This is a genomic window from Limosilactobacillus portuensis (assembly GCF_014838735.1).
GTDB lineage: Bacteria > Bacillota > Bacilli > Lactobacillales > Lactobacillaceae > Limosilactobacillus > Limosilactobacillus portuensis.
Genome location: NZ_JABUXQ010000019.1, coordinates 1 through 47,329 on the forward strand (window position 1 = coordinate 1; position 47,329 = coordinate 47,329).

Annotated in this window: 36 protein-coding genes and 5 pseudogenes; 28 read left to right on the top strand and 13 right to left on the bottom strand. The window is 40.2% G+C overall.

The annotated features are described in order from the left end of the window. Positions 1–318: 318 nt before the first annotated feature. Positions 319–2,145 (bottom strand): LPXTG cell wall anchor domain-containing protein, encoded by a 1,827-nt coding sequence (locus HUK49_RS07195; protein WP_191913210.1) that lies wholly within the window; start codon positions 2,143–2,145, stop codon positions 319–321. A 265-nt stretch (positions 2,146–2,410) separates the two neighbouring features. Here HUK49_RS07195 and HUK49_RS07200 point away from each other — a divergent pair, with 265 nt between their 5' ends. Next, positions 2,411–4,126 (top strand): mucin-binding protein, encoded by a 1,716-nt coding sequence (locus HUK49_RS07200; RefSeq protein ID WP_328797263.1) that lies wholly within the window; start codon positions 2,411–2,413, stop codon positions 4,124–4,126. A gap of 235 nt (positions 4,127–4,361) precedes the next feature. Here the strand turns inward: HUK49_RS07200 and HUK49_RS07205 are convergent. Then, positions 4,362–5,588, bottom strand: a pseudogene (locus HUK49_RS07205) (ISL3 family transposase). 90 nt (positions 5,589–5,678) lie between these two features. Beyond that, positions 5,679–6,652 (bottom strand): annotated as a pseudogene (locus HUK49_RS07210) (IS30 family transposase); the annotation flags it as partial. Between the two features lie 274 nt (positions 6,653–6,926). Here HUK49_RS07210 and HUK49_RS11285 point away from each other — a divergent pair. The 3 genes from HUK49_RS11285 (at position 6,927) to HUK49_RS11295 (ending at position 8,237) form a co-directional block, all read left to right on the top strand. Next, on the top strand, positions 6,927–7,226 hold the full coding sequence (locus HUK49_RS11285; protein WP_235981045.1) for a helix-turn-helix domain-containing protein: 300 nt from the start codon (positions 6,927–6,929) through the stop codon (positions 7,224–7,226). Between the two features lie 276 nt (positions 7,227–7,502). Further along, positions 7,503–8,018: a DDE-type integrase/transposase/recombinase gene (locus tag HUK49_RS11290; RefSeq protein ID WP_328797264.1), complete on the top strand. Its 516-nt coding sequence runs from the start codon at positions 7,503–7,505 to the stop codon at positions 8,016–8,018. A 6-nt stretch (positions 8,019–8,024) separates the two neighbouring features. Further along, positions 8,025–8,237 carry an IS3 family transposase gene (locus HUK49_RS11295; RefSeq protein WP_235981047.1) on the top strand — a complete coding sequence of 71 codons (213 nt, stop codon included), beginning with the start codon at positions 8,025–8,027 and terminating at the stop codon, positions 8,235–8,237. Between the two features lie 213 nt (positions 8,238–8,450). Here HUK49_RS11295 and HUK49_RS07220 read toward each other — a convergent pair whose 3' ends face one another. Then, on the bottom strand, positions 8,451–10,985 hold the full coding sequence (locus tag HUK49_RS07220; protein ID WP_191913212.1) for a M1 family metallopeptidase: 2,535 nt from the start codon (positions 10,983–10,985) through the stop codon (positions 8,451–8,453). Positions 10,986–11,105: 120 nt separating this feature from the next. Further along, positions 11,106–11,495, bottom strand: a complete 390-nt coding sequence (locus HUK49_RS07225; RefSeq protein WP_191913213.1) for a ribonuclease HI family protein — start codon at positions 11,493–11,495, stop codon at positions 11,106–11,108. 39 nt (positions 11,496–11,534) lie between these two features. Between HUK49_RS07225 and HUK49_RS07230 the strand changes: the two genes are divergently transcribed. From HUK49_RS07230 to HUK49_RS07250, 5 genes are all read left to right on the top strand, one after another. Continuing rightward, the gene (locus HUK49_RS07230; protein WP_191913214.1) at positions 11,535–11,930 is read left to right on the top strand and encodes an EbsA family protein; all 396 of its coding nucleotides are present in this window, start codon (positions 11,535–11,537) and stop codon (positions 11,928–11,930) included. Between the two features lie 2 nt (positions 11,931–11,932). Next, positions 11,933–12,385, top strand: coding sequence for a signal peptidase II (gene lspA, locus HUK49_RS07235; protein ID WP_102169339.1), 453 nt, complete (start codon positions 11,933–11,935; stop codon positions 12,383–12,385). After that, positions 12,382–13,299, top strand: a complete 918-nt coding sequence (locus HUK49_RS07240) for an RluA family pseudouridine synthase (protein WP_191913215.1) — start codon at positions 12,382–12,384, stop codon at positions 13,297–13,299. The genes lspA and HUK49_RS07240 overlap by 4 nt, the downstream gene beginning before the upstream one ends. A 131-nt stretch (positions 13,300–13,430) precedes the next feature. Next, the gene (locus tag HUK49_RS07245; RefSeq protein ID WP_102169341.1) at positions 13,431–14,513 is read left to right on the top strand and encodes a carbamoyl phosphate synthase small subunit; all 1,083 of its coding nucleotides are present in this window, start codon (positions 13,431–13,433) and stop codon (positions 14,511–14,513) included. Continuing rightward, positions 14,513–17,002 carry an ATP-binding protein gene (locus HUK49_RS07250; protein ID WP_191913216.1) on the top strand — a complete coding sequence of 830 codons (2,490 nt, stop codon included), beginning with the start codon at positions 14,513–14,515 and terminating at the stop codon, positions 17,000–17,002. Before HUK49_RS07245 ends, HUK49_RS07250 begins: the two co-directional genes overlap by 1 nt. Positions 17,003–17,084: 82 nt before the next feature. On the opposite strand, the gene HUK49_RS07255 is transcribed toward HUK49_RS07250, so the two are convergent. Next, positions 17,085–18,773: an Rqc2 family fibronectin-binding protein gene (locus HUK49_RS07255; RefSeq protein ID WP_191913217.1), complete on the bottom strand. Its 1,689-nt coding sequence runs from the start codon at positions 18,771–18,773 to the stop codon at positions 17,085–17,087. A 213-nt stretch (positions 18,774–18,986) separates the two neighbouring features. Here HUK49_RS07255 and HUK49_RS07260 point away from each other — a divergent pair, with 213 nt between their 5' ends. Both HUK49_RS07260 and HUK49_RS07265 read left to right on the top strand, forming a co-directional pair. Next, complete coding sequence (locus tag HUK49_RS07260; protein WP_102169344.1) at positions 18,987–19,865, top strand: DegV family protein; 879 nt, start codon at positions 18,987–18,989, stop codon at positions 19,863–19,865. Then, on the top strand, positions 19,862–20,491 hold the full coding sequence (locus HUK49_RS07265) for a hypothetical protein (RefSeq protein WP_191913218.1): 630 nt from the start codon (positions 19,862–19,864) through the stop codon (positions 20,489–20,491). Before HUK49_RS07260 ends, HUK49_RS07265 begins: the two co-directional genes overlap by 4 nt. Positions 20,492–20,536: 45 nt before the next feature. On the opposite strand, the gene HUK49_RS07270 is transcribed toward HUK49_RS07265, so the two are convergent. Then, positions 20,537–21,193, bottom strand: coding sequence for an HD domain-containing protein (locus HUK49_RS07270; RefSeq protein WP_191913219.1), 657 nt, complete (start codon positions 21,191–21,193; stop codon positions 20,537–20,539). Between the two features lie 71 nt (positions 21,194–21,264). On the opposite strand from HUK49_RS07270, the pseudogene HUK49_RS07275 reads away from it, so the two are divergent. Next, positions 21,265–22,097: pseudogene (locus tag HUK49_RS07275) on the top strand (glycosyltransferase family 8 protein). On the opposite strand, the gene HUK49_RS07280 reads toward HUK49_RS07275, so the two are convergent. Continuing rightward, a complete protein-coding gene (locus HUK49_RS07280; protein WP_191913220.1) occupies positions 22,086–22,727 on the bottom strand; it encodes an endonuclease III domain-containing protein in 642 nt (213 codons plus the stop codon). The pseudogene HUK49_RS07275 and the gene HUK49_RS07280 sit on opposite strands and share 12 nt — an antisense overlap. A 175-nt stretch (positions 22,728–22,902) precedes the next feature. Between HUK49_RS07280 and HUK49_RS07285 the strand changes: the two genes are divergently transcribed. The 3 genes from HUK49_RS07285 (at position 22,903) to HUK49_RS07295 (ending at position 24,648) form a co-directional block, all read left to right on the top strand. After that, positions 22,903–23,433: a GNAT family N-acetyltransferase gene (locus HUK49_RS07285; protein WP_191913221.1), complete on the top strand. Its 531-nt coding sequence runs from the start codon at positions 22,903–22,905 to the stop codon at positions 23,431–23,433. Positions 23,434–23,610: 177 nt separating this feature from the next. Next, entirely contained in the window at positions 23,611–24,306 is a 696-nt protein-coding gene (locus HUK49_RS07290; protein ID WP_102169350.1) for an AzlC family ABC transporter permease, read from the top strand. A 3-nt stretch (positions 24,307–24,309) separates the two neighbouring features. After that, the gene (locus HUK49_RS07295; RefSeq protein ID WP_191913222.1) at positions 24,310–24,648 is read left to right on the top strand and encodes a branched-chain amino acid transporter permease; all 339 of its coding nucleotides are present in this window, start codon (positions 24,310–24,312) and stop codon (positions 24,646–24,648) included. 164 nt (positions 24,649–24,812) lie between these two features. Here the strand turns inward: HUK49_RS07295 and HUK49_RS07300 are convergent, their stop codons facing one another. Next, on the bottom strand, positions 24,813–26,180 hold the full coding sequence (locus HUK49_RS07300; protein ID WP_191913223.1) for a DHA2 family efflux MFS transporter permease subunit: 1,368 nt from the start codon (positions 26,178–26,180) through the stop codon (positions 24,813–24,815). 148 nt (positions 26,181–26,328) lie between these two features. Between HUK49_RS07300 and HUK49_RS07305 the strand changes: the two genes are divergently transcribed. From HUK49_RS07305 to HUK49_RS07315, 3 genes are read left to right on the top strand one after another with little or no spacing between them, the layout of a single operon-like run. After that, positions 26,329–26,760: a CopY/TcrY family copper transport repressor gene (locus HUK49_RS07305; protein WP_102169313.1), complete on the top strand. Its 432-nt coding sequence runs from the start codon at positions 26,329–26,331 to the stop codon at positions 26,758–26,760. A 14-nt stretch (positions 26,761–26,774) separates the two neighbouring features. Continuing rightward, on the top strand, positions 26,775–28,541 hold the full coding sequence (locus tag HUK49_RS07310) for an ABC1 kinase family protein (RefSeq protein ID WP_191913224.1): 1,767 nt from the start codon (positions 26,775–26,777) through the stop codon (positions 28,539–28,541). Next, entirely contained in the window at positions 28,538–29,488 is a 951-nt protein-coding gene (locus HUK49_RS07315; RefSeq protein WP_191913225.1) for a YdcF family protein, read from the top strand. Before HUK49_RS07310 ends, HUK49_RS07315 begins: the two co-directional genes overlap by 4 nt. A 98-nt stretch (positions 29,489–29,586) precedes the next feature. Here HUK49_RS07315 and HUK49_RS07320 read toward each other — a convergent pair whose 3' ends face one another. After that, positions 29,587–29,979 (bottom strand): VOC family protein, encoded by a 393-nt coding sequence (locus tag HUK49_RS07320; protein WP_102169310.1) that lies wholly within the window; start codon positions 29,977–29,979, stop codon positions 29,587–29,589. A gap of 103 nt (positions 29,980–30,082) precedes the next feature. On the opposite strand from HUK49_RS07320, the gene HUK49_RS07325 reads away from it, so the two are divergent. The 3 genes and pseudogenes from HUK49_RS07325 (at position 30,083) to HUK49_RS07335 (ending at position 33,340) form a co-directional block, all read left to right on the top strand. After that, complete coding sequence (locus tag HUK49_RS07325) at positions 30,083–30,460, top strand: fluoride efflux transporter FluC (protein WP_191913226.1); 378 nt, start codon at positions 30,083–30,085, stop codon at positions 30,458–30,460. Beyond that, positions 30,457–30,795, top strand: coding sequence for a FluC/FEX family fluoride channel (locus HUK49_RS07330; protein ID WP_191913227.1), 339 nt, complete (start codon positions 30,457–30,459; stop codon positions 30,793–30,795). Before HUK49_RS07325 ends, HUK49_RS07330 begins: the two co-directional genes overlap by 4 nt. An 18-nt stretch (positions 30,796–30,813) precedes the next feature. Continuing rightward, positions 30,814–33,340 (top strand): annotated as a pseudogene (locus HUK49_RS07335) (excinuclease ABC subunit UvrA). Between the two features lie 169 nt (positions 33,341–33,509). On the opposite strand, the gene HUK49_RS07340 reads toward HUK49_RS07335, so the two are convergent. Together HUK49_RS07340 and HUK49_RS07345 are read right to left on the bottom strand one after the other, a co-directional pair. Continuing rightward, the gene (locus HUK49_RS07340; RefSeq protein ID WP_191913228.1) at positions 33,510–34,202 is read right to left on the bottom strand and encodes a TVP38/TMEM64 family protein; all 693 of its coding nucleotides are present in this window, start codon (positions 34,200–34,202) and stop codon (positions 33,510–33,512) included. Positions 34,203–34,218: 16 nt separating this feature from the next. After that, positions 34,219–35,466, bottom strand: coding sequence for a DUF2075 domain-containing protein (locus HUK49_RS07345; RefSeq protein ID WP_413230870.1), 1,248 nt, complete (start codon positions 35,464–35,466; stop codon positions 34,219–34,221). Between the two features lie 180 nt (positions 35,467–35,646). Between HUK49_RS07345 and HUK49_RS07350 the strand changes: the two genes are divergently transcribed. The 3 genes from HUK49_RS07350 (at position 35,647) to HUK49_RS07360 (ending at position 40,680) form a co-directional block, all read left to right on the top strand. Further along, a complete protein-coding gene (locus HUK49_RS07350; protein ID WP_191913229.1) occupies positions 35,647–37,422 on the top strand; it encodes a 1-deoxy-D-xylulose-5-phosphate synthase in 1,776 nt (591 codons plus the stop codon). Between the two features lie 77 nt (positions 37,423–37,499). Further along, on the top strand, positions 37,500–38,963 hold the full coding sequence (locus tag HUK49_RS07355; protein ID WP_191913230.1) for a hypothetical protein: 1,464 nt from the start codon (positions 37,500–37,502) through the stop codon (positions 38,961–38,963). 337 nt (positions 38,964–39,300) lie between these two features. Then, positions 39,301–40,680: an amino acid permease gene (locus HUK49_RS07360; RefSeq protein WP_191913231.1), complete on the top strand. Its 1,380-nt coding sequence runs from the start codon at positions 39,301–39,303 to the stop codon at positions 40,678–40,680. 58 nt (positions 40,681–40,738) lie between these two features. On the opposite strand, the gene HUK49_RS07365 is transcribed toward HUK49_RS07360, so the two are convergent. Then, positions 40,739–41,569 carry a DNA/RNA non-specific endonuclease gene (locus tag HUK49_RS07365; protein WP_191913232.1) on the bottom strand — a complete coding sequence of 277 codons (831 nt, stop codon included), beginning with the start codon at positions 41,567–41,569 and terminating at the stop codon, positions 40,739–40,741. 181 nt (positions 41,570–41,750) lie between these two features. Here HUK49_RS07365 and HUK49_RS07370 point away from each other — a divergent pair. The 4 genes and pseudogenes from HUK49_RS07370 (at position 41,751) to HUK49_RS07385 (ending at position 47,000) form a co-directional block, all read left to right on the top strand. After that, positions 41,751–43,527 (top strand): annotated as a pseudogene (locus HUK49_RS07370) (oleate hydratase). A gap of 119 nt (positions 43,528–43,646) precedes the next feature. After that, positions 43,647–45,950, top strand: a complete 2,304-nt coding sequence (locus HUK49_RS07375) for an ATP-binding protein (RefSeq protein ID WP_413230871.1) — start codon at positions 43,647–43,649, stop codon at positions 45,948–45,950. A 21-nt stretch (positions 45,951–45,971) separates the two neighbouring features. Beyond that, positions 45,972–46,817 carry an alpha/beta hydrolase gene (locus HUK49_RS07380; protein ID WP_191913234.1) on the top strand — a complete coding sequence of 282 codons (846 nt, stop codon included), beginning with the start codon at positions 45,972–45,974 and terminating at the stop codon, positions 46,815–46,817. Between the two features lie 18 nt (positions 46,818–46,835). Beyond that, positions 46,836–47,000, top strand: a complete 165-nt coding sequence (locus tag HUK49_RS07385) for a hypothetical protein (protein ID WP_178696315.1) — start codon at positions 46,836–46,838, stop codon at positions 46,998–47,000. Positions 47,001–47,329: the final 329 nt, after the last annotated feature.

The following is a 47,329-nucleotide window of genomic DNA, read 5'->3' on the forward strand; positions in this document are numbered from 1 at the left end:
TAAAATAGTGGTGCCCATTAAGGTCCTTCTTTCTAATGGAATGTTGTGGTAACACCATTAAAGACCTTGATGGGTTTTTCTGTCTACTTAAATGTTCAACTTAAATTTTACAATCTGCCATGAATTAATGATCTCTTGTAAATTACGTTCCATATATCCTGCTCCTAAATATTAGTACCTTCTAAATAATTATATCCCAACTTTATTATTTGTATACGAGCACAAGAAAAGCCTCAAGCGAAGAATTTAGTGCTTGAGGCTTTTCCCTTATCAGTACGAACAATTAAAGTCAGTTCTAGTTATCTTGGGAGGAGGTAATTAGAATTCACGCTTCTTAGCAGCAAGGCCAAGACCGAACATTGCAGAAACAGCACCTAATGCAACAATAGCTGAGGCATTCTCGTTACCAGTTTGTGGTAATGTAGCAGCCTTAGTATCATTATTATTGTTTCTCTTAACTGCAACCTTTTCAGAAACTAAACCATTGTTAACAGCATGGCTACTACTATTATTTACATTTGAACCATTGTTGTTAGTGATGATGTTATCATCGTTAGTACTGTTTGAACCACTGTTATTGTTATCTGAATCGTTGTTAGCATTTTGGTTCCAATCAATGTTCTTAAGCAAGTTATTTGCTTGTTCAAGAAGTTGTGAAGCCTTAGCAGCGTTAGCAGCAGCTTCGTTAACAACCTTTTGGGCAGCCTCAACGTTTGCTTGAGCATCCTTTAAGTTTTGGTTAGCATTCAGAACATCTTGGTGAGCAGTCTTAACAGCTTCATCAGCCTTAGTCAGAGCATTTTCAGCATCATCGTAAGCTTTAGTAGCTGTAGCTAACTTATCATTAGCAGCCTTAGCAGCTTCGTCAGCTTTAGTTTCGGCATTACGAGCTTCATCAAAGGCAGTTTGTGCAGCTGCAACATTAGCCTTAGCAACCTTAACATCATTAGCGGCCTTCTTGGAGTTGTTACGAGCAACAATTACTTGGTGTTGGGCAGCCTTAAGGTTTTGTTGAGCAGCTTCTAGATCATTATTAGCTTTCTTCACAGCTTCTTGAGCTTTATTGTATGCAGTTTGGGCATTTTCAACAGCCTTAACTGTATCAAATGTAGCTTGAGCTTTTTGGCTTGCCGTATCAAATGCGTCAGAAGCAGCTTGTTCTGCTTCATCATTCCACTCATTTGGAGTATTGATGTTTTCCTGCTTAGCATCCATGTAAGCATTGAACTTCTCCAAGTAAGTATCATAGTTCTTCATATTATCAACAACACTCTTAGCTTTATTAAGAGCAACTGCGTTTTCATGACTTGGATCGTGACGCCATGCACTCATTGCTTTTTGAAGTTCGTGGTTAGCATTATTGAAAATTTCTTCACGTGCTTGCTTAGAATCAGCAGCATTCTTACTTGCTTTGTCATATGCCTCAGAAGCAGTTTGTTCTGCTTCATCATTCCACTCACTTGGATTATTGATGTTTTCCTGCTTAGCATCCATATATGCGTTGAAGGCTTTGGCAGCAGACGCACTATCAGTATTAGCACTATCAGCAGCATTCTTGTATTGGTAGAGCGGATCATTTTGTGCACTGGTCAAACTATTCTTAGCATCAGATTCTTCCTTACTTGCATCATCAAAAGCAGTTTGTGCATTTGATGCAGCATTTGATGCGGCGTTGTAATTGTTAATAGCATTAACATTGGCTTCGTGGGCAGCATCTAAAGCTGTATTTGCACTAGCAAGAGCAGAATTTGCATCTTCAAGTTTTGCTCCTGCATTATTAGCGTTATTTTGAGCTTCAGTATATGCACTAGCGGCACTCTTAGCATTTTCCAAACCGTTTTGAGCAGCAGTTACATTATTCTTTGCTTGGTCGGCTGCATCTTGAGCACCCTTAACAAGCTGTTCAGCTTTTTCTAGCGCACTCTTAGCATCATTGTAACTCTTAATAGCAGCAACGTTAGCTTCATGAGCATCATTCAATGCTTTATTAGCATTAGCTAAAGTACTCTTAGCTACTTCAAGCTTTTTGCCAGCAGCATTAGCGGCAGCTTGTGCATCCTTAGCAGCCTTCTTAGCAGCAACTAAGGCATCAGAAGCTGTATTAAAGCTTTGTCCCGCCTCATTTGCTTTCTTTTGAGCGGCCATAGCAGCAGCTTGTGCATCCTTAGCAGCTTGTTTAGCAGTAGTGTAATCTTCAGCAGCCTTGTTAGCGTTCTTTGAAGCGACGTCTGCAGCACTCTTAGCAGCTTCGTAAGCAGTTGTGGCACTCTTAACATTAGCAGAAGCACTAGTTAATGTTGTTTGTGCATTGCTTAAGTTTTGCGAAGCAGTAGCAGTGTTATCAGTAATTCCCTTAGCTTGGCTAGTTAATTGAGCAGCTTCTGAAGTAGCAGCCTTTGGTTCAGTTGTGGTGCTTGAAGCAGGTACAGTAGTATCTGCATCACTCTTAACAGCAGCAGAGTTTGAAGCAATTGCGCTGGAATTAGCTGTGTTAGCACTAGCAACAGTTGTAGTGTTAAATGGACAACAACAAACTATTACTGGATTAACAGCGAGTGATTTTGTATTCAGTAAAGATGGTCATCCAGCTCAATTAACTGAAGCTGGGACTTATGATGTCGAGCTTAGTGGAGATGTAATCAATAAGATTCGTCATGAAAATCCAAATTACAATATTGACTTTAGTTCAACAGCAACATTTACTTTGGAAAATAGTAGCCAAACTATTAACTACGTGGATGCCGATAATAATGTAATTAGTTCAGTTAATATTGATGGTCATATAAAAGGAACAAAACTTCCATTTACTCCTGAAATTCCAGTAGGTTGGGTAGCAAGTGATCCAAGTGATGTACCTACTGAAATCATTGTTGATAATGGGACTACTTTAATTATGATTAAGCATGGGACAACCAATGTTGATCATAATAATCCAGTTCCAGAAGGTGAAAAGACACCAACGGGTAAAGAAATTGATGGAGCTCATGAAAATGACTTGAACCAAGCAATTACTCGGACGATCAATGTAATTAACCCAGATGGAACTAAGAGTACAGAAGTTCAAACTGCGAAGATATACCGTGACGCGAGTTACGATGATGTAACAGGTAAAGTAACTTATGGTTCATGGTCAACTGCAAATTGGAGCGAATTTGTTCCAGCAGAAGTCAAGGGCTACACCGCAAGTGAAGAAGTAATTCCAGCTGTTGAAGTTAAGAATGGTCAAAAAGATGAGACTATCGAGGTTACTTATACAGCTAATGAACAAAGTGGTATTATTTCTTACCAAGACAAAGAAGGTAATGAAATTAGTACAAGTCCACTTAGCGGAAAGACTGGAGAGGCAGTAGCAGTTAAACCGGAAATTCCAGCAGGCTGGCAGCTAGTTCCAAGTCAAGAAATTCCAAAGACTGTTACAGCAACAGCAGAAGGTATTCCAACTGTGGTAATCCAGGTTGAACATGGTACAATTATTGTTACTCCGGAAACTCCTACGACTGATATTCCAACTGGCAAAGTTCCGGGTAATCCATCAACTACTTATGAAAAGATGGAATCCCTAACAAAAGAGGTAATGCGGATCATTACTGTTAAATTACCTGATGGACAACGACAGGTAATTACTCAAACGGTTAAATTTATACGGACTGCAACATTTGATGCGGTTACTGGCAAGGTAACTTATAGTGGTTGGCAAGCTAATGGTAGTAATGAATGGCCAACATATTCTGTGCCGGAAATTGATGGTTATATAGCTAGTCAGACTACTGTGCCAACTGAAATAGTTGTTCCTAGTGCTCAAAACGAAAATATTGAAATTGAATACGTCAAGGATAATCAACCATCAGAACCTATTAAACCAGTAGTACCAACAAGTAGTGGTGACAAGCAGGTAACTGATGATCAGCCGAAAAATAAACCAGTTGAACAGGTAATCCAACATGTTACAAATCAACACTTTGCCTCACATCGATTAGTTCAGATTCCAATAAAAGGAAAATCAAAAGCTAATGTTCTTCCCCAAACTGGTAATGATCAAAATAATAATTCTTTATTTGGGTTTGCATTTGCAACCCTTGCAGGTATCTTTGGTTTAGCTGGGATGAAGAAAAAACGCGAGAAATAGTATTTTAACTAAGAGCGAAACCAAGCTAAACAAATGAGTGAGAAATAACTTTCTTGACAGGATGTATGGCTAACCTAGAACGATAGTGGGCACGGCTAGCGTTCGTAGTTAGACACTAGCTCTGTAGTTATTTCGCACGTTATCTTTATAATAGTTAAGAACTAACAAAATGGGGTATCTGTCAACTGGTATTGATGGATATCGATGCCACTCACAGAAATGTGGGTGGTATTTTTTATGCAAATAGGCAATCAATTCTTAAAAAGAAGAAGTTTTGATTGGCAAACCCATAACAGGTTCGTTTAAGAGTTTTGATTTTCCAATTAATTTCCTCTAATGGACCATTCGAAAACTCATACTTGGTGTTGTTAATTACCGCTTGTTGGTTCTTCCTAAGGGTGTTAATCGTGGTATCCATTTCAGTATTGGTAGTCTGGTAATTTTGTAAAACCGCTTGAAGAAGTTTGGGATCACGCTCCCGAAGGGCTTGAGTAATTGCTTGATATGTTTGGTAAACGCCCTTAAAGTCAGTGAATTTACTGGTGATTAAGTCAACGGCGTTTTGCTTCGTCATATATTCATTTATCTCCCAGAGATAAACAGGCTTCTCAGGGTGAAGCTCGGTCTGCTTAAGATGAAATAAACGCCATTGAATTTTCATGATTTTATATTCGCGACTGTGTTTATCTAAGAACTTAAGAATATTAAGTCGACAGTTATCTAAAGCTCAGCCGGCCAATTGGACGATATGAAAACGATCAATAATGATTTGGGCATTCGGAAATAGACGGTAAATAAAACTCTGGTATTGGGCATTGAGGTCGATAACGAGAGCTCGTTCGGTTTGACTATAACGATGATTTTCAAAGTAATCAATAATCGATGGTGAAAGCCGATTGTGAAGTTTAACCACTAGTTGGTGGCTTTCACTGTCACAACAAATAAATGACACGATGGACTTAGTCGAACGAAACTCATCGAAGCAGAGGTGTTTAGGAAGAACGGCCATCCGATAATGTGGTTTAACGCGTTCGATAATCGTCTGCCGAACACTACTGGGCGAGCAATGACAGAGGCGAGCGATTAGCTCGCCATTCATACCTTCATGAGCAAATAGCATAATTTGACTTTTGAGTTTTCGAGTAAGGGTCTGATTGGGCTTAGTTAAATCAGTTGTCGCACCGAAGGTTGTCTGGCAATTGGAACAGTAATAACGTTGCTTGGCCAGGATCATTTCATACCGCATGCCATTAAGACTAGCTAAGCGAAGATGAGTTTTACGAAAGCCATTTTTGACCACAATTTTAAATCCATAATTTATATAGCGTGACACCGGATAAGATAAGGAAGCATGGATTACTTTAAGCTGATCATTGTTTTTCGAAGTCGTTTCAACATTAAGATCTTTAATGTTTTGGTCTTCAATTCCGAGGAGATTTAGGATAGAATTATTTAGGGATATCTGTATAACTTTCTTTATATGATTTTTGTGGTGAATTGATTGTACAACACGAGGGCAGTAGTTGTCCTTTTTGTGTACGGCGAATTGTCGAACTAAGTGCAACGGTTTGTCAAAAAATACTTCATATGGGGTTTCATAGTTTAACACCTTGCGCGGACGTTGATTTAACTGCTTTTGGCACTGTTCAACGTCCTGTTCTGTATAATTATCAATATCTGTTCGCTTGGGAAAATATTCCCGGATTAATCCATTTGTATTCTCATTTGTTCCACGCTGTTCGGGGGAATATGGATCAGGCCAATAGACAATAACACCTAACCTTTCGCTGATTTCATCAAGATGAAGAAACTCGGTCCCATGATCTGGTGTAATAGAATGAACAAATTCTTTAGGAATGGCCCCTAACAGTTCAACTAAGCCTTTATTTATCTCCTGCGAGTCCTTTTGCGCAACCTTTTTGATAAGAGTAAGCCGACTAAGCCGATCGACAACTGTTAAAAGGATAAAGTAACAATCACAGTATCGATTTCCCAGTCACCTATACGTTGACGCTGGTTGATAAAACCAGGGCGCTCATGAATTGAGATATAGTCCGTCTGTACTGCTCGATGTCGTCTAGTATTCTTTGAATGCCGAGTCCGATGTTTATGTCTGAGATGGCGCTGAATACCGGTATCACCACGTGAGGAGTACTTCTCACCTAAATTGTGTTGATAGATATGACGGTAAATGGAGTTGTAGCTAACACACCATTGATGTTCCTTATTAAAGCGAGCGGTAATCTGCTCTGGTGACCAGTGCAGATCTAAGATGTAATGAACAATTTGACGGCGTAGTTGTGGATGGCTGTCTAATAGCCGCTTCTTATGACAATTCTGCCGCTTTTGATGATAGTCATTTTCTGCTTTACTTGGGGAATAATTACCTGCACAACGTTTTAATTCTCGTGAAATAGTACTTGGATTTCGTCCCAGCCGTAACGCAACAGCCCGGATAGATAACCCCTTAGCTCGTAAAAACATAAGCATTTCACGTTCTTTTATAGTAAGATGTTTATAGCTCATACCGGGTACCTCGAATTGTTTGATTTGGTCGTTAAACATATTCTACCCGGTATGGGTTTATTTTTTTACTTTGTGTTACATTTCAATTGTAAATTCGCCACAAAAAACTGGTATTGATTTTTCATCAATACCAAAAAGTGTATACCCGGTATTTTGAAGACTGACGTGTATCCTAGAGTTGGAAATCAACTCTGGGGGTATTTTTATAACAAAAATCAGTATCAATACTAAGGTTAAGGCGATTCAAGAGTACGCGAAAGGCATAGACAGTTTAATGTCTGTAGCTAAGAAATACGGGATTGCCAGATTTGATTTTCAAATTTTAGTGGGAATTTATGCACGATTTGGTAAGGAAGTACTACTTCATCCGCCAGTTGTAACTGGGGATTTTCGAGTGAATTTGGTAAAGTGGAAACAAACTAATCTGGCGTCAATTGCCGAGACATGCATTCACTTTGCTTATCGTTCTCCTGGTTCCGTATATCAATGGGAATGTCTTTACAATAAGCAAGGACCACAAGCCTTACTGCGATTGCGCTCAGGAAGGAAAACGAAAAATGGTCAATCGTCATGACGAACATCAATCCAACAAACTGCATCAACTCCAAAAGCAGAATCAAACCCTACAAAGAGAAAACTTATTATTAAAGATACAACTCGACGCCTCAAAAAAATTACAAGCCTTGAGAAAGTATCCAACAAAGAAATCGCGCAAGTAATCTATGAGCTCAAGGCGAAGTACCTATTAAAGAACCTGATTGAGGCGCTCCCCATTTCAATGTCAACTTACTAATACTGGCAAAACTGCTTCCAACATCCGGATGAGGATGAAGAAGAACTGAAAGAGGTCATCAAAGGGCTCTTCGAGCACTTTGAAGCTGAATATGGGGTTCGTCAGCTGAGTGCTCAAGTCCGCGAGTATTACCGTTTGATTGGCAAGCAAATGCCCAACCATAAGCGCGTTCAGCGCTTGATGCATGAAATGGGACTGAAGTGCACGAAGTATAATCGCCGAGTTCGCAAGTATGATTCTTCTAAAGGACCGAATGGTAAAAAGGCCAAAAATAAACTTCGTCGTCGTTTTATGAGCGATCGTAAGTATCAAAAAATAGTCTGTGATGTCACGGAATTTAAGGCTCAGAATCAGAAACCCGTGTATCTAGAAATTATTAAAGATTTGGCAACCAACCAGATTTTAACTTGGTCCCTTGGCCTGCATCCCAATCTCCATTTCTCACTGGCTCCATTAAAACAGCTGCTTATGCAGCTACCACATACTGGTTATCAATTAACCCTTCATACCGATCAGGGTTGGCAGTATCAACACAAGGCTTGGCGCCATTTATTACGGAAAGGTCACATCTGACAAAGCATGTCACACCGAGCTACTTGCCTTGATAATGCAGCCTGTGAAACAGTTTTTAGTAAGTTAAAAGCGGAAATTGCCCCTGACACAAGTTATCGTAACCAATTAGAATTAATCCAGGCCATTGAAAAGTGGATCCACTTCTACAATGAAAGACGCATCCAAACAAAATTAGGCAACCAAACTCCACTCCAGTATGAGCAAAGCTTAGTTGCCTAAGAAATTATTATTCAGTTTTTCAGTTGAAATATTCAGCTTCCAACTTTATGGGTACATGTCAGACATCGACAGGTTGGTCGGTGTCTTTTTCTTTTACTAATACATATTTTAAAGGAAAACGGAGTTAAATGAAATCCGAAGATTTCATCTAACTCCGCTTATTATTAGGAACTTATGTCACAGTCCCTTTCCTTTTTAAATGATCTTAGTTTATTAACGAGTGGCCGATTGAAGAGCCTTAACAACGGCATCCTTTTCGGCTTGAATCAGGTTAACCTTACTTTCGATCACATTAATGTCCATATTGATTTCACGGGTTAATCTTGGGGTATCAATCTTTGGTTCAAAGAACTGCTTGAATTCTGCTAGACGGGCTGAAGTATGGAATACATTCGCGGTTACAGTAATGTAGGTCGCAAATTCCATATCACCACCGACAGTCTTCTCAAGCCAATCCCAATCATTGCGGATCCAATCCCAAGCTGCTTGTTGACCGGCATTGTTTGCAAGAACGTTGCGGTACCAGCCACGAAGGTCTTGGGGCTTAATTGTATCAGCGTTTTCAAATTCATTAATTAGTTCGGTGATTAATGAATTATCTGGAGTGCTAGTAATTGCACCGTTTAAGTCAACTTTATAACTAGCATCGGTTGTCTCCCGGTAATCTTCAAGCAATTCGTTGAAGAGTTCCTTGCTTCCGTAATGCTTAACTTCATTCCGCAATACTAATGGTCGAATATCAGCAGGGAGCTTTTCTAACCGCTGATAGTTGTTAGTGAAGATTTCATGAGCAGCCTTAATTACTTCTGGATTTTCTGCATAGAGTGCAGCTCCTAAGACGATTGGCCGAGTTAATTGATCATCATTTGATTCATTGCTTTGTGGCTTCCAGCCAAGTCGACTAACCTGCTTGGCACTTAATTGGTTCACAAATTTCTTTAGGGCACTTTCCTCTGCGTTACCGGGAGTTACGAATTGCTTTAACTTATTCACAATTGCATAAAGCGCGGTATTAACGATTTCGGAATGACTATCCGCAAAGCGCGGCAGGAGCGGAATGATGTCCGCGTAGGATAATTGTTGACCATCGGCTAAGAGCCGGAAATCTTGAAGTAGTTGTCGTTGATCAATCGCATTTAAGTCATCAAGATGTTCAAGTAAATCGTTCATTAAGGTTTGATCATACTTAACGATAAAGTGTGAATTGTTACCAACGTTGAGTCTAAATGGTTTGCCATTTTGCTGCCGTAAGTCCTGATAATTACCAAGACTAATGGCTTTTTCCTTCATGATTTGCGGTGCTTCCTTGTAGTTGGCATTTAATGGAATTTGCCATAAACGACCATTATCATGACCATCACCAATAAAGAATTGTTGCTGGCTTAGTTGGAGCAGCCCATCAACCGCGCTTGCTTCGACAACTGGATAACCGGGTTGCTCAAGCCATGACTTCATGATGGCACCAACATCAAGGTTGGCAGCTTTCCCAAGAGCGTCCCAGAGATCCGCACCAGTTGTATTATGGTACTTATGAGCTTCAAAGTAGTTCTTCAGCCCTTCGCGTAAAGCATCGTCGCCAATTAATGCCCGAACCATTACAAGCATCCGTGCACCCTTGGCGTAGACAATCGCACCATCAAATAAGGCGTCAATTTCAGCCGGATTATTAACTTGAACGTGAACTGGTTGAACACCATCAGTAGTGTCACGTTGTAAAGCCATTGGTGCTTCAGAAGTTTGGAACAATTCCCAAATCTTCCATTCAGGATGAATTGCGTCTACCGCAACGTATTCCATCATGTTAGCAAAGCTTTCATTGAGCCACAGATCATCCCACCACTTCATTGTGACCAGATCACCAAACCATTGGTGAGCCAGTTCATGGGTAATAACGGTAGCAACAAGCCGCTTCATATCTAATGAAGTGTTGTCCGGATCGAGAAGGAGGTACGCTTCCCGATAAGTTACCAAGCCCCAGTTTTCCATTGCGCCCGCGGAAAAATCAGGAAGTGCTAATTGCCATGAATGAGGAAGCGGGTACGGGGTTTCGTAGAACTTCTCGTAGAATTCAATTGCTTTTTTCGCAATCTCAAGAGCAAAGTCTAATTCTTTTGGTTGGTGAGCCTTAGTAGCAAAAACACCGACTTCAACACCGCTTTCAGTAGTTGTCTTCTTGGATTGAAGTTCACCGAAAGCAAAGGCGACTAAGTAGGTCGACATCCGAACAGTTTGCTGGAAATAGTGTACGCCAGCTGAAACATGATCTTCTGGCATGTTAGCGATGATGGTTTCTCCCGGATGTTCATCGAATTTAATTGCTAAACTAAAAGTAGCCTTGGCTTCGGGTTCATCAACACAGGGAAACGCTTGACGAGCAAAGGTAGTCTCAAATTGGGTTCCAATGATTTGCTTCTTTTCACCGTTAACCTTGTAGTATGAAGGGTAGATCCCCATCATTGTATCTGTTAATGGTGCAGAGTAATTAATTGTTAAGGTAACTTCTCCGGTTTCCGGTACGGTAATATTTACCGTTTCATCATCGTTATTTACTGTGAAGGGAACATCTTCACCAGCAATTTGGACGGATGAGATTGTGAGGAATTTTTGGTTAACACTGATTTGGGGCTCACTTGCATTTCCCGTAATGGTTGTGTTACCAGTGATGGTTTTCTTTTCCCGATCGATATCAATAAAGACATCGTAGTGGGAAGGTTGAAACTTTTCATAAAGACGTTTAATTGTTGACATAAATTCACCAGTCCTTTACTTAACTGCTTTAACAAATTCTTTTACCATTATACCGTAACTTGGTTCTTAGCTGAATAAGACAGCATTTTAGCCTAAAATTTGCTATAATAGTGGGCGATTTCATTCAAGTTGTTGGAGAGCTTGATTGGCTAGATGATGGGCACCGTGATTTTCGTGCTCACTAATCCACTGGGTAACCACCGTTGTAAATTGGCTAAGAAGCTGATTTAACTGTTTTAATTGCGATTGGTAATGTTTAGTATAATTTTTACCAATTGCATCGCTTAATAACCGACTATCGGTATAGAATAAAACTGTTTCCTGATGGTCATAATGGTCAACTAGGTACTGAAAACCAGCAATCGCTGCCGCAAATTCACCCTCGTGGTTTGTTGCGGACTCAAGAGTTTGTGAGAGTTGTTGCTGTTGGTGCTGATTAATAATTAGGATTCCAAGTCCTGTTGGTCCGGGATTACCCTTAGTTGCAGCATCTGTATATATTTTTAGCATAAAATTAATTCACCCCAATTGAAAGGAAAACTTTACTTTATGGAAGAAGAAACTCGTTATTTTTACCAACCTAACCTTACCACGACAATTATTAGCTGGTGCTGGACATTCTTGATTTTTATCGCTGGTCTAGTTGTCTGGCTTGAGATTACTCACTTCCAGTGGTTAACAGCCCTTCTTTTTTTGCTTTTTATTATTGTAACGCTTTTGGGAATCTTTCGGCGGACCGTGCTAATTACTCCAAGTAAAATGGTCTTTAGCAGAGTTTTGCAAAAAGACTATTTAGTAATTCCATTAGCTGATATTCGTCAGTCACGGTTCACTAAACATACGGTTAGTTTTACTGTAAATGGGGAAGTATTTAACTTTGCCTTTTCAAATAAGGCTATTCGGCGACTGAAACTGGCGTTGAGCAACTTAAAGGAGGAACAGTAGGGATGATCTTTTTTAGTTACCTCTTATTGATCCTTGCTTTAATCTGTCTTGATCAATGGCTGAAAATTTGGGTCAGCACTAATATTGCGTTGAATCACAGTCAACACTTTATTCCTGGGATTATGGATTTAACTAACCTCCATAACTATGGAGCTGCTTGGAGTATGTTTCAGGGTCAGCAATTATTTTTCAGCATTGTAACGGTTGTTGTAATTGTGGGAATTGGATACTGTTTTTGGCGCTTTCGTCAACGTCACCAGATTTTACTATGTTTGAGTCTAATTTTGGCAGGGGCAATTGGCAACTTTATTGACCGCTTGCTTCAAGGCTATGTCGTTGATATGTTTGAATTTTTACCAGTTAATTTCCCGGTGTTTAATATTGCGGATATGTGCCTAACGATTGGGGTAATTATGCTGATTATTATTGTGCTTCGTGAGGATGATGAAAAGTGACAGATGAGTTGAAGTTAACGATTGATTCAGCAATGACTGGGCGAATTGATAAGGAGCTTGCCCACCATCTAACCGATATCTCCCGTTCACAACTCCAAAAGTGGATCGAGGACGGTAACGTTACCGTCAACGGTGAGACCGTTAAGCCAAAGTACAAGCTTGCTGTTGGCGACGAGGTTGTTGTTCAGCCGGAAAAGCCACAGAAAATTGACTTAGAGCCAGAAAATATTCCCTTAGACATTGTGTATGAGGATGATGACGTGATTGTCGTTAATAAGCCACAGGGGATGGTAGTTCACCCGGCTCAAGGGCATCCCAACCATACCCTAGTTAACGCTCTTCTTTACCATTCGCCATTGTCGACAATTAACGGCAAGTTTCGTCCAGGAATTGTTCACCGAATTGATAAGGACACTTCTGGGTTATTAATGATTGCTAAAAATGATCTCGCCCACCGCTCATTAGCTGCTCAGCTAAAAGCAAAGACTAATGAACGGGAATACGTCGCCCTGGTTCATGGTGTGATTAAGGAAGAGCGTGGAACGATTGATGCGCCGCTTGGTCGATCAAAGAAGGATCGGAAAAAGCAGGCAGTGGTTGAAGATGGTCGGCACGCGGTAACCCATTTTAAGGTTTTAGAACGTTTTCAGCACTATACGTTGGTCAGCTGCCAGTTAGAAACGGGACGGACACACCAGATTCGTGTTCACATGAAGTATATTGGGCACCCACTAGCAGGCGATCCACTATATGGACCACGGAAAACACTTTCTGGTAACGGTCAGTATCTTCATGCACGGTTGTTAGGGTTTAAGCACCCTCGGACAGGTAAGCAGATGACCTTTACGTCGCCGCTCCCGGAGTATTTTCAAAAAAAGATCGCTCGCTTAGAAAAAACGGATCGCCCTTCATAGTGAATTGGTAAACGTCTAGCAAACTATTTTTAAAATTTGCTAGGCTTTTTATTTAATAGCTCTTTGAAACATTTCCGATCATTTATATAATAGTTAAGGAAACAAATGCGGTGAAAAAAGGAGTGAGCACTGTGGCAGCACGCTACCTAATTTTTGAAGACGGAACCATCTTTAAAGGTGATGGATTTGGCTCACCAGCAGTAACCTTTGGTGAAGTAGTTTTTAATACAAGCATGACGGGTTATCAGGAAATTATTACTAACCAGATTTACGATAATCAAATTGTAACCTTTACCCAACCGAATATTGGCGGTTACGGGATCCAACGGAATATTTATGAATCAATTGTCCCGACTATTAAAGGGGTAATTGTTCGCTCGTTATCGAATGTAGCAACCGATAATATCCGTCGATTAACCCTGGATCAATATTTAAACCAAATGAATATTCCGGGAATTACTAATATTGATACTCGGGCAATCACTCATAAACTTCGGGATGCTGGCAAACCGCTGAAGGGGAGTATTGTTCCAGTTCCGGATGATCATGCATTTGATCAGCTTCACGCGACTGTTTTGACGAATCAGCAGGTCGCCCAGGTTTCGACACCTAAACCATATCCTAATCCTGGAGTTGGAATGAGTGTGGTTGTGGTTGATTTTGGCTTAAAGAACGGGATCCTTCGGGAGCTGAGTCGGCGAAAGTGCAATGTCACTGTTCTGCCATATAACGCGACTGCCGACGAAATTTTACGGCTTGATCCTGACGGGGTAGTCCTTTCAAGTGGTCCTGGCGATCCGCATTATGTGAAGTCAGCGGTCCTGGAAATGATCCGAAAAGTTCAGGAACAAGTACCGCTCTTCGGAATTGGCCTTGGCCATGAACTATTTGCGTTGGCTAATGGCGCTCAGGTAATGCCGCTTGGTGTTGAGCATCACGGGATGAATCACCCAATTAAGGAAATCATTACTGATCACATTGTTTATGCGAACCAATCAGAAGGTTATACAGTTGATTGGAGTACAGTCGATCGGTCAAAATTGTTCGTTACGTATACTGATATGATCGACAGTAGCGTTCAGGGGTTGCGTCATCGGCAGTTTCCGGCTTTCTCTGTCCAATTCTTCCCGGATGGTGCACCAGGACCAGATGAAACAGATGGCTTATTTGATGAGTTTATTGACACGATGAAGCGGAAGGAGGAACGACGGTAGTGACAAATAAAAAATCAATTTTGATTATCGGCGCTGGTCCGAACAATATTCAGCATGGGGATGAAGTTGATTCCGCAACTTATCAGCTAGCAACCTACCTTCGTCGAGCTGGTGTTATCACTATCTTAGCGGACAATAACCCATTTTCTTATAGCCTGAATGATTCTTCCGTGATCGATCATTCATCAATTGGACCATTGACCGTTAACCATTTGATTGAATTGATCGAAAAATACCAACCACGGGCAATCCTGCCGACATTAGGTAATCGGCAAGCTTTTCTTCTTACGCAGGAGTTGCTTGAAAAGGGAATTTTGCGAAAAAAGGAGATTGAACTTCTTGGAGTACCGGAAGCAACCGTGCGTCAAGTTAATAACCCAGTGTTACTTGAGCGAACTCTCCGTCAAATGGGTGCGCCGATGAAGAAGATCGTTACGGTTAATAATTATCCCGATGCACTAGAAGAAGCTCAGCGACTTGGTTATCCGGTAATTATTCGCTCCGTGTTACCTAAAATTACAAGTACCCGGCAGATCGTTCACGACCAAAGTGAGTTAGCTGCTGCTGTCAGCAAGTGCCTAAGTCAATCGCGAGCAGAGCAGGTTTACGTTCAGCAAAGTCTTGCTGGCTATAAGGAAATTGAAGTGGTTGTTCAGCGTGATCGATCCGGAACAATGATGATGCTCGGGATAGTTGAGGATATGGATCCGATTGGGATTCATGCTGGTGATTCGATTGCCTTTAATCCCGTGCAGACGCTCCTTGACCGCCAAATCCAGGATATGCGGGATACTGCATTTGCGATTACCCGAAAATTACGGATTGTTGGGGTTAATCACGTTCAATTTGCCCTAGATCCAGTTAATGATAATTTTTATGTCATTAAGAGTAGTTCATACTTTGACCGGATGGTGTCCTTTGTCGCTCAGTCAACTGGCTATCCAGTAGCGATGGTGAGCGCCCAGTTATATTTAGGCAAAACATTGCGGGAGATTGATTTAGGCCCGGGATTTGCTAAACATGCGGCCTTAATTGAACCAGCAATGGATCATATTGCGGCACGGGTACCCGTTTGGGGATTTAGTCCGGAACAAGCGCAAAAGCAATTATTGGGGACTGAAAAGAAATCTGTTGGGACAGTTTTTGGCATTGGCAGAAGCCCAGCGGAAGCGTTATTTAAGGCGATTGAATCGCGGTATCATGAGCCAACTGACTTTCACCTCCAATCGCAGGCAAAGTTATCTGATGATGAATTGGTTGATCGGCTAGTCCATCCACATGCTGAACGGCTATTTTCTCTTTTGGAAGCGATGCAACGTGGCTATACCGCCTACGAACTAGTTGAAATGACTAAGATCGATCCCTTTTATTTTGATCAACTAGCAAAGATGAAGGAACTTATAACCGAATTGATTGAACATCCAGGAAAAGAGCCGGTTTTAGCTAAGGCTAAGCACAACGGATTAAGCAACCAGTTAATTGCTAAGCTCTGGGAAACGACTCCTAAACAAATTTACCAAATGATGCAGGATCATAATCTTACAGTGAAGTATAAGGAAGTTGAACCGTCTGCTGGTGAATTTGATCAACATACCCAGACGTTTTATTCGGCCTATGAGGATGAAAATGAAGCATTAACATTGCCACAACCAAGTGCTTTATTTATCGGCACGGGTGGCTTACGATTGGGACTTAGTAATGCTGGGGACTTTTTTGTTGCTTCTATGATGATGCAGCTTCAACGACAGAATTTCCACACAATTATTATGAATTGTAATCCAAGTTCTGTGACCCTTAACACATTAATTGCCGACAAGCGGTATATTGAACCCGCATCAGCTGAGAATGTTCTTTCGGTTGTTGAGATCGATCAGCCACAGTTAATTTTCATTCCCGCTAGTTACACCAATCTCTTAGAAACGTTAAAGCAATATGATTTGCAAAGCAAAGTTATTACCTTGCCAGATGACCGTTTAGGCAATTTGCAACCACGCTCTAACCAGTTAGTAGCACTTGATTACCTCTGGGACGGGAAAAATGAAAAGTTTCTCGCTTCAACCGCAGCTTTACAATCTGCCACTAATTTTGATTACGAGATGGTTAATTTACAGTTACCGGCTGCAATCAAAGATGAGGAGTTAAAGAAAATGCAGGCTACTGCTTGTGAGGTAGTTGAGCAGCAGTCGAAGCCAGGCTTTTATCAGGTAATTTTTGAGCAAGATGGACTGGAATATAAAGCATTAACAGTTCAATCAATTAGCCTTCCGGAAGTAGCGTTCCTTTCAAAATCACTAGGGATTAATCTTCCAGCGCTTCTGGGAAGAGTTGTTAGTGATCAGAGCTTTAATCTTGCTGATACTGAAATCACGCAACCAACAGGAACCGTGACCTATCGTGCCACTTTTCCAGTTGAGTCGCTCCAGATGAAGCCTCAAGAAATTCTTGGTCCAAATAAGATTATCGGTGCTGAGATCCAATTTATGGATTAAAAAATTACATAATTATAAAAAGTGAGGATTCAAAGACCGGGGTTAACGAGCTTTGAATCCTCATTTTCAATCTAACATTAGATTAATTTTTTAGTTTATGTGGTGTAACATACAATGTTTTCTGACCGGTAAAAATCACAAAACCGGGCTTAGCACCATTTGGTTTGTGGAGACGTTTAGCGGGCAGATAATCAACAGGAACGTTATCAGAATTGCGTCCCTTTGAGAAGTAGGCAGCAAGTTGAGCAGCTTCAAGCAGTGTTTGGTCATCCGGATCACTATCACGAATAATGACGTGCGAACCAGGAATATCCTTAACGTGAAGCCAAATATCGTTTTTGTTGGCAAACTTAAAGCTAAGGCGATCGTTTTGCAGGTTATTTTTCCCGACAAGAACGGTTGTCCCGTTGCTAGTATGAAATTCTTCCGGCTTACTTACCCTAACTTTTCGCCGTTTCTTACTTTTCTGTCGTTTTTGTTTAATGTAACCTTGTTGCTGAAGTTCTAAACGAATTTCCTGAATATCAGCTGGTGAAGCAAGGTCAATTTGACTCTCAATATTTGCAAGGTAGCGAATTTCGTCATTGGCAAGTTTTAGCTGTTCCTTAACATAATCAACCGACGTCTTTAACTTGTCGTACTTAGTAAAGTACTTTTGGGCGTTTCGTGAAGGGGAAAGCTCTGGATCAAGTTTGATCTTGAGTGGTTTATTATCATCATAAAAGTTCGGCAGGGTAATTTCTGTCATCCCCGCAGTCAGCTTCCCTAAATAAGTCGTCAAAATTTCACCACGAATCCGGTAGTAATCTGCTTTTGCTGCATCCTCAAGTTGCTGGTTGAGCTTCTTGACTTTACGGCGGTCCTTCTTTAGTTCATTATGAAGCACTTTAAGAACCTGACCAGCTAATTCTTTAGACCGGTCCCGTTCTGCTTTTTGTGCATAGAAAGCATCAAGCATTACAGAAAGGGTATCATAATGGGTAAGCTGCTCTTCTTTAATGTTACTTGGTGGAAATGCCGCAAATTGCCGTTTTCCATTATTGTCGTCATAAATCACGGGATCCGGATTTTCAAACCGCTTCAAAAAAGTGTGATAAGTCGTTGGCAAATCGGAACTTGCCTTAAGTTCACGAGCTAGTTCTTGAGCAGACTGGCGACCTAATCCTTGGTAACGTGCTTGAAGTTGCTTAGCCAATTCGCTTTCATCGAGGTCTTCACGAATTAGATCCGTATAGATTTGATTAGGAAGGTATGGATTGACCTTATCTTGTTTCGGTGGCATCACAAAGGTTGCTCCAGGGAGAAGCAGGCGGACACGGTTTTGATCGGAACCAACATGCTTAATTGTATCGATGATTTTATTGGTCTTTTCGTTAACTAATGAAACATTACTGTGCCGGGCCATTATTTCGGTCACCAGGATAAGTCGTTGTTGATCTCCCAATTCATCCCGGGTTTTAAAATTCATTTTAATAATCCGGTCATTATCGACTTGCTCAATCGATTCTAAAATTGCCCCCTCAAGGTATTTACGCATAGTCATTGCAAAATTACTGGGAACTGCGGGATTCTGGTAGGCAATTTGTGTAATTTGCATTCGTGGATATGTCGGGTTGGCTGAAAGAAGCAGAGAGTAATTATGCCGATGTGCGCGGATGGTCATAATTAATTCTGCAGGGTAAGGTTGGTTAACTTTAGCTACTCGTCCAGTCGCTAGGGTCTGATTTAATTCGTGGACGACTGCATGGGTAAAGAAACCATCAAATGCCATTAGTTAGTTCCTCCTTTGTTTTAATTAAACGATTTTTCATAGCGATCACTATTATACCGTTTGTTTTACTAAATGGACAATTCAAAGGATTAGGATTATTGGTTTCTGTACAGTGATGTGGTATTCTATATCTATTACGATGTTGTTAAAATACCTATATTATGCAATTATTCTTTAATCATTAATAACAACATTCCAATGGAGGTAGTATTAATGAAAATAGCTGTTGTAACTGACAGTACCTGCTATCTTTCTGAAGAGGAGATCGCAGCCAATAATATTCATGTGGTACCAATCCCGTTCATCCTCAATGGTAAGACTTACCGTGAAGGTGTTGATATCACCACCGAGGAATTTTATGATCAATTAAAGACGGCTAGTACTTTCCCCAGTACTTCTCAGCCCTCAATTGGTGAGATGATGGAACTTTACCAGAAACTTGCTGACGATGGCTATGATGCTGCGATTAGTATTCACCTTACAAAGACTATTTCAGGATTTCTCAACAATATTACTCAGCTTGCAGAACAAATGAAAGATACAATTAAGATTGTTCCCTTTGATTCTGGAATCACGGTTAAGTTAATGGGATACCTTGCAATTGAAGCTTCACGATTGGCTAAGCAAGGAGCGGACGTTGACGAAATTATAAAGAAATTAACCGAGTTACGGGATACGTTCCATGATGTCTTTGTTGTTGATGACCTGCAAAACTTAGTGCGTGGGGGACGATTATCAAACGCATCCGCCTTTGTTGGATCGATTTTAAGGATTAAACCGTTGCTTTCTTTTGATAATCCTAACCATGATATTGAAGCCTTTGAAAAGGTTCGGTCAATGAAGAAGGCAAAGGCCCGGTGTGAACAGCTTTTCAATGAGTCGATTGAAAAACTCGATTATCCTGTACGGGCAATTGTTTTTCATGCTAATGCTAGAGAAGCAGGAGAAAAATGGATGACCAAGTTACAGGAAGAACATCCTGATATTAAATTTGAATTGTCTTACTTTGGCCCGGTAATTGGTGTTCATTTGGGTCAGGGAGCATTAGCACTTGCTTGGCTGCAAGATACAGAAAAGAAGCCTTTATCATGATGAAGAGAGTTCGTTTATTTCACGTTATCGTTTGGCTAGTTATCCTACTAGCGATTTGTCTGTTGTCACCGCTAAACCTTCATGGCGTATTGCCGAGCGGAACAGTTATTGCTCCGGTGACCTCTTTGCTAGCAATTGCAGCGATCCCATTGTTAGGAATGTTGAATTCCGCTTTGTTAATGGTCGTTTCCCAATTAATTTTGTTAGGGTTCAACCAAAGTGATTGGTTAACTGTAGTGGTCACTGCTTTAGCTACTCTTTTTAGTGGCTGGGTAGTTAGGTGGCAACAGGCGACTTCACAAGAATTACGTCATCAACAAATGATTACTATTGGGATTAGCAGTGGATTGATCATTCTGGTGTTGCTAGAACTTGCCTACTTAATTGTCGGTTGGCGATTAACTGGCAGTAGCAATGGAATGATTGAAATTGCTCGATTAGCATTACCCACTTCTTTGCTAACGGGGCTTTGCTATGCATTCTTGGTTCCGCCAATTAGTATTCTATTATTACGTCTCGGGAAGAAATGGTTGCCTAGTTCAACAAACCATGAGTCTTCAAACGATTCGGTAATTATTGACATGGGTAAAAAACAGAAGAAAAAAGATCAGGATAATCAAAAATAAAAACATCCCTGTAATTAACAATTGTGTTAACTACAGGGATGTTTTTTATGCTTTAGCGTCCCATTCTTGATGAAATTCATGAAGAAAATCAAGCATTACTTGTTGTCGGTGTTCGGCAATGGTGCGTGCAGTCGGCGTAAAAAGTTTGTCTTTTAATCCAAGAAGCTTTTCATCAAAATGATTAATAATTGTCTCGTCGTCAAGATTGCGATATTCTTGTTTACTCATCTTTTCCCGTGGCTTGATTTTCGGGTCATAAATAGTCTCGCCATGAGCACCGCCATAATAGATTGCACGGGTGATTCCAATTGCCCCGATTGCATCTAACCAGTCAGCATCCCGGACAATTTGGGCTGTTTTGCTAAGCTGAATCTGATGTCCCTCCAGTGTATGAGCAAACGAGATGTTATCAATTGTTTCCATCACGGTATCCACGTACTCGGTTGTCATTTCGATTTTTTGAAGAAATTCCTTGACCTCATTTTGAGCAGCGATAACACTATCAACAATCTTTTCGTCTACAGTATCGTGAAGATAAGCTGCTACTTGGGGGAGGAAGGGATCGTAATCCTCACCGGCAGCAATTCGGGCAGCGTTTTTTACAACTCGATTAATATGGTCCATCCCGTGACCAGTCCGATCATTGGCGAGTTTATTAACCGTAAATTGCTTAACTGCCGCTAGTTGTTGTTCTTGATTCATCAAATCAATCCTTTCCAGTATTTTAATTTAGTATAATTGATATAATCAGGAGTGTTTGGAGGAAATTCATAATGAACTTATTATTTGCGATTGATGACAATTTTGTTCAACAATTAGAAACCGTCTTACTGTCGATTCATTTAAACACCAAGTCTCAAGAATTCAACATTTATGTTTTACAGAAAAAGCGGCTAGCGAAGGAAGCAGAATTAGCAGCTTTTTGTAAGCAGTTAAAGATGACGTACCATCCAGTAATGGTCAAACAATCATTATTTGAAAATGCCCCAGTAACCGATCACTATCCAACCACGATTTATTACCGATTGTTAGCTCACCAAATGCTTCCTCAGGCTCTCCATAAAATCCTGTATCTGGATGCTGACATACTTTGTATTAATGACCTTTCACCCTTATATAATACCGCATTGGGCAATAACCTCTTTGCGTCAGCAATCCAATCCATGCCAGCTTAACGAATACTACTGACGTAATTAATAAGATTCGTTTACAGAACTTTGGGGCAGATGGTTATTATAACTCGGGGGTGCTCTTAATGAATCTTGATTTGATGCGTCAGGAGGTTGATGCAAATCAAATCTTTGATTACATCCGCCGCCACATTTTGCTATTACCCGATCAGGATGTTCTAAATGCACTCTATAGTGAACGGATCAAAACAATTCCTGACCAATTATATAACTTTGATACCCGTAACGGAAAAATTTATGAAACAATATCGCTTGGTGAATGGGATCTTGATTGGGTGATCAAAAATACAGTGATTTTGCATTATTGTGGCCGTGAAAAGCCGTGGTTACCAACGAAAAACTCAGGAAGACTGACGGCCTTATATAAACAGTATTTCCACATGACAGCAAAACTCCAGTCAAGTTTACAGGATTAGCCGATCACCAGCGAGAAAACTTTCTTGAAACTTTGTAAGCGGGTGAAAGTAGACCTTACCGAACTCATCAATTAAACCATGGAAATCTTGGGCGGCTGCACTAGTGAAGTTAGCAGGCAGTTTGACTTGCCTTGCGAGACTTTGGTAGTTAGTAAGGTTAGGGATGCCAAGTTGGGTAAATAATACTCGGGCATATTTATCACTGATGAATGTTGGTTGTTCAAAGATATAGGTGAGTAGGACATCAGCGGTTTCATCACCAATTCCGTGAAGTTTAAGCAATTCTTTCCGCAATGTTGGCCCCAAAGCTTGGCAAACCTGTCGGTAATCGTCATTATATTGCGATAACCAGGTAAAGACAGCCGCAACTGCTCGGCTTTTATTCTTGTAGAAACCTGCTGGCCGAACGAGATCGTATAATTCTGCAGTAGTTAACTGACGGATTTGGTTAGGATCAAAATTAGTTTGCTTTCGAAAACCGGCAACAGCCTTATCAGCGTTGCGCCAATTGGTATTTTGAATCATGATTGCACCAATGATGATCTCAGCTTTTGATTCAGCGGGCCACCAACCGGAATCTCCCATATTTTGGTGCATCTTTTCATATAATTCCGTAATGGTAAGCTTCATACTCCTTCTCCTCTTCACGATGATACCTTTAATTTATCATTAAACCGAACTTTGCGGTAGGATTAAGGGAAGAGGAACTTTTGGCTTGCACATATCATTATTAATATGGTAAGTTAGTATGGTTGTTAATTTGTGAAAATTAAATTTCAATTGATCAGAAGGGAAGGTAATACGAATGCAATTACGCAAAGCTACCATGGAAGACTTGGATACAGTGATGGATATTCTTCGTGATGGTCGTAACCAATTAGCAGAACGGGGAATTGATGATCAATGGCAGGGTGATTACCCGAACGAAGAACACATTAAGGAAGATATTCAGCATGGTTGGGCATACTTAGTTGAGTCAGACGATGATCAAACTGTAGGTGCCTTAGCAATTGTGGATGCTCCAGACCACTCATACGATGCTTTAGATGGCAAGTGGTTGTTAGATACTGATAAGTACCAGGTTATTCACCGGGTTGCGATTCATTCAAAGCATGCCGGTCACGGTTATGCCTCACGACTTTTTGAAAGCGTGATTGATTACATCAAAGAAAACCGGAAGGACATTAAGTCCCTTCGGATTGATACTCATGAAGATAACGAAATTATGCAACACTTGATCACTAAGAATGGCTTCACTAAAGTTGGTGAACTTCACGGTGTATACCGTCCTGAAGAAGAATCCTACGTTTACGAACTAGTAACCCAAAAGGATTAAACATTATAATTTGAGACATGGTACCGATAGTCAATTGGTGCCATGTTTTTTAATTGTGAAAATTGAATAATCATTATTTGGTCACATTGTAATACATACAATTTAGTTATTGTATGCATCCTGGTCGTTCGCTAAAATAAAAGTCAATTGATTTTTATTCTGAGGGGGGAGTAAGTAATGAAAAAGCTGGATAGTGAATTCCGCTTTGCGCTGGAGAAGTCAATGCCAGTCCTGTTTGGCTATGTGACCCTTGGTTTAGGATATGGCCTTTACATGCATAACCTGGGGTTTTCTTTTTGGTATCCAACATTGATGGCATTAACAATTTATGGGGGATCAGTTGAATTTGTGATTGCCAATATGCTAGTCCAACATTTTAACCCCTTGAATGTCCTTTTAATTACCTTAGTGGTCGGCTTTCGTCAATCGTTTTATGCTTTATCCATGCTTAAGCAGTATCAACATGCTGGGTGGCGAAAGTGGCTGTTAATTTTCGGCCTAACTGATGAAACCTTTGTTATTAACCACTATACCAAGGTTCCTCAAGAAATGAGTCAAGTGAAGGTTAATACTTGGATCACGATCTTAGATTGGGGTTACTGGGTTCTCGGTGCTTTCTTAGGCGGCTTTTTGGGAAGTGCCTTACAACTTCAGGTAAAGGGACTTGATTTCGTTATGACAGCCTTATTTATCGTCCTGGCATTGGATCAGTTCTTACAAGAAGAGAGCCACGTCAGCTCAGTTAGTGGGGTCGTAATTACCATTATTAGTTTATTGACTGTTGGCAAAACGTACTTTTTGGTTGTTACCCTGCTTTTACTGGTTGCGGAATACTACTATTTAACAAAACGGCGAGCAAAGGGGGATGATTAAGAAATGACAATTGTTCAGCAGGTAATTTCAATAGCGATCGCTGCAATTGCTAACTTCTTTACCCGTGTCATGCCATTTCTTGTTTTTGGCCGACAGCGAAATGGTAAAGAAGAAGTGAGTCCCTTTATTGAAGGCCTAGGGGATTTTCTTCCGCCCGCAATTATGGGAATGCTTGTGGTTTATTGTTTTAGAAATGTTCACTTCCTTAGTGGTAATTTTGGCTTACCAGAAATTATTGCTAGTATCATTACAATTCTCGTTCACTTACGAAGGCGAAGCATGTGTTTATCATTATTGGTAGGGACAGTTAGCTACATTATTCTAGTGAATTTTATTTTCTAATAATCCCAAGCAAAAATTTGGTGATTAGTGAACGACTATTTTTTAATGCTCTTGTAGGCAAGTTGAGCCAAGACGATGAAGCAATCGACAGCTTTCTTGATTTAGTAAAAAACGCCAGGCAATGAATCAATTTTTGGTCCATTGTCTGGCGTTACTTTGATATTTTAACTTTTTATTTGGTGGTAAAGTTTTCTGCTGAGAATGAGAGAAATCAAGAGGAGAACCAAGCAAAAGGCAAATCCTGATTGGATTCCTAAATGGGAGGTTGAGCTGTGGACAAGGTGGTTTACGATCCCAACAACGGAGACAATCAGTGCAGTCCCAAATGCTGCTGCAATCTGTCGCAGGGTATTAAAGCAAGCTACTGCATCGGGAACGATTTCGTTGGGCAAAAGAGAAAGTGCCTGTGTTTGAAGCGGGATCAACATAGTTACTAGTCCAAATTGCCGTACTGTTTGGAAAACCGTGATAATAACCACTGAGCTTCGAGCACCAATCATTGCCTGTCCGGTTGTTCCAATAATATCAATTAGAAGGCCAGCACCAACGAGCCATTGAATTGGGTAGCGATCATAGAACCGGCCACTAGTTGTTGATAGTAGCCCTGTAAGAATTGCCCCTGGAAGAACAGCAATTGCGGAGATCACGGTACTTTCGCCAAGAACAATCTGAACAAGTAATGGAATTAAGATTGCGTTGCCGTACATTGTTGCGGTAATTAGCATATTAATAACAGTTGCTAGAAAAAATTGGCGGTGTTCAAACACACTGAGGTTAATCAATGGGTGGGTACTTCGTCGCTGGTTAAGATAAAAGATAATAATAAATACTAGCCCAATGATTGCCATCCCACCAACATTAAGCGATAATAGCGGATAATTAGAGACGTTCGAAAGCCCCATTAATAATGACCATAAACCAAGGGTAATTACCGTGAAACCGAAGCTGTTAAATTGGGGAAACTCGTTATGGGGAATATAAGGGAGCATCCAAAGCGACAAAAGTAATGTAATTACTGCAAAGGGGATAATCAAAATAAATAGGTATCGCCATGAGAGGTAGTCAAGCATAAAACCTGATACCGCAGGACCAAGGATTGGTGCACAGTTAAATGCCAGCCCAATGATTCCCATTATCCGGCCCTTCTTCCCTGGTAAAGCATAGCGGATTGCAAGGACGTTAACAAGGGGCATCATCATTCCGGCACCGATTGCTTGGATCATTCGCGCAATTACTAAGAGGTTAAAGGAATTCGCTAACCCGCCAATTACGGTTCCGCAAAGAAAGATCCCCGTAAAGAAGATAAATAGCCATTTAAATGAAAAGCGTTTAATTAGGTAGGAACTGACCGGAATCATTAACGCGTTAACTAGCATATAGCCGTTCGTTACCCATTGAACGTGGGCTTCGCTAATATGAAAAACATCCATAAATGTTGGCAACGCAATATTCATTAAGGTCGAACAAAGGATCCCAAAGAAAGTTCCAAAAACCATTATAATTAGGGCACGCCTAATTCGCTGGTCGCTCAAGAACATCGACTCCTTTTTATGAAAATTAGCATAACTAATGCAGTAGTTTAGCAGATCTTAATCTAGGTCACAATAAGTATTTGGATTAAACCAGAAATTGTTTGACGCTTTTTATCGACAGGTGTAGATTTTAAATTGAGGTGAGGACATGGAAGAAAAAACAGATATTACACCAGCAGAATGGCAAGTAATGCGGATCATCTGGACCCTCAGTAAAGCAACTAGCACCCAAGTAATTGAAATTCTCCAGCAAAAGGTTGATTGGAAACCCGCGACAATTAAGACATTGCTCCGGCGTTTGGTAGAAAAGGGGGCTCTAAAGACAACTCGTCAAGGCCGTGGTTTTATCTATTCCCCATTAATCAAGGAGCAGATTACCATGAATGAAGCCGCGGATCAGTTGTTTAACAGTATTTGCGAGATGCATGTTGGTGCGACGCTTAGCCATGTGATTAATGGCGCCGTTCTCAGTCGAAAAGATATTGAACAACTCCAAAGATTATTAGTCGAAAAAAAGAAAAACGCCCCGGAGAACGTCGAATGTAACTGTGTTCCGGGAATGGCAATGGATTGTAAGTAAGGAGGAGCTTATTAATGGCTGAAGAGACAACACCATCCCCAAGAAAGCGTCTTCGGGGGATTATGCAGGTAATGCGCCAGTATCACTTCCTAAGCAACTTTTATCATCAAAAAAATCCGGAAGAGGTTTGTCAGGCGCTAGAAGAGCTCGGTCCAACTTTTATTAAGATGGGACAAATCCTTTCTACTCGTGCAGACTTGGTAAGCCCAGAATATATAAAGGCCTTACGAAAGCTTCAGGATGATGTTCCAGCTGATAGTTTTGCAAGTGTTAAGAAGACTTTTGAGACGGAAACCGGGAAAAAGATTAGTGAAGTTTTTAAGACATTTGATCGAGATCCGTTCGCTTCAGCCTCAATTGGGCAGGTTCACCATGCTGAGTTGAAAGATGGAACGACAGTAGTTGTTAAAATTCAGCATCCTGATGTTACTAAATTAGTAGATACAGATTTGGCGCTGTTAAAGCGGGCAGTTGAACTGCTAAAATATGTTCCAACTGGGATTAGCGTTGTTGATCCCGTAAAAATTTTTAACGCTTTAAGTAATTCACTAAGGAGTGAAATTGACACAATTCAAGAGGCCAAGAATGGGATTGAGTTTTACCGGCTTAACAATGGTCAGTCAATTATCCGGGTTCCGAAGGTCTACTTTAAATACTGTGCTCCTAAAATTTTAGTTAATGAGTACATGTCCGGGAAGAGTATTAAGTACCTGGCTAACGCTCCATTGAGTAAGGAACCTGAACAAGCAAAAACTCAACGACAGATTCGGCATGAGATTGCTCAAGTATTAGTTAAGAACTTCCTTAAGCAAGTCTTTGTTGATCACTTTTTCCAGGCTGATCCGCACCCAGGGAATATCTTAATTCGTCACCTGACTCAGGACGAAGCTCAAATGGACCAGGTTGAGTTAGAAAAGAAATTAGAAAAGCAGATCGGTTCTACTAAAATCAGCTATCAACAAGAGAAGGTTCTTCCACCATATCGGGTTATCTGGATTGACTTTGGAATGATGGGAAGAATTTCGCCAGCAACTGCGGATGGAATTGCCAAAATTGTATTAGCCGTTAATTCACAGGACATTCATGAAATTGGTCAATCAATTATTCCAATGTGCGAACAGGTGGGACCGTTTGATGAGCAGAAATTTTATCGGGAACTTGGCAAATTCCTTCGGCCGTACTTAAATGCAGGCCTTGCTGAAATTAATTTTACTAAGATGCTTTATCAGATTGTTCAGCTATGTCAAAATAATAACCTTCAGATTCATTCCCAAGTGACAATGCTAGTACGGGCATTTGGAATCTTAGAGACAATTATCGCTAAGCTTGATCCTTCACTTTCAATGCTGGAGGTTGCTCGACCATTTGGCAAGCAGTACTTGAAGCAGCATTTTGATTTTCGTACCCAGTTAGATAATAGCTTATGGGGAAGCTATCGTGCTGTGAAGAATATTACACAAATGCCAGGGAAGCTGAACACCTTTTTTGATGCAATTAGTGATGGAAATGCCCAAATTAATTTTCATTATGCTGACCAGGAACATCTAATGAAGTGGCTTAGCCGAATTGTTAACCGGATAATTATTGCAATTATTTTGGCGGCAATTATTGTTGGTTCATCGTTGCTAGTGGAGGGCAGTACTGGTCATCCCCACATTTACCATCTTGGTGTCTTTGGTTATTCGTTAGCAATCATTATAATTATCACAATGGCGGTTAGTGAATTGATCCGTCGCTACCGGAAGTATCGTCGGCAGAAAAAGGAGTACGGGAAGAAATGATTATTTTAACCCTTTCTTTACTAATTGTTCTCCTGTGGTGGCCTTTACCCAAGAAGAATGAGTGGGCGTTGTGCTGGACCGGCTTGCTGTTAATTTTGATTGGCGGACAAATTGGCTATTCAATGACATTCACTGCATTTAGTCTAGGGGTCGCAAGCCTCTTGATCTGGTTGGAATCAATTAAGGCAATTCTGGTTCGGCACTTTTCAACGGACGCCCAGCTGGTTAAATACAATCAGAAGACATTTACTTTAATGCTTTTAAACCTGTTTGTTTGCTTACCACTACTATTTAAGTATCAAGAACATTTTCCCTGGCTTAACCACCAGGTGATTTTGACCGCACTAATAGTTAATGGGATAACCACTCTTGGATTAGTAATTTTCTGGGGAGCAATTGTTACTTTGCAATTGCTCTCAAAACCTGTTAAAGCTGATTGTTTGATTGTCCTCGGTGCTGGCTTGCGACATGGAAAAGTTCCACCTGTTTTGGCAGCACGGTTGCAACGAGCTGCTACCTGTTGGAAGTTAAATCGTAACGCTACAATTATAGTTACTGGTGGAATTTTACATGGCGAGAAATTATCTGAGGCTCGGGCAATGGCAAAATACCTGACGACTCATGGAATTCCTCAAGATCGGATCATCCTGGAAGAGCAGGCGATGAATACTTGGGATAATTTACGAAACTGCCAAAAGTTATTGCAAAAGCGGGCCGAATCTAAACAGAAAATTATCGTTATAACTAGCTCATTCCACATCTTTAGGACCTATAATTATTTACGCAGGTTGAAGTTATCCTGGTCGATTGTTCCTAGTAAGACTCCATGGAAGCTGCAACCCTTAACCGTTGTTCGAGACTATCTAGGAATTATACGGGATCATTATCGTAGTTGGTTAGCCATTCTGTTTGTTTTCCTAGCTATTGCTGAGTTGCTTGAAAGATAAATAGTAAGAGACCTGGAAAGACAAAATTTTCCAGGTCTCTACTTATTTGTTAACGTTTCCGAATTTATCGCATCTAATTGGCTAAATCAAGTTAATTCTTATTTATTTGCATAAACCGAAACTTCAATCAGGTTCTTGTCGGGATCATGAACGTAGATTGAAGTCATTGCTCCTTCAGAACCTTGCTTTTCGACTGGTCCTTCGACAACATCGACGTAATAACTATTAAAGTGGTGGAGAATATCGTCGACCTTATCTCCAGCAACTAAACAAAGATCGGCTGCCCCGATAGTTGGGTGGCTAGCCACTAATTTAGATGGTCGGTCAGTCTTTTGAAGCCGAATAAGCTGGTGACCACATCGAAGGGTAATTACATCATCATTACTTTGCTGATCAATTACTGGCATATCAAAGACTTCATGGTAGAAGCGCATAGACTCTTCAAGATTACTAACGGTCAATACAATATGATCGATTCTTCGCATTTTCATAATTGATTCCTCTTTTCTCGGCTATTATTATACGATGTTCCGTTTTAGATTGGCAAACAGGAATTCGAAGCGTAAAATCGGTTGATGGGAATGGGGGATGAAAATGAAAATAAAAAACTTAGTTGCGGTTGCTGTTTTTGCCTTCTTTGGCGGTATTTTTCGCTATCTGTTCAGTTTTAATTTAGGCGAATGGGGGATCATGGTCGCCAACCTTATTGGTTGCTTCCTGTTATCATTTCTTACCTATTATGTAATTGAACGGGACCTCTTAGCTGGTTGGTTGAACTTAGGATTAGGAACAGGACTGATTGGGGCCTTCACAACGTTTTCGTCATTTACCACTAGTGTCTTAAACCTTAGTAAAAGCAATTTTTGGGTTGGCGGTGGTTATTTCCTTGTTAGCCTTTTAGGCGGCTTCTTTGCGGCCCTTATTGGTTTTATTTTGGCGCAATTATTGGTGAAAATGGAGGAAGACAAATGATTTTAGTTGGCTTTGGCGCATCATGCGGTGCCCTTCTTCGTTATCTATTCACCTATTTATGGAAGCAGTTGCGAGTTGATTGGCCAGGAGCAACGTTATTGATTAATCTTACTGGTGCGTTCTGTTTAGGAATATTAATTCACCACTTTCCTGCTAATCAGTTTACGATTCTTTTTTTGGAAACAGGATTCTTAGGTGGATACACAACTTTCTCAACCTTAAACACTGAATTAGTTGCGATGTATAATGATCATCAGTGGTTTAATTTAATAATTTATGGCACTCTATCCTATCTTGGTGGACTTGGTCTTGCTTGGCTGGGAATGCAACTTTAAGGAAAAGGGGAAGATCTTTTGAATAAGGCAGTACAATCAACAATTCCCGCAGAAATTGAAGTGCGGGGTGGTCGTGTTCATAATCTAAAAAATATTAACGTTAATATTCCGCTACATAAATTCGTTGCAATTTCGGGCTTATCCGGTTCTGGGAAAAGCTCGTTAGCAATGGGAATTCTGTATGAAGAAGGTTCCCGACGGTACTTGGAGGCTTTATCGACGTACACGCGACGGCGGATCAAGTTGGGGGGCTCAAGCACAGGTTGATAGCGTTAAACACATTCCGTCAGCGTTAGCACTTCACCAACGCCCAGCAGTTCCGTCTGAGCGAGCAACTGTTGGAACAATGAGCGAGATTTTTAATGTGATTCGGTTAATCTTTTCTCGCTTAGGTTCACCTGTTTGCCCAAACGGTCACAGGTTAAAGCCAAATCTTAAAATTGCCCAGGCAATGAGCAAGTCTGGAGATGAAATGGGTGTTTTGACTTGCCCTGAATGTGGAGTAAAGTTTAATGCCTTTTCTGCTGAAGACTTTGCCTTTAATTCTGATGGCGCCTGCAAGCGATGCCAGGGGACTGGTCGCGTTCGGGAGCTAGACGAAGAAAAATTAATTGGCGATGAGAATTTGACGCTGGATGAAGGAGCGGTTGCGTCATGGCACCTTCCTGGTCGAAACTTTATGCCTCAAGTTGCAGAACAAGCCGGTGTCCGGATTAACGTTCCCTATAAGGATCTCTCACTTAAGGAAAAGAATTTTGTCTTAAATGGTCCAAGTAAGAAGTACAAAATGGATTTTGTTTCGGGGACTGGCCGGGTCTTCCACGATTTTAATGCTTTGTATGAAAATGCTCATGAGGCAGTTCTTGAGTCGGCAAAGACAAGTAAAAGTGCTCGGGCACAGCAACGAATTAACGAATTCTTTCATTCATCAGTTTGTCCCGTTTGTCATGGAACTCGGTTGCGCCCGGAACTCCTAACCCAACTAGCTGGTGGTAAAAATATTGCAGAAGTTACTGATTTAACTCTTGGTGAACTTGATCAATGGAAGCAAAGCGTTTTAAGCGAATTGCCAGCGAACATGGATAAAATGGCAACCGCGATTTTTAAGCAATTTGATGACAATCTTCGCCCATTATTAGAACTTGGGTTAGATTACCTCGCCCTTTCACGGAACGGTAATACCTTATCAACCGGTGAACTACAGCGAATTCAATTATCGCGGACGTTACGGACGCAGACAACGGGAGTTTTGTATGTTCTGGATGAACCGTCAATTGGCCTTCACCCTGATAATATTAACGGTCTTCTTTATGTATTTCATGAATTGGTTGAACAAGGTAATTCACTAGTAGTAGTTGATCACAATATTGATATTATTAGAGCTGCAGATTGGGTGGTTGAGATTGGTCCTGGCTCTGGTGCCGAGGGAGGAAGGGTAATCGACCAGGGAACTCCTGCAGAATTAAAAAAGAAAACTGCTTCCTTAATTGGACCATTTTTGAACGGCAAAGCCCAGATTAAGGTTCGCCAAACGACAAGCGAAAAAGCAGCTTCTGAAACCAGTTTTACGGTCAGTAACTACTTTAACCTTAAAAACGTTACTGCCATAATCCCAACAAACCAGATTACCGCAGTTACCGGGTTTTCGGGTGCGGGGAAAACTAGTTTGATCCTTGATAGCCTAGTGCCGGCCTTAAAGGCTCAAGAGAAGGGTGACTCACTTCCAAAACAGATCGATAAATTAAATACCCCAATCAAAAGCGTTGTCAGCGTTGATGCTGTTCCGGTGGGGAAGAGTACCCGTTCAACGGTCGCAACGTACACAAGTATTATGGACAATCTTCGGCGGCTGTTTGCAGCTCAACCAGCAGCAAAGGAAAAACACTGGACTGCGAGTTACTTCTCTTATAATAATAAGCAGGGTGCTTGTTCAAACTGTGGCGGGACAGGGATCGTAACCCTTGATATACAGTACTTACCAGATATGCAACAGGTTTGTCCCGTTTGTAACGGTGACCGGTATAATAAGGAGATTCAACAAATTAAGTGGCATGATTATTCAATCGTTGATTTGTTAAGCCTCGACGTTCGTCATGCAATTCCGATTTTTAAGGATGTGCCGAAAATTCAACGTGAATTAAAACTTCTTGATGAAGTCGGTCTTGGTTATCTTCATCTTGGTGAAAGTACGCCAACGCTTTCTGGTGGGGAAGCTCAACGGTTGAAGCTTGTTAAGCATTTGAATCGTCAGCAAAAAACGACCCTGTTTGTCTTCGATGAGCCATCAGTTGGGTTACATCCCCTTGATGTTCAAGTCTTGCTTCAGGTAATGCAACGCTTAATTGATCGGGGAGCAACAATTATTATCATTACCCATGATGTCAATTTAATGGTAAATGCTGATTATCTAATTGATTTAGGACCACGTGGGGGTAAGAATGGCGGACGTATTGTTGCTCAAGGCCATCCAGCTGACTTAATTCGCAACCCGAAGAGCTTAACCACTCAGTATCTTGCAGAATTTGTTGGTCGTTTCCAAAATTAAATGGAGTGAAACAGAACTAGCCCGCTAGTTCGTTTTTGAACTCCCGTCGACGCGTAGCTAGTTTTTAGAAAACACAAATAGGGATTCAGTGTTCGGATTTTCCGAGCACTAAATCCCTATTTGTGTATTGCGTCGTTTGTATTTTATCTATTATGTCACAGCCCTTTAGTTATTCAGTTTCTAAGCGTTTTTTGTGTATTTCATCAATCTTTTTCACAACAAGGTAGATCCCGATAAGAACCAAAATGCAGATAATAACGCTAATGATTCGTTTGAGATTACCGCGGAAAATTGCATCCCCACCAAAGGCATAGAGGAATGATGTTGGCGCCATCCCTACCAGAACCATTGCCATATATTGTCGTCGATTGACATTTAACTGAGCCCCAGCGTAATTAACAAGAATGCTAGGAATAACTGGGATCATAAAACCGATCGTCAGACCAATAAGGGGATGTTTTTGGTGCATTAATGATTTAATTAGTTTGTGCTGCTTAACCTTTTTTGAAAACTTAATTTTTCTGATCAAGCTCATTACAATACAGTTTCCAAGAACATTTCCCATCCAGTTAATAATAAAGCCAAAGAAGGGACCGTAACAAAGTCCCGAGAGGATACAAATAACTGAATTTGAAAGTCCGGGAATAGAATTTAAGATCGCAATTAAGCCAAGAAGAAGTAGAGAATTAGCGATTCCATGGGCCCTAATCATGTGCAGGAGAATTTCTTTTTCGTGTGGTACGGGGTGGATCAAAAGATCAATTTCAGGTTTATAGTTTTGATAAATAAAAATAACAATAATAATTGCTAAGAAAATTCCTAGAGCAATTAGCAATTTTTTGTTAAGGGTCTTTTTTTTCATTATATACTCTACTTTCTTAATAACTAAGACCAGCGTTTTTGAAGAGCTGAACGAGTGAATTACGTAAGAGCGGGTCATGGGCGTAAATATATGTGCCATACACGCCCCGCTTAAAGAGAACATTGAGAGAATTCATAATCATTCGTTCTTCAAGAGCTTTGATTTCTTGAGGATCCGTTAGATCATCACGTTTCTTAAATGCCTCTGAATCTGTATATTTATCGAGGTTAATTTGTAGTTTCTTAGTTCCGGGAACTTGGCTAATTGGTGGACCAATGATAATCCCCGTATAGTTCAAATCAAATCCCTGACAAGTATAAATTGAGCCAACTTCATTGATTGTTTGAGGTAGTTCAGCCCAGGGAGTGACAGTATAGTTATATTGATCCCAGGGTAACTTGAATTGTCCTTCTTTAATATAGTGCTTACCGCCATCAAGAGTTGATGGATATCCAGAAGTCGATAAAATTCGTGAAAGACCAACTTCATCATTTCGTTTAACAATTGCCTGACGCATTTTTTCCGCATCGTCATAAATCCGAAAGTCATAGTTCTGACGACTATTTTTTGGAATTGCTGCAAGTTCGTATTGATCTGTAAAGTGATTAAACCAATCAATCAATTGATCGCTAGCGGTCATCCTAAATTGGTGACGAAGGTGGTACTCTTGATGAGGGTATTGGTGAGTAATCTTTTCCAGTCGCTTAGGAGTCCACAAACTCTTCATCCTTAGAACCTGATATTGATCAAAAACTAGAACAACGACTTTCGCCCGTTTGATAATCTCAACTAACTGATTATCGTGATAAAAATTATTGTAATGATCAGCTTTTGATAATAGAAGGTGGGCCTCATCAATTACGGCAATATCAATATTTTGCTGGTTCTTATCTAACTGGTTAATTAGTGAAGTAGGACGGGTGAAATCTTTTTTATAAAGGCCCTTAATTGGACCAGCAATCTCGCGATAAACTTTTAAAATTTCTGGATGGTTAACCAGAAAGTAGTTTTTAGTTTTAAAAAATGGTGAGGTTGGATTCTGACGAGCTGATTGTTGGAATCGTTCGAAGAGGTTTGATAAAACAACACTTTTTCCCGTTCCAGCGTCACCATAAATTGTGTAAATTGCAGGAAAGTTGTTGTTTAAATGCTTTGCCGCAAATTCAGTAATGGAATTAACCAAGTTTTCCTGCTCGGTCGTTAAAGTTTTAAATGGCGATAATTTTTCGGTAGCTTTATTGGTAAGCTGGTTCAACACACTCATCCCTCTTTTGATAATCATGCCTAATTTTAAATGAGGAAACGGTATTCGTCAATTTTAGTAACGATGAATTTCTGTAGTGGACTTTAAAGTGTTAAAATGAAATAAATGTTTTAAATTATCTTTACAAAAGAATATAAAATAATCTAAATAAGCAATAAATGATTAGAAAGGGTGGCACAGATGAATCGACATCCAGATTATCTTCTAAACCGGGTTAATGAACCGGCTGATATTAAATCAATGTCTCTTGAACAACTAAAGCAGTTAGCAACCGAAATGCGTCAGCTAGTTCTTGAACGAGATGCAGCAATTGGGGGTCATGTTGGCCCAAACCTTGGAATTATGGAAACAACGATTGCATATCATTACGTTTTTAACTCTCCTCATGACAAGGTTGTTTGGGATGTTTCCCACCAATGTTATCCGCATAAAATGTTAACCGGTAGAAAGATTGGTTTTCTGGATCCGGATCATTATGAGGATATTTCTGGCTATACTTCTCCTGAAGAAAGTGTCCATGACTTTTTTGAAATTGGTCATACCTCGACATCCGTTTCATTGGCAGTTGGCCTGGCACAAGCTCGTGACTTAATGCATCCTGACTCCACTGATAATATTGTTGCTGTAATTGGTGATGGTTCACTAAGCGGTGGTCTAGCCTTTGAAGGATTGAACAATGCTGCTAAGCTCCATTCTAATTTGATTATTGTTGTTAACGATAACCAAATGGCGATCGATAAGGATCAAGGTGGCCTTTATCAAGGGCTGAAAGAATTACGTGATACTAATGGTAAGGCAGAGAATAATATTTTCAAATTTATGGGCTTAGACTATAAGTATGTTGCAGACGGCAATGACCTTCAAACAATGATCGATGCCTTTAAGGAAGTTAAAAATATTGATCACCCGATTGTCCTCCATGTTAATACCTTAAAAGGGAAGGAATATCAACCGGCCGTTGAGGATAAGATGGATTGGCATTGGCAGCCGCCATTTGACATTAAGACTGGTGAGCTTAAGGAACATAAAAATACCGAAAACTATAGTGATGCAATCTTAACTGAGTTAGGCCACCAAATTGATGACGGTGTACCGGTAGTTGCTCTAAATGCTGCTATTCCCGGTGTCTTTAACCTTAAGAAGTTCCAAGCTAAGTATCCTGATCACTATTTTGATGTGGGAATTGCTGAACAAGACTCCATTACTACAGCAGTCGCTATGGCAACTGCTGGTGCACGTCCGGTTGTCTTTCAAAATAGTACGTTCCTTCAACGGGCATACGATCAATTGATCCATGATATGGCCCTTAATGATGCACCGGTAGTAATGATTGTTAGGGGTGGAACAATTGCCACTAATTCTGCTACCCACCAAGGAACCTTTGATATTTCAATGATCTCTAATTTACCAAACATTGAATACCTTGCTCCAACAAACGTTGAAGAACTGATTTCAATGTTGAAGTGGGCCCTGAGTCAAACTGAACAACCAGTAATAATTCGGGAGCCTGAAAAGAAGTTGCTTCACGGAGAGGTTAGTCAAGATGATTACAGTGTTATTCATTATGACGTGGCCCATGAAGGTAGTGAAGTCGCTATTATGGCTGTTGGTGATTTTTGGCAATTAGGACTTGATGTTTGTGATCAACTGCAAAAAAAGTTAAACATTAATGCAACGTTAATTAACCCAAAGTCCTTAACCGGAATTGATCAAAATTACCTGCACCATCTTTCTGAAAACCATGATGTTGTTGTTACCTTGGAAGATGGCAACGTTAGCGGTGGCTTTGGTGAAACCATTTCTCGTTATTATGGGCCTAAAGCAATGAAAGTTTTGAACTTTGGTGCTCCTCGTGAATTTGCTGATAATGTTCCGCTAGAAGTCCTTTATGATTGGTATCATTTAAAACCGGAACAGATTGTTGATGACATTGAAGAAGTGATTCACGCCCTTTAAAATTAAATTTTCTTCGTGAAAAAAGAGATTCCTTCCGTATTGGTATTATGTAAGCCAATTTTGGGGGGAATTTTTTTATGAGTAATAAGAAATCAATTATTAAACAATGTGTTGGGATTACTTCCGCGACTGTTCTAATGACAATGGCTGTTTCAGTCGGTACTGGTCACAGTGCGAGTCAGAAGCCAGGTCAAACAACTATTAACCAGCAATTAAATAACTGGGATGAGGTTCGTCAAATTACACGGACTATAAAAATTGATGATCCATACAAGGGGATGCAAACAGTTAAACAGACAGTCACTTTTAAAAAGATTGCTAATAGCTGGCAACCGCAATCACTTAGTATTTGGCCATCATTCTTTATACCAAACTATGATGACTTTGAACCGAATACCTTGCAAGTGCGAGCACAACCGGTGTCAGTAAATGATTCTGATCAGACCATTTCAGTAACATATCATCAATATAAGATTGCAGATCGAGAACGGTTAGTTGAAGCACGACCGTCATTTTATTGCTACGATGAAACCCTTAAATTTACGGTGAAGGCTTTGAGTAGTACGACACTTAAGGTTGGTCAATGGTATGACGTTCCTCTTGCGCCAAAAGGATTTGAATATTGTTGTCCAGAATCATTACCAAAGAGACTTAAGTTATATCAGAGCAGACAGGATCCATTTATAGTGTTAATTCGGCCGTTGCAAAAACTTGATGAGCATCCAGCGGAAGAGAAAGCCGATCAGAAATCGGCAAACAAAGAGCAACTAATTAACCAACCAGAAGAAAAAGAATTGGTAGCCACTGGAAGTCAAACAGAATTAGTATCTATTAATGATAATGAAACTAATGATAATGAAACGCAAACAACCGGAATCCAACTACAGGATCAGGGACAACAAACAACTCCTCCTAGTAGTAAGGATGAGGAGAGCCAAAGTAAGCAATTAGCGAAGGACGCTGAAAGTCAAACTGATAATTATGAAACGAGGACCAATGATACTCAAACTGAAAAAAGCACTTTTAAGCAGGAAGAAAGTCAAACTGATGAAGCACCAAAGAATGACCATGCTACTCAGACAGATTCATTGGACAAGGAACAACCTAGCCAAAATAGAATTAAGGAGAAAACTGATCCGGTGCCAAACGATGTTTTGACGGGGGATGATCAGCGTCCTAATCACGATAACCATGAAAGTAATGAGGTTACTAAAGGAACCCAGACAGAAACAGTTTTACGTCCCAATTCAATATCACAGAAAGAGCAAGAAGCTCAAACAGCAGAAATTGAAACGAATAATGATAACCAGCAAGTGGTAGAATCGCGGCAAGATAATTCTCAGACAGCTCAAGGCCAGCGATCTGATAATGAAGAAACGTCAATAGGAGATGCGGATATTCAAAAAATCCTTGATCGAGATTCAGCTTCGTTAAAAGAATTAAGTAGTAGCAAGAATAAAGATAAGCAACATAGAGTAAAGCTGCCGCAAACCGGGAATCAGACGGATAATCGAACAACATTTGTTGGATTACTGGACTAGTTACCATTATTACAATGCTGTTCTGGAAGCGACGAAAGAAAGAATAAAAAAATATAAAAAAAGACTTGCATTTTTAATTTTCTAATAGTATTCTAATGACATTGAAAGAAATGAATTGGAGGAATTAATCATGTCAAGTCGAAAAGCAATTATTCAACGTCTAACCTCCACCTCAACCACCACAACAACTACCGTGGTTGAGTACCTTTAATATTTAATAAATTCTGTAAGTTAACAGCTATCCAGAAGTTACTCAACCGCCTATCAAATGATTTGAACCTGGTTGAGAGGGACTTTTTGGGTAGCTTTTTTAGTTGAAGGAAATGAGGAGTTAGACATGAGTGAAAATAAAGCAAAACTAAATCGGACGATGACGCCTGGACAGATGGAAATGATTGCGATCGGTGGAACAATCGGTAGTGGTCTTTTTATGGGGGCTACTTCCACTATTAAGTGGACTGGTCCTTCCGTTCTGCTAGCATATGCCTTTGTCGGCTTAGTTCTCTATGGTGTTATGCGGGCCCTTGGAGAGCTAATTTATATTAGTCCGGGAACTGGTTCCTTTGCGGATTATGGTTCGAAGTATATTCATCCAGTTGCTGGGTATTTAACGAAATGGAGTAATGTCTTCCAGTTTATCATCGTTGGGATTTCTGATATTATCGCAATGAGTCAATATCTAAATTATTGGTGGCCGAACCTTCCGGATTGGATTTCTGGGTTAATAATGATCGTTATTTTGACCTTAGCGAACCTAGCATCAGCAAAAGCATATGGTCGACTGGAGTTCTGGTTTGCCATGATTAAGGTTGTCACGATTATTGCGATGATTATTCTTGGTTTACTGGTTATTGTTCTTGGGTTAGGTAATAACTGGCATCCAGTTGGGATTTCTAATTTATGGTCTCATGGCGGATTCTTTACTGGTGGCTTTATGGGCTTTATGTTCTCGCTATCTGTGATTGCTGGTTCTTATCAGGGAATTGAGTTATTGGGAATCACTGCTGGTGAAGCCGAATCACCACGTCATGCGATTGTGAAATCAGTTAAGTCCGTTATCTGGCGGATCTTAATCTTCTATATTGGTGCAATTTTCGTCATTGTTTCTATTTACCCATGGAACGAATTGAAGTCCGTTGGCTCACCATTCGTTGAAACCTTCACGAAGGTTGGAATTACTGGAGCAGCCGGAATCATTAACTTTGTTGTTTTGACAGCAGCTCTTTCTGGAGCTAACTCTGGAATTTACAGTGCTAGTCGGATGTTGTTCAAGCTTTCTGTTGATGGGGAAGTACCAAAGTTCTTTAGTAAGCTTTCCAAGCGCGTTGTTCCTAATGTTGCAATCCTCACGATTTCTTTCTGGATCTTCCTTGGCTTTGTAATTAATGAATTAATGTCGATTTTTAGTTCTGCTGCTCAAAATATTTTCGTCATTGTATATAGTTCCAGTGTTCTTCCAGGGATGGTACCATGGTTTATCATTCTCTTGTCAGAACTTCACTTCAGGAAAGAACACCCTGAACAGCTTAAAGATCATCCATTCAAGATGCCGCTTTACCCGGCCTATAACTACTTTAGTTTGATTGCCTTGACTGTGATCTTGATCTTCATGTTCTTTAACCCAGATACTCGAGTTTCAGTATCAGTTGGTGTTATCTTCTTGATTATCATGAGTATTATTTATCGTGTCCGTGTTCATGAAGGAAAAGAAAAGTAAATATATAGCTAAAGCAGCTTTGTAAATCCTGTTCGAGGGGACTCACAAAGCTGCTTTTTTAGTTTTGTTTTACTGCACCGGTTGAATAATTAATGGTAATGTTTCTTTGGACATTCGGAACAAAGACATTGTATTCTAGAGAACCATCACTAGATTTAGCTTCGATATGAGCACCTGCCGGAACGATATTATTACCGTCATAAATATTGGTAACTCGGTAGCGAACTTGCTTATTCTGATCTAATGCTTTTCTCACCAGACCTTCGTAGTAATTTTGTCCTGTTGAGTTCTTACTTCGTGCTTCATTTGCCCAGGCAGTTTGCGTGGCAATATTAGATGGATTTGATTCGGATGCATCAAATCCATGAATACCACCAACTAGTGCATAGGCAAGAAGGTGTCCGCGATCGTATGCATGATTGTACCCGCCTTTAAGATTATGCGCCTGAAGGAAGCCAGCTGGTCGCCAATCCGTAGCACCATTCCCTGTGGCAATTCGGCTTTTATATTGACGAGTTGTCCTGTTTAACCAGGCATCACCTTGCCACGCCCTTCCTTGACGGTCAAGATGATTTACAGCATAGGGTGCACTTGCAATCTTAGTGTTAAGATTTGTTTGGTTATTATTGATAATAAATGCACCAGCTTTGTTCCAGGTAATTGAAGTGCCAAGTTGTTGGCGAACAGCCGGAGTTAAGACTGAATTAGCCTGTTCCTGAGTTGGCGGTAATGTTTTTTGATCGTTGTGACTGGTTTTCTTCCAATAAGCAATTTTACTAATATGGCTTAACGAAGCATTTGTTAGCTGAGGTTGCTGGATAACTCCAGTAACTACTAGTAAACCAGCAAGAGCAAATAAAAGGTGATAGAGGCGTTTCTTAAGTTTCATAAATTCACTCCATTTCTAATAATTCCAAAGTCTATTTTACTAGTTTGAACATACGTTTGGAATAATTATTTAGAATTAATTTATAAGTTCATTGTGTTTAATAAAATTGACACTTTCAACCGCTTTCACTAAAATTAAGGTAGTTATGATGCACTTGTTTACTGAGAAGGGAGTCGTCAAAATGTATTATTCAAACGGGAATTATGAAGCCTTTGCTCGACCAAAGAAGCCCGCTGGCGTTGACAAGAAACACGCCTACATCATCGGTGGTGGTTTAGCTGGCTTATCGGCAGCTGTGTTTTTAATTCGTGATGCTCAAATGCCGGGTGAGAATATCCATATTTTAGAGGAATTACCGGTTGCCGGTGGTTCTCTTGATGGTGAAGATCGTCCTGGAATTGGTTTTGTTACTCGTGGAGGCCGGGAAATGGGGGAACCATTTCGAGTGTATGTGGGACATGTATCGTTCAATTCCATCACTTGAAATTCCAGGTGCTTCCTACCTTGATGAATACTACTGGTTAGATAAGGAAGATCCAAACAGTTCTAATTGTCGTTTAACCTATAAGCGGGGAAATGAAGTTCCATCGGACGGTAAATATGGTTTAAGTAAAAAGGCAATCAAAGAGCTGACTAAGCTAATTATGACCCCTGAAGAAAAGTTGGGAAGGGAGACTATTGGTGAATACTTCTCTGATGATTTCTTTGAAAGCAATTTCTGGATTTATTGGTCAACAATGTTTGCGTTTGAACGGTGGCACTCTCTAGCTGAAATGCGTCGTTATATGATGCGGTTTATTCACCATATTGATGGTTTACCGGATTTCACTGCACTGAAGTTTAATAAGTATAACCAATATGAATCAATGACCAAGCCACTATTGGCCTACCTGAAAGATCATCATGTCAAGATTGAGTACGATACCCAGGTAAAGAATGTTATTGTTGATACTCAGGGGCGGCAAAAGCACGCTAAGCGAATCTTATTAACTCATGCCGGTAAAGATAAAGTTGTTGAGTTAACGGACAATGACCTTGTCTTTGTCACAAACGGTTCAATTACAGAAAGTTCTACTTACGGCAGTCACCATCAAGCAGCTCGACCAACGCAAGCACTTGGTGGTAGTTGGAAACTGTGGGAAAACCTTGCTCGGCAGTCAGCTGATTTTGGTCATCCTGATGTCTTTTGCAAGAATCTTCCAGGGAGAAGCTGGTTCATTTCCGCTACTGCAACCGTTAAGAACCCGCAAGTTGAACCATACATTGAACGCTTAACCAAGCGGGATCTCCATGATGGCAAAGTTAATACTGGTGGAATCATTACGGTCACTGACTCTAATTGGATGCTTTCCTGGACAATTCACCGTCAACCGCACTTCAAGAAACAAAAGAAAAATGAAACCATTGTTTGGATTTACGGTCTGTACTCTAATACAAAGGGAAACTATATTAAGAAACGGATCGTTGATTGTACTGGTGAAGAGATTACTAAAGAATGGCTATACCATCTGGGGGTTCCAGAAGCGTTAATTGACGATTTGGCTAAGGAGAGTTCAATTAATACTGTTCCAGTATATATGCCATTCGTCACTAGCTACTTTATGCCACGAGTTAAGGGCGACCGTCCAGACGTTGTTCCAGAAGGATCTGCTAACTTGGCATTTATTGGTAACTTTGCTGAATCTCCAAGTCGTGATACCGTATTTACCACGGAATATTCAGTACGGACCGCAATGGAAGCCGTCTACACTCTATTAGATGTTGATCGGGGAGTTCCAGAAGTCTTTAACTCTATTTATGATCTTCGAGAGTTAATGCGGGCAATGTATTACATGAATGATAAGAAGCCGTTAAAAGACATGGACTTGCCAATTCCAAAGATTGTTGAAAAGCCATTATTAAAGAAACTCCAAGGAACGTGGATTGGTGAATTAATGGAGCAACAGCACTTACTATAAAGATGAAAGAAGCTGGAAATTTCCGGCTTCTTTTTTATGTAGCTTATCGGGGAACCACTTGCAAAAAGGGATTAAATAGTCGAAAATAAAACTAATATATTTATTGATAGTAAAGGATTATGGTCATGACAGAAACTGCTGATATAAGAAAAATTCATATTGTTTTTGATGGTCAAGAAACACCACCATTAAAGATCCATCAACTATTTGATTCAAAAAAATACGATCAGTTAATCGCAGTAACTGGGAAGATTACTGCTGACTTCATTAATAAATACCTTAGTAATTTTATCAGTATTAATGTAGCGTTAAGCTCCCAATCAACTAGTGAATTAAGTGCTGATGAGATGGTGACAAAGGTTGCACTTACCAATGCTCTCCTTAGTTCAGCAAATAAAGAAGCTGCTAAACTCTTCTCAGCGTTAACCAGTGACAACCAAACGAACGTCTTAAATAATCTTTTTCGCGTATCAATCGCGCCTACTCAGGTTATCCATTCTAAGTTTTACTTGTTAAGTAGTTCAACTACTCATGATTCCCGTGTGATTCTTGGGAGTGTAGATTTAGACGAAGCTTCATTTGATGCTCACCGAAATCAATTTGAAGAAGTATTGGTATTTGACAATGATGTCCGCTTATACCAAAACCTTGCTGACCACTTTAAAAAGGATTTTAAGCCAGTATTGAAGCCTTTCTTTACTACGAACCTAGTAAAGGCAGCTCAAAAGCAAGTTGAGGAAGGAAAGAAAGATCAGGATAGCGGTAAGGGACCGGTTATCCTTGATAATGAAACAACAGATAAGATCGCTGAAACAGACATGGTGGATCTGTTGAAGCATGACCTTCAGCATGATATTGACCATAATCTTGTTCCTGAAATGATCACAAAGTCAATGCGTGATATTACCATAAATCGTTCTCAAGCAAAGGAGAAAATTGCTAAGCAGGTTAAGCAACATGATACGATTTATACTTTGCAAAAAGAAGCAGTCTCTCCTCGGGCAGCTAAGCCAAAACTAAAGACTCAAGAAAAAATTACCAAGCAGGTTCAGGATGCTTTGATCAGTGGAATGTCACCACAGCAACGGGATGCTGAGAAAAAGTACACGACGTTTCTGTACGATCGGCCAATGGAACGAAACATTGCGAATAACAATAGTGGCCTATACGTTCCTAATGATACGGGAACTCACCCAATCCCATTTGGTAGAATTGCAACTATTTCTGAAATTCGTGACGGTTTAAAAAGCATTGATGCTGTTATGAAAGGCTATCAGCAGTTTGTCGTTGATTATGATGCTGACTACGGGAAGCGGTTCTTTGAAGCAATTTTGTATAGTTTTACTGCGCCATTTTTATGGGAAATTCGTTCTAAAGCTAGCCTGAACCCTGAAGATGGGAATGATGTTCCTAATTTCCTAATCTTAGGGGCAACGGCTGGTTCAGGAAAGTCAACTCTTCTCCGGATTATTAATCAGCTCACATGGAATACTGATCGCTCGTTGATTGACTTTGGAACGATCTACCCATCGCAAACTCCCCAAAAGAAAGCAAAGACTGTTGAGGCGATGGAACATTATATGAAACTTGGTAGTTCATACCCGGTTTTGTTAGATGAAATTGAACCATACTTCTTCCAGCAAGATCAATATAGTCGACATCTGATCGTTGATATTATGAATGAGCTTGTAAACCATCCGCACCCAATTGCTCCATTAATTGGAACAACTAATTATGATTCAGGTTTTACTATGCTTCGAGAAACCGCTCGGCGTACTTACTACCTCCAAATTGACAAGGTCATTGATGAGTCGCAGAAAGGAGCAGCTAACCAGTATATCTTTAACGTTCGAAAGACACTGAATAATACTCTGTTTAAGGACTTTGTAATGCGAATGGCGAACCTTCTTGAAGACGATGAAACCCCATGGCGGGACTTCAATTCTGATACGGGACGACTTGACTTCCTTGCAATGACCAGGCAGTTATTTAAGAACTATTATGAAATGGCTAATCTCCCATTGCCTGATTACTTCTCCGAGACAATCTGTGATGACTTTAAGGAAAGCTCGCGAAATCGTTGGGCTAAGCTTTACCTGACCCAGCAAGATGATTTTCAATATCGTCAGGGGGATGACAGTTTACTATTCGATATTTCAAAGTTGAACACCTTTAACGGCTTTACAGCTGATAGTATCGAAAAATACCGAAATGCTTTGCCAATTGAGCTTTGTGTAGATGGGATTAATGGTAAACGAGGGAAGTTTGTTGAAATTAAGGCTCCAGAATTCTTCCGCTGGATTGGTGAGCACAATCCTTATGAGAAAGAGAATCCCGTTACGAGTACTGATGAACAATCAACTTCTCCAGTTGAAGAAGAAAAGCCAAAGAAGAAAGGCTTCTGGGCCCGGTTATTTGGTTAAGACGAACCGAGATGATAAGTAATGAGACGATTATTAAAAGGGTTCACCGCAACTATTAGTATTCTATTAATACTGATGTTAATCATTCAATTTACTATCCTATTACCATTGCCTAATCATTCGTTAAAAACAAGTGACTATCGTTCAAATATTCATTACGATGAAACGCCAACTGTAATGATTCCTGGCTGGGGCAGTAACACAACTACTTATTATCGAATGACGCATTACTTTGAAAGTCATCATTATGCGCAAAAGGTAATGACAGTATGGGTGTCACCAACAGGAACGGTTAAAACTAGTGGAAGTTATCATCAGCAGAAAAATGCGCTTATTCAAATACTCTACAATTGGAACTATAATGCCTCTTACCATCCCCAGGTTTACCAATTAACCAAAGCGCTTCAATTACTTCATGATCGTTACCATATTAAACGAATGAATGTTATTGCCCATTCTTATGGGGGAACCGAGTTTATTCATGCTTATATGAGTTCTGAAAAACTACAAAAAAACATTCAACTTCATAAAGTAGTTTTTCTTGGTGTCCCAGTTGAAGAGAGTTTTGGCGTTAAAGTAAAGTTTGTTCCTAATTTAAACCGTAAATCAAAGGATCGTAATTTCCACCAGTTGGAGCAGCAGATGAGAAGCTGGCATCCTAACTCTTCTATCAAGTTTTTTAATATCATGGGTGGCAGGGATGAATCGGTCCCACGTGTACAGTCAGAAATGCTTCAAACACTTGTGAGGATTCATCCAGAGATTCAATACAGACAAGTAGTGGTTCCCAAGACCAATCATTTTCAACTCCATGATCGAATGGCGATTATACAGCGAGTCGCCAAGATACTTTGGGATAAGAATTAGGTTTAAGGAAGTGGTTTAATGGAAAAAGAACATGGGCAGGTAACTGGTATTATTTGGCGCGGCCCAGAAGATCTAGCGGTTTATCAACTAGTTAAGCAATATGCAGAAAAACAATCATTAACCGTTTCTGCAGCAGCTAAAGAATTAGTAAAAATCGGCCTTAAAGATATAATGACAAAATAAAACAGAGCATTGCTCCTTCATTCCTCTTAATTAGAGGGCAGAGTGACAAAGCTCTGTTTTTATTTCTACTTATTTTTCAGGTAAAATGCTAGGCATATTAATAGTAGCAAAACAATAATCGCCAAACGCGGGTTTAATTTAAACAGCTCATGCATTGCATGGACTTCACCAATACCAACAGGTAATGAAGGTAACAATAAAACCAACTTGTTAACAACGGTTTTAAAATGTAGGAAATCACCGATTTGAAATTGTCGGATTTCCTACATTTCTTTATACTGGTTTCATCAATTATTTGAGGTGATTGTATGAAATCAGAGTTGAAAAAG

Coding starts and splice junctions, on each gene's coding strand:
- HUK49_RS07220 (WP_191913212.1), bottom strand. CDS start 10,985: ATGTCAACAATTAAACGTCTTTATGAAAAGTTTCAACCTTCCCACTAC.
- HUK49_RS07295 (WP_191913222.1), top strand. CDS start 24,310: ATGACAATTGTTCAGCAGGTAATTTCAATAGCGATCGCTGCAATTGCT.
- HUK49_RS07365 (WP_191913232.1), bottom strand. CDS start 41,569: ATGAAACTTAAGAAACGCCTCTATCACCTTTTATTTGCTCTTGCTGGT.
- HUK49_RS07325 (WP_191913226.1), top strand. CDS start 30,083: ATGAAAATAAAAAACTTAGTTGCGGTTGCTGTTTTTGCCTTCTTTGGC.
- HUK49_RS07265 (WP_191913218.1), top strand. CDS start 19,862: ATGATGAAGAGAGTTCGTTTATTTCACGTTATCGTTTGGCTAGTTATC.
- HUK49_RS07315 (WP_191913225.1), top strand. CDS start 28,538: ATGATTATTTTAACCCTTTCTTTACTAATTGTTCTCCTGTGGTGGCCT.
- HUK49_RS07355 (WP_191913230.1), top strand. CDS start 37,500: ATGAGTAATAAGAAATCAATTATTAAACAATGTGTTGGGATTACTTCC.
- HUK49_RS07375 (WP_413230871.1), top strand. CDS start 43,647: ATGGTCATGACAGAAACTGCTGATATAAGAAAAATTCATATTGTTTTT.
- HUK49_RS07350 (WP_191913229.1), top strand. CDS start 35,647: ATGAATCGACATCCAGATTATCTTCTAAACCGGGTTAATGAACCGGCT.
- HUK49_RS07330 (WP_191913227.1), top strand. CDS start 30,457: ATGATTTTAGTTGGCTTTGGCGCATCATGCGGTGCCCTTCTTCGTTAT.
- HUK49_RS07260 (WP_102169344.1), top strand. CDS start 18,987: ATGAAAATAGCTGTTGTAACTGACAGTACCTGCTATCTTTCTGAAGAG.
- HUK49_RS11285 (WP_235981045.1), top strand. CDS start 6,927: ATGTCTGTAGCTAAGAAATACGGGATTGCCAGATTTGATTTTCAAATT.
- HUK49_RS07285 (WP_191913221.1), top strand. CDS start 22,903: ATGCAATTACGCAAAGCTACCATGGAAGACTTGGATACAGTGATGGAT.
- HUK49_RS07360 (WP_191913231.1), top strand. CDS start 39,301: ATGAGTGAAAATAAAGCAAAACTAAATCGGACGATGACGCCTGGACAG.
- HUK49_RS07345 (WP_413230870.1), bottom strand. CDS start 35,466: ATGAGTGTGTTGAACCAGCTTACCAATAAAGCTACCGAAAAATTATCG.
- HUK49_RS07310 (WP_191913224.1), top strand. CDS start 26,775: ATGGCTGAAGAGACAACACCATCCCCAAGAAAGCGTCTTCGGGGGATT.
- HUK49_RS07195 (WP_191913210.1), bottom strand. CDS start 2,145: ATGGCCGCTCAAAAGAAAGCAAATGAGGCGGGACAAAGCTTTAATACA.
- HUK49_RS07380 (WP_191913234.1), top strand. CDS start 45,972: ATGAGACGATTATTAAAAGGGTTCACCGCAACTATTAGTATTCTATTA.
- HUK49_RS07320 (WP_102169310.1), bottom strand. CDS start 29,979: ATGAAAATGCGAAGAATCGATCATATTGTATTGACCGTTAGTAATCTT.
- HUK49_RS07225 (WP_191913213.1), bottom strand. CDS start 11,495: ATGCTAAAAATATATACAGATGCTGCAACTAAGGGTAATCCCGGACCA.
- HUK49_RS07340 (WP_191913228.1), bottom strand. CDS start 34,202: ATGAAAAAAAAGACCCTTAACAAAAAATTGCTAATTGCTCTAGGAATT.
- HUK49_RS07280 (WP_191913220.1), bottom strand. CDS start 22,727: ATGAAGCTTACCATTACGGAATTATATGAAAAGATGCACCAAAATATG.
- lspA (WP_102169339.1), top strand. CDS start 11,933: ATGATCTTTTTTAGTTACCTCTTATTGATCCTTGCTTTAATCTGTCTT.
- HUK49_RS07305 (WP_102169313.1), top strand. CDS start 26,329: ATGGAAGAAAAAACAGATATTACACCAGCAGAATGGCAAGTAATGCGG.
- HUK49_RS11295 (WP_235981047.1), top strand. CDS start 8,025: ATGTCACACCGAGCTACTTGCCTTGATAATGCAGCCTGTGAAACAGTT.
- HUK49_RS07290 (WP_102169350.1), top strand. CDS start 23,611: ATGAAAAAGCTGGATAGTGAATTCCGCTTTGCGCTGGAGAAGTCAATG.
- HUK49_RS07385 (WP_178696315.1), top strand. CDS start 46,836: ATGGAAAAAGAACATGGGCAGGTAACTGGTATTATTTGGCGCGGCCCA.
- HUK49_RS07230 (WP_191913214.1), top strand. CDS start 11,535: ATGGAAGAAGAAACTCGTTATTTTTACCAACCTAACCTTACCACGACA.
- HUK49_RS07270 (WP_191913219.1), bottom strand. CDS start 21,193: ATGAATCAAGAACAACAACTAGCGGCAGTTAAGCAATTTACGGTTAAT.
- HUK49_RS07255 (WP_191913217.1), bottom strand. CDS start 18,773: ATGGCATTTGATGGTTTCTTTACCCATGCAGTCGTCCACGAATTAAAT.